This is a genomic window from Flavobacterium sp. HNIBRBA15423 (genome assembly GCF_052655965.1).
In genome coordinates this window covers 4,094,676-4,152,346 of sequence record NZ_CP199751.1, presented here as the reverse complement: position 1 = coordinate 4,152,346, position 57,671 = coordinate 4,094,676, and the positions used below count along the sequence as shown (strand labels likewise).

The 57,671-nt window shown below is 29.9% G+C and carries 55 protein-coding genes (2 of these 55 cut by a window edge); 14 read left to right on the top strand and 41 right to left on the bottom strand.

Annotation, left to right across the window (positions count from 1 at the left end; all coding sequences use genetic code 11):
- The 19 genes from ACULEV_RS18535 to ACULEV_RS18445 all read right to left on the bottom strand — a co-directional run.
- Positions 1-553, bottom strand: partial view of a polysaccharide deacetylase family protein gene (locus ACULEV_RS18535; protein ID WP_445456539.1) — the 5' portion only. The gene continues 395 nt to the left of window position 1, outside the view; only the first 553 of its 948 coding nucleotides appear in the window; its start codon is at positions 551-553; its stop codon lies beyond the left edge, outside the window.
- A gap of 7 nt (positions 554-560) precedes the next feature.
- Positions 561-1,472: a hypothetical protein gene (locus ACULEV_RS18530; protein WP_445456538.1), complete on the bottom strand. Its 912-nt coding sequence runs from the start codon at positions 1,470-1,472 to the stop codon at positions 561-563.
- Between the two features lie 33 nt (positions 1,473-1,505).
- Complete coding sequence (locus ACULEV_RS18525) at positions 1,506-3,215, bottom strand: serine hydrolase domain-containing protein (protein WP_445456537.1); 1,710 nt, start codon at positions 3,213-3,215, stop codon at positions 1,506-1,508.
- A 16-nt stretch (positions 3,216-3,231) separates the two neighbouring features.
- On the bottom strand, positions 3,232-3,948 hold the full coding sequence (locus ACULEV_RS18520; protein WP_445456536.1) for a lysostaphin resistance A-like protein: 717 nt from the start codon (positions 3,946-3,948) through the stop codon (positions 3,232-3,234).
- Between the two features lie 32 nt (positions 3,949-3,980).
- Entirely contained in the window at positions 3,981-5,435 is a 1,455-nt protein-coding gene (locus ACULEV_RS18515) for an amidohydrolase family protein (RefSeq protein WP_445456535.1), read from the bottom strand.
- 8 nt (positions 5,436-5,443) lie between these two features.
- The gene (locus ACULEV_RS18510; RefSeq protein ID WP_445456534.1) at positions 5,444-7,132 is read right to left on the bottom strand and encodes an FISUMP domain-containing protein; all 1,689 of its coding nucleotides are present in this window, start codon (positions 7,130-7,132) and stop codon (positions 5,444-5,446) included.
- Positions 7,133-7,195: 63 nt separating this feature from the next.
- On the bottom strand, positions 7,196-8,470 hold the full coding sequence (locus tag ACULEV_RS18505; protein WP_445456533.1) for a DUF418 domain-containing protein: 1,275 nt from the start codon (positions 8,468-8,470) through the stop codon (positions 7,196-7,198).
- Between the two features lie 348 nt (positions 8,471-8,818).
- Positions 8,819-9,577, bottom strand: coding sequence for a T9SS type A sorting domain-containing protein (locus ACULEV_RS18500; RefSeq protein WP_445456532.1), 759 nt, complete (start codon positions 9,575-9,577; stop codon positions 8,819-8,821).
- Between the two features lie 30 nt (positions 9,578-9,607).
- Complete coding sequence (locus tag ACULEV_RS18495; protein ID WP_445458564.1) at positions 9,608-9,835, bottom strand: GldL-related protein; 228 nt, start codon at positions 9,833-9,835, stop codon at positions 9,608-9,610.
- A 141-nt stretch (positions 9,836-9,976) separates the two neighbouring features.
- Positions 9,977-10,615, bottom strand: a complete 639-nt coding sequence (locus tag ACULEV_RS18490) for a hypothetical protein (RefSeq protein ID WP_445456531.1) — start codon at positions 10,613-10,615, stop codon at positions 9,977-9,979.
- Between the two features lie 78 nt (positions 10,616-10,693).
- On the bottom strand, positions 10,694-11,488 hold the full coding sequence (locus tag ACULEV_RS18485; RefSeq protein WP_445456530.1) for a hypothetical protein: 795 nt from the start codon (positions 11,486-11,488) through the stop codon (positions 10,694-10,696).
- Positions 11,489-11,611: 123 nt separating this feature from the next.
- The gene (locus tag ACULEV_RS18480; protein WP_445456529.1) at positions 11,612-12,265 is read right to left on the bottom strand and encodes a hypothetical protein; all 654 of its coding nucleotides are present in this window, start codon (positions 12,263-12,265) and stop codon (positions 11,612-11,614) included.
- Between the two features lie 43 nt (positions 12,266-12,308).
- Positions 12,309-13,529 carry a hypothetical protein gene (locus ACULEV_RS18475; protein WP_445456528.1) on the bottom strand — a complete coding sequence of 407 codons (1,221 nt, stop codon included), beginning with the start codon at positions 13,527-13,529 and terminating at the stop codon, positions 12,309-12,311.
- 163 nt (positions 13,530-13,692) lie between these two features.
- Positions 13,693-14,373 carry a hypothetical protein gene (locus ACULEV_RS18470; RefSeq protein WP_445456527.1) on the bottom strand — a complete coding sequence of 227 codons (681 nt, stop codon included), beginning with the start codon at positions 14,371-14,373 and terminating at the stop codon, positions 13,693-13,695.
- A 76-nt stretch (positions 14,374-14,449) separates the two neighbouring features.
- Positions 14,450-14,929 (bottom strand): tetratricopeptide repeat protein, encoded by a 480-nt coding sequence (locus tag ACULEV_RS18465; protein WP_445456526.1) that lies wholly within the window; start codon positions 14,927-14,929, stop codon positions 14,450-14,452.
- A gap of 252 nt (positions 14,930-15,181) precedes the next feature.
- Entirely contained in the window at positions 15,182-16,432 is a 1,251-nt protein-coding gene (locus ACULEV_RS18460; protein ID WP_445456525.1) for a leucine-rich repeat domain-containing protein, read from the bottom strand.
- Positions 16,433-16,656: 224 nt separating this feature from the next.
- Positions 16,657-17,427, bottom strand: a complete 771-nt coding sequence (locus tag ACULEV_RS18455; protein ID WP_445456524.1) for a LamG-like jellyroll fold domain-containing protein — start codon at positions 17,425-17,427, stop codon at positions 16,657-16,659.
- Positions 17,428-17,643: 216 nt separating this feature from the next.
- Complete coding sequence (locus tag ACULEV_RS18450) at positions 17,644-18,447, bottom strand: hypothetical protein (protein WP_445456523.1); 804 nt, start codon at positions 18,445-18,447, stop codon at positions 17,644-17,646.
- Positions 18,448-18,496: 49 nt separating this feature from the next.
- Positions 18,497-19,300, bottom strand: a complete 804-nt coding sequence (locus ACULEV_RS18445; RefSeq protein WP_445456522.1) for a hypothetical protein — start codon at positions 19,298-19,300, stop codon at positions 18,497-18,499.
- A gap of 188 nt (positions 19,301-19,488) precedes the next feature.
- Between ACULEV_RS18445 and ACULEV_RS18440 the strand changes: the two genes are divergently transcribed.
- The 6 genes from ACULEV_RS18440 (at position 19,489) to ACULEV_RS18415 (ending at position 27,377) form a co-directional block, all read left to right on the top strand.
- A complete protein-coding gene (locus ACULEV_RS18440) occupies positions 19,489-22,347 on the top strand; it encodes a ligand-binding sensor domain-containing protein (RefSeq protein WP_445456521.1) in 2,859 nt (952 codons plus the stop codon).
- 3 nt (positions 22,348-22,350) lie between these two features.
- Complete coding sequence (locus ACULEV_RS18435) at positions 22,351-22,971, top strand: response regulator (protein ID WP_445456520.1); 621 nt, start codon at positions 22,351-22,353, stop codon at positions 22,969-22,971.
- A gap of 332 nt (positions 22,972-23,303) precedes the next feature.
- Positions 23,304-24,296 carry an NAD(P)H-dependent glycerol-3-phosphate dehydrogenase gene (locus ACULEV_RS18430; protein ID WP_445456519.1) on the top strand — a complete coding sequence of 331 codons (993 nt, stop codon included), beginning with the start codon at positions 23,304-23,306 and terminating at the stop codon, positions 24,294-24,296.
- 176 nt (positions 24,297-24,472) lie between these two features.
- Positions 24,473-25,450, top strand: a complete 978-nt coding sequence (locus ACULEV_RS18425) for a TerC/Alx family metal homeostasis membrane protein (protein WP_445456518.1) — start codon at positions 24,473-24,475, stop codon at positions 25,448-25,450.
- A 190-nt stretch (positions 25,451-25,640) separates the two neighbouring features.
- A complete protein-coding gene (locus ACULEV_RS18420) occupies positions 25,641-25,937 on the top strand; it encodes a hypothetical protein (protein WP_445456517.1) in 297 nt (98 codons plus the stop codon).
- A gap of 111 nt (positions 25,938-26,048) precedes the next feature.
- Positions 26,049-27,377 (top strand): sigma-54-dependent transcriptional regulator, encoded by a 1,329-nt coding sequence (locus ACULEV_RS18415; RefSeq protein ID WP_445456516.1) that lies wholly within the window; start codon positions 26,049-26,051, stop codon positions 27,375-27,377.
- Here the strand turns inward: ACULEV_RS18415 and ACULEV_RS18410 are convergent.
- From ACULEV_RS18410 to ACULEV_RS18385, 6 genes are all read right to left on the bottom strand, one after another.
- Complete coding sequence (locus tag ACULEV_RS18410; protein ID WP_445456515.1) at positions 27,358-29,730, bottom strand: ATP-binding protein; 2,373 nt, start codon at positions 29,728-29,730, stop codon at positions 27,358-27,360. The genes ACULEV_RS18415 and ACULEV_RS18410 overlap by 20 nt on opposite strands.
- Before the next feature lie 43 nt (positions 29,731-29,773).
- Positions 29,774-32,578, bottom strand: a complete 2,805-nt coding sequence (locus ACULEV_RS18405) for a GH92 family glycosyl hydrolase (RefSeq protein WP_445456514.1) — start codon at positions 32,576-32,578, stop codon at positions 29,774-29,776.
- A 66-nt stretch (positions 32,579-32,644) separates the two neighbouring features.
- Positions 32,645-33,052 carry a hypothetical protein gene (locus ACULEV_RS18400; protein ID WP_445456513.1) on the bottom strand — a complete coding sequence of 136 codons (408 nt, stop codon included), beginning with the start codon at positions 33,050-33,052 and terminating at the stop codon, positions 32,645-32,647.
- Positions 33,053-33,141: 89 nt separating this feature from the next.
- On the bottom strand, positions 33,142-34,161 hold the full coding sequence (gene pheS, locus ACULEV_RS18395; RefSeq protein WP_445456512.1) for a phenylalanine--tRNA ligase subunit alpha: 1,020 nt from the start codon (positions 34,159-34,161) through the stop codon (positions 33,142-33,144).
- A 96-nt stretch (positions 34,162-34,257) separates the two neighbouring features.
- Complete coding sequence (locus ACULEV_RS18390; protein ID WP_445456511.1) at positions 34,258-35,220, bottom strand: bile acid:sodium symporter family protein; 963 nt, start codon at positions 35,218-35,220, stop codon at positions 34,258-34,260.
- A 15-nt stretch (positions 35,221-35,235) separates the two neighbouring features.
- Entirely contained in the window at positions 35,236-35,592 is a 357-nt protein-coding gene (locus ACULEV_RS18385; protein ID WP_445456510.1) for a hypothetical protein, read from the bottom strand.
- Between the two features lie 133 nt (positions 35,593-35,725).
- Here ACULEV_RS18385 and ACULEV_RS18380 point away from each other — a divergent pair, with 133 nt between their 5' ends.
- Complete coding sequence (locus tag ACULEV_RS18380) at positions 35,726-36,274, top strand: CvpA family protein (RefSeq protein ID WP_445456509.1); 549 nt, start codon at positions 35,726-35,728, stop codon at positions 36,272-36,274.
- A 42-nt stretch (positions 36,275-36,316) separates the two neighbouring features.
- On the opposite strand, the gene ACULEV_RS18375 is transcribed toward ACULEV_RS18380, so the two are convergent.
- The 9 genes from ACULEV_RS18375 to ACULEV_RS18335 form a co-directional block, all read right to left on the bottom strand.
- On the bottom strand, positions 36,317-37,693 hold the full coding sequence (locus tag ACULEV_RS18375; RefSeq protein ID WP_445456508.1) for a hypothetical protein: 1,377 nt from the start codon (positions 37,691-37,693) through the stop codon (positions 36,317-36,319).
- Between the two features lie 40 nt (positions 37,694-37,733).
- A complete protein-coding gene (locus ACULEV_RS18370; RefSeq protein WP_445456507.1) occupies positions 37,734-38,495 on the bottom strand; it encodes a tetratricopeptide repeat protein in 762 nt (253 codons plus the stop codon).
- Between the two features lie 5 nt (positions 38,496-38,500).
- Entirely contained in the window at positions 38,501-40,264 is a 1,764-nt protein-coding gene (locus tag ACULEV_RS18365) for a BatD family protein (protein ID WP_445456506.1), read from the bottom strand.
- A gap of 1 nt (position 40,265) precedes the next feature.
- Positions 40,266-41,072: a tetratricopeptide repeat protein gene (locus ACULEV_RS18360; protein ID WP_445456505.1), complete on the bottom strand. Its 807-nt coding sequence runs from the start codon at positions 41,070-41,072 to the stop codon at positions 40,266-40,268.
- A 1-nt stretch (position 41,073) separates the two neighbouring features.
- Positions 41,074-42,111 carry a VWA domain-containing protein gene (locus ACULEV_RS18355; protein ID WP_445456504.1) on the bottom strand — a complete coding sequence of 346 codons (1,038 nt, stop codon included), beginning with the start codon at positions 42,109-42,111 and terminating at the stop codon, positions 41,074-41,076.
- Between the two features lie 12 nt (positions 42,112-42,123).
- On the bottom strand, positions 42,124-43,128 hold the full coding sequence (locus ACULEV_RS18350; RefSeq protein ID WP_445456503.1) for a vWA domain-containing protein: 1,005 nt from the start codon (positions 43,126-43,128) through the stop codon (positions 42,124-42,126).
- Positions 43,125-44,747 carry a BatD family protein gene (locus tag ACULEV_RS18345; RefSeq protein WP_445456502.1) on the bottom strand — a complete coding sequence of 541 codons (1,623 nt, stop codon included), beginning with the start codon at positions 44,745-44,747 and terminating at the stop codon, positions 43,125-43,127. The genes ACULEV_RS18350 and ACULEV_RS18345 overlap by 4 nt, the downstream gene beginning before the upstream one ends.
- Position 44,748: 1 nt before the next feature.
- The gene (locus ACULEV_RS18340; protein ID WP_445456501.1) at positions 44,749-45,615 is read right to left on the bottom strand and encodes a DUF58 domain-containing protein; all 867 of its coding nucleotides are present in this window, start codon (positions 45,613-45,615) and stop codon (positions 44,749-44,751) included.
- Positions 45,616-45,704: 89 nt separating this feature from the next.
- Positions 45,705-46,709 (bottom strand): AAA family ATPase, encoded by a 1,005-nt coding sequence (locus ACULEV_RS18335; RefSeq protein WP_445456500.1) that lies wholly within the window; start codon positions 46,707-46,709, stop codon positions 45,705-45,707.
- A 167-nt stretch (positions 46,710-46,876) separates the two neighbouring features.
- Between ACULEV_RS18335 and ACULEV_RS18330 the strand changes: the two genes are divergently transcribed.
- A complete protein-coding gene (locus ACULEV_RS18330; RefSeq protein WP_445456499.1) occupies positions 46,877-48,016 on the top strand; it encodes an ATP-binding protein in 1,140 nt (379 codons plus the stop codon).
- Positions 48,017-48,036: 20 nt separating this feature from the next.
- Here ACULEV_RS18330 and ACULEV_RS18325 read toward each other — a convergent pair whose 3' ends face one another.
- From ACULEV_RS18325 to ACULEV_RS18295, 7 genes are read right to left on the bottom strand one after another with little or no spacing between them, the layout of a single operon-like run.
- The gene (locus ACULEV_RS18325) at positions 48,037-48,714 is read right to left on the bottom strand and encodes a response regulator (RefSeq protein WP_445456498.1); all 678 of its coding nucleotides are present in this window, start codon (positions 48,712-48,714) and stop codon (positions 48,037-48,039) included.
- Positions 48,715-48,728: 14 nt separating this feature from the next.
- Positions 48,729-50,747: a tetratricopeptide repeat-containing sensor histidine kinase gene (locus ACULEV_RS18320; protein ID WP_445456497.1), complete on the bottom strand. Its 2,019-nt coding sequence runs from the start codon at positions 50,745-50,747 to the stop codon at positions 48,729-48,731.
- A 55-nt stretch (positions 50,748-50,802) separates the two neighbouring features.
- A complete protein-coding gene (locus tag ACULEV_RS18315; protein WP_445456496.1) occupies positions 50,803-50,985 on the bottom strand; it encodes a hypothetical protein in 183 nt (60 codons plus the stop codon).
- A 39-nt stretch (positions 50,986-51,024) separates the two neighbouring features.
- On the bottom strand, positions 51,025-51,201 hold the full coding sequence (locus ACULEV_RS18310; protein WP_445456495.1) for a hypothetical protein: 177 nt from the start codon (positions 51,199-51,201) through the stop codon (positions 51,025-51,027).
- Positions 51,202-51,237: 36 nt separating this feature from the next.
- Positions 51,238-51,414 carry a hypothetical protein gene (locus ACULEV_RS18305; protein ID WP_445456494.1) on the bottom strand — a complete coding sequence of 59 codons (177 nt, stop codon included), beginning with the start codon at positions 51,412-51,414 and terminating at the stop codon, positions 51,238-51,240.
- Positions 51,415-51,451: 37 nt separating this feature from the next.
- A complete protein-coding gene (locus ACULEV_RS18300) occupies positions 51,452-51,628 on the bottom strand; it encodes a hypothetical protein (RefSeq protein ID WP_445456493.1) in 177 nt (58 codons plus the stop codon).
- Between the two features lie 36 nt (positions 51,629-51,664).
- Positions 51,665-51,841 carry a hypothetical protein gene (locus tag ACULEV_RS18295; RefSeq protein ID WP_445456492.1) on the bottom strand — a complete coding sequence of 59 codons (177 nt, stop codon included), beginning with the start codon at positions 51,839-51,841 and terminating at the stop codon, positions 51,665-51,667.
- A gap of 205 nt (positions 51,842-52,046) precedes the next feature.
- On the opposite strand from ACULEV_RS18295, the gene ACULEV_RS18290 reads away from it, so the two are divergent.
- From ACULEV_RS18290 to ACULEV_RS18265, 6 genes are all read left to right on the top strand, one after another.
- The gene (locus ACULEV_RS18290) at positions 52,047-52,775 is read left to right on the top strand and encodes a metallophosphoesterase family protein (protein ID WP_445456491.1); all 729 of its coding nucleotides are present in this window, start codon (positions 52,047-52,049) and stop codon (positions 52,773-52,775) included.
- Positions 52,776-52,811: 36 nt separating this feature from the next.
- Positions 52,812-53,306 carry a DUF6646 family protein gene (locus ACULEV_RS18285; RefSeq protein WP_445456490.1) on the top strand — a complete coding sequence of 165 codons (495 nt, stop codon included), beginning with the start codon at positions 52,812-52,814 and terminating at the stop codon, positions 53,304-53,306.
- 2 nt (positions 53,307-53,308) lie between these two features.
- Entirely contained in the window at positions 53,309-53,881 is a 573-nt protein-coding gene (locus ACULEV_RS18280) for a PhnA domain-containing protein (protein WP_445456489.1), read from the top strand.
- Positions 53,882-54,138: 257 nt separating this feature from the next.
- Positions 54,139-55,002 carry a caspase family protein gene (locus tag ACULEV_RS18275; protein ID WP_445456488.1) on the top strand — a complete coding sequence of 288 codons (864 nt, stop codon included), beginning with the start codon at positions 54,139-54,141 and terminating at the stop codon, positions 55,000-55,002.
- 27 nt (positions 55,003-55,029) lie between these two features.
- The gene (locus ACULEV_RS18270; RefSeq protein ID WP_445456487.1) at positions 55,030-55,989 is read left to right on the top strand and encodes a trypsin-like serine peptidase; all 960 of its coding nucleotides are present in this window, start codon (positions 55,030-55,032) and stop codon (positions 55,987-55,989) included.
- A 195-nt stretch (positions 55,990-56,184) separates the two neighbouring features.
- A protein-coding gene (locus ACULEV_RS18265) for a hypothetical protein (protein WP_445456486.1) crosses the window boundary here: on the top strand, positions 56,185-57,671 show its 5' portion. The gene runs 64 nt beyond the window's last position; only the first 1,487 of its 1,551 coding nucleotides appear in the window; the start codon lies at positions 56,185-56,187; the stop codon falls past the right edge of the window.

Below are 57,671 nucleotides of genomic sequence, written 5' to 3'. Positions count from 1 at the left end.
AATAATATTGGTATACGGAATCGAACATCCAATCCGAACTTTCAATGGTGAAAGGCGCTATGGTGTAATTTTTTGACTTTAGGTATTCCCTGATTTGTATATGTTGGGTGGAATCCTTCCCCATATCGTTAAAGGGAAACCGAAAGTATTTGAGGTCTTTATTGTACTTTGAAGCGTATAGTTTTGTTAACTTCTCTCCTTGTTCAATATCCTTTACAAAGCTTTCAAAACCTACTTCTGAATATCGGGAATGACTATAAGTATGGTTGCCTATTACAGCTTGGTTGTTTTTAATCCATTGTTCCAATACCTCTTTGTTCCTATCTAGAAACTCGGTTTTATAAATTTTGTCTTCGTTGATAAAAATGGTAAAAGGTATCTTTAAAGAGTCTAATAGATTTAATAGTTTGGGATTGAAACTATCCTTTTGATATTTAGTTGTATTGGGCACATCATCAATAGTGATAGAAATAGACTTTTGTTGTGAAAAAGCTGTCGCATTGATGAGAAAAATAACACCCGAGATCATTAATTTATAGTTCAATATTTTCATTTTTTGATTATTCTTTTAAAGAATTTATTATAGAAACATCCACCCAATAAATATCCTGGTTACTGGTGTAGAAAAAATATTTACCATCATGGGTTACAAAAGGACACAATTCGTGACCTTCGGTATTAATAATTGGCCCCATGTTTTTAGCTTTCGACCAATGGCCTGCTTCATTTTTAAAGCTGATATACAAATCTCCTCTGCCAAAACCATCTTTTCTTATGCTACAAAAAATGAGGTAGGATTCATCCGGTGAAACAAAGACATCGGCTTCGTAAGCTTTCGTATTTATTGAATCACCGAGTAATTTTGGTTTTTGAAATGCTCCATCTTTAAATTCAGAAGAATAGATATTAAAATTATGCTGTTTATTTTCTACAGCAGCTTTATTTGAAGAAAAATACATACCTCCATCCTTTGCAAACGACATATAATACTCGTTTTTATTGCTATTGATGTTGGTGCCGGCATTTATCATTTTGAGATTCCATTTTTCTCCTTCCCGTTCAATATACCAGATATCATAATCCTTTTTTACATCATCACTTTCTAACGCCTTATTAGATATAAAGTAGAGTCTGTTTTCATCAGGTGGTAGATAAGGGTCATTTAAACTGTACTTATCGTGAGATAGTAAAACTTTAGGTTTGCTCCATGTTTTACCTTCTAATTTGGTATAACGTATTTCTGCCTTCCCGTTAACATCAACTCCATAATAAAACTCGGTGGCTTCCTTATTAAAAACCGAGCCAAACTCAGATTCGCTCTTTTTTGAAATAAGTCCTGGGGCAAAAATTTCTGGTTTTAATTTAGGTGGAGTTTGACCAAGATATTTGAGTTCCTCTTGGTTAGCCTCAATACTTCCCAACATTAAAGGCATCGTGAGCAGAGGAAATACTTTGATTGTGTATACTTTCATTTTTTGATTTATGTATTTAAAATCATGTGACGTCTATTCTAATTGAACAGCAGGTAATATGTATTCGTTTACAATTGAAAAAGGACGGTCTTCCATGTCCGGAAATAAATTATAGTTGCCCCCTGTCATAGTGATGGTTATTTCAATTTCGGGAATTATGATGAGAAATTGACCTCCGTTGCCCCAAGCTTCAATGGTCTTCATCTGTTTTCCACCTACTTCACGTTCCAGCAGCCTCCACAAGTACCCATAATCGGAGTTTTTGGGCCAACTTCCTTTTATATGTGGTTTTATAGATTCATCTATCCATGATCCTGCAATCAGTTGCTTCCCGTCCCATTCTCCCTTGTTCAGCATCAGTAATCCAAACTTGGTAAAATCGATGGGCCGCATATAAAATGAGCCGGCCAAATACCCTCTTCCCTCTGGCGATGTAAGCATTTGAAAGTTATGGATTTCCATGGGCAACAATAATTCCTCGTAAATGAAAAGCGGAAGATAAGTGTCAACCGATTTTTGAATAACTCCTGTTAATAGATTACTGCCCCCTGATGAGTATTCATATACTTCTCCGGGTTCATGCTTCATGGGGAGGTCTAGTTTATAGCCAACCCAGTCATTATGGCCCCATTGCATTTCATCTTCATTTTCAAGTTGTATCCCTGTACTCATGGTCAACGCATGGTGAATAGTAATCCTTTTCTTTTGAACATCATTAATCTTGTATTCAGGGTAATAATCTAAAATGGCGCTTTCAACATTCAACTCTTTGTTTTCCATCATTGCCTTGCCCACTGCCAAGGATGCCATAGATTTAAAAGCGGACCGTACATCATGAAGGTATTCCCTATTATATCCATGAAAATATTCTTCAAATACAAGTTTTCCGTTCTTTGTGATGATAATGCTATGGATGTGTTCAAGGTTTTTGCTATTTGCTTCTTTCATAAAGTTCAAAAGTGACCTATCGATGCCCACATCTTCCAAAGAAGCTGTTTGTATAGTGGAATCCGGAGCTTCTGGAACATTGTACAGGTAGTTTTCGCTTGGTGACCTTGGCAAATAGCCTTCCTGTTGATTATCGTTGAGTTTTTCCAACTGAATTTCCCTTTTTCCTCCAGCATTGCCATACGTAAGGGCTATATTCCTTTTCTCTGTATCATACACAGCCGAAATCCCGAAACGGTCGTTCGTAATCTTGAAATCGATATGATTTTCTTTGATTAAAACCTCATCGATTGTAAAATGCAGTTTCCTATTCTCCTTATTGCTTTGAATATTGGCCTGTACCTTACCTGTAGAATCTTTATAGAATTCCAAATAGACGATATAATCAGTGTCTATTATTTCGGGTTTGTGGATTTTAGACACCCAAGTATCTTCCTTTTTTTCAAAGTTTAGACTTTGCACCCATAGATTATTGGTTAGAACGCCATTGATAATTTTATTATCGTCCGATAGAAACGCATCAAACCGAAGTCCTGAATCATCTTTAAAATTCAAATTTCTACCCATACTTAAAAGTGGATAGGTAGTTTTTTTTGTGTCTTTATAAAGATGAATTTCAGTAGGGCTGTTGGCAGGTGATATCATCAATGAATCATATTCTGATTCAGTTTGAAATAACAGTCCGGACCAGACTCCAATTAATTCATCAGTCTGAAAGTTTGATTTTTGGTTAGAACAAGCTGAAAATAATACAAGAAACAGTAAAACAAAAAGTTGCTTTATAAAAGACTTCATAATCACTTGCTTAAAACTAATTAGCATACATATAATAGGTTAGAATGATTGCAGACATATTATACACCCCATGAGCTACTATTGAGGCTGTAAGTTTCTTGGTAGTTATAAATAGTAAGGTGTACATTATGGTTGGCACTAGGATATCAAACCAATCCAATGCAGTAACTGGCATATGCCCAAATGAAAATATGACAATGGACAAGATTGCCGATATCCATAACCCTGTTTTTGGGTTTTTAAAAACATCCTTTAGGATATTGATAAAATAGCCTCTATTGAAAAATTCTTCCGTAATACCACCACCAATCACACCAAGGGCAATAAAGGATAGAAGTCCTATGATACTGCCATCATACATCTCCAGCATGCCTTTAATATCCTCACGATTTGCTCCTCCTGTGTTGGGAATCAATAGAGTAAACTGTAAGACGGTCCACAATGCTCCAAAACCAATGCCCAAAAGAATATCTTTTTTGAGGTTTACGAATTTGAATCCGATATATTTAAAATTCTTTTTCAGAAGTTTTAGCGACCCATACAGTAATGCCGTAATAGAAAAAAACTGAAACAAAGCCATAAACAATAAGTTGATGCCCTTTTTTCCGCCATTGATTTTTGTCACGCCAAAGAATACATCCGGAATGATAAAAAGTGCATAGCCCAAAATGATGGTCAGGATAAAAACGATTATCGTTTTTGTTTTACTTACTGTGTTTTTATTAGTTGTCATAATCAAGGTTTTTAAATCTCTTGTTGTAATTATTATTCTATTCCAAACTGCCCTTCTATTTCTTTTAAAATCAAATTGGGGTCGTAGCCAATACCCTTTTTAAAAACCGTTTCCACGTTCTTAATGACAGAAGCATCTTCTGCTAAATTTCCATTTAAGATAACAAAATCGGCCCTTTTGCCTACTTCAATTGTTCCTATATCAGAACGTTCCAATGCCTTGGCTCCATTACCGGTCATAATTTTGATAGCTTCTTCTACGGAAAAACCCGCTTCGATGAGCAACTCATAATTTCGTTGGTCACCAAATCCCGGAAGTACATGCCTGCCCGCATCTACACCTGCACACAACAAACCTCCCATTTTATAGTACTGGTATTCAAACTGCATCATCCGTTTTAATCTGTTGTTTCTTGTGATGTCTTTTATATTTTCATCAAAACTTGCTCTTCTTTCTTTATATTGATTCAGCAGAAAGGGCGACATGGCTTTTAATGCTCTTTCATCAGCATAAGCTCTATTGGGTATACTGGCTTCATAAATCGACAAGGTAGATGTTAAAAACACTTTGCTGTCAATCATCAACCGTTGTAATGATTTTACTGCTGGACTTTCTATGATGAGTTCATCCATATACTCACGTCCACCATTACATATGCCATATGTTTTATCGGTTCTAAAATCGCTCGTACTATTTAACCCATGTTCAATTCCGTCAATTCCTGATTTGGTGGCTTCTTCAAAGGTTACGGAACATAAATGCCCTCTTACTTTACAATTATTTTTATGGGCTTCCTCTATTATTACTTTTAAATCATCGGGATTTGTATTACGGTACACTTTAAACCATTTTACACCCGAATTTATCCAATAGCCCATCGTATCTTTTAAATGTACTATATTTCTTGGGATAATCATATTAGGATTACCTCCCTTTCCTGTGATAAAAGGTGCACTTGGAATTATGTCAGGTCCAATTTGTTTCCCCTGCTCTATGGCTTTTGAAAGTGCTATTTCTTTATCTGGTGAGGCCGCTCCACAAGTTTGAATAGTAGTCACTCCTGATGCTAGGTACAATTTGGCTGCTACATCACCTACAAAAGGAAATCCTGGAATATGTAAATGGTTGTGCATGCCAACAATCCCTGGAATAATGGTTTTTCCTTTAAGATTAATTGTAGTGGCCTTTTCGGGAATTTCAATGTCAGTAGCATTTCCGATAGCTTTGAAAATGCCGTTTTCAATAATGACTGTTTGATTTTGTTTTATAGATTTGCCTGTACCATCAACAATTGTCGCATTGGTTAAAACCATCAAATCCTTTTGATATTTAATATAAGGCTGTAAGCTATCGGACAAGCTCCTATTTTGATCCTCTTGTTTGCTCAAAGTACCATTAGCATTGCCTTCCAAAGTGTTATTACAGTTTACAAAACAATTTACGACAGCTATCAAAATATAGCCATAAAACAATTTAGGTGTTACCATCTATTCTTTTATTTTTTTGCTTCAAACAAGCTGTTTAAAAAACGTTCATAAGACTCTTTATCTGTTCTTCTTCCATAAACTCCTTTCGTTTTTAAAGCCACAACAATATCCATAGAAGGAATAACAGTGATATATTGCCCTTGGTTACCTGTAGCTGTATAAGCACCTTTTAATTCAGGTCGAATGTTTGGACTATCCCATATTCTCCACATAAGTCCTTGTCCCCATTTCCACCAAGGCCAATCTTTTAGTCTAGGATCCACTTTATACATCTCTTCATAACTTGTAGTAATGGTAATCATTTTTTCTACCCATGATACAGGTATCACTTGTTCATTTTTCCACTTTCCTTTTCTTAACATAAGATAACCAAGCCTTGCCATATCTCTAGTGGATAACTCAAAATGATAGGCTTTGAATTTAGATTTATTGATATCTCCTGATTTTTGTTGTTTAGACCTGTCCCATTGTTGAAAGTCTATTTTATTTGCAATATCATTTTCAAAAGCTTCGTAAATATCTTTTCCTGTTTCCTGTTCGAAAAGATGACCTGCTACATTAAAATCCCAATTATTATAAATGAAATAAGTTCCTGGTTTTTTACTACCACGTTCTGGAAATAACCATTCATTTCCTCCAGGATTACTTGCTGGATGGTATACTCCTGATTTCGATTGTAGAATATCTAAAATTGTTGCTTCTTTTTCAATCTCTAATAAACCTCCGATATCATCTATGTTTAATTCCTTAAGTGTTTTATTTAGATTAATAATCCCATTTTCTACATATTTTCCATATAACATTGATAATAAGCTTTTCCTAACCGAAGCTATATAACTCAATTCATGTGTATCTCCATAGTCATATATCATTTTACCACTTTGGATAACAATAATTCCTGTAGCATTTGTGCTATCAATGGCATATCTATAAAGCTCATTGATTTTATCTTGACTCCAACCAAAATCCGACACATTTTCCATCATTTCCCATTCCTTTTCAGGATATGTGATGTGTTTCTCTACAGGAATATCTCTCACATATCTCACGCTAAATCCACAACCTTTATTTCCGTATTCTCGTCCAATTTTTTCATTATTCACTCCCATCAAACGTTCGTGAGCTCTTACAGGATCCTGTGAATCTGCTACCCAGAAATTAGCATGTTCATTTTGAAATCTAAAGTCCCCGTAATCTGTACTCCAACCTGCAAATTTTATATCAAATCCTGAACTTCCATTCTCTTTTAATGCTGTAATGCTCTTTTCATTTCCTCTCCAGCCATGTTTGACAGCTAACTCTTTGGGCATACCCACAGCTGTTTCCAATTGCATCCAATCGGCATCTGTTGGTAACCGCCATCCTTTTGGTGCTAACTCATTTGCTTTTTCCCATGAGTATAACACTCCATATTTTTTATACGATTCTGTCTTTTTCGCTTTCTTTACTGAATTCCCTTTGTAACCGTAAACGGATATATTTACTGTATCTACTTCTGGCAGATAAGCGAAGTTTTCGGCAAACCATACTTGGGTACCGATGTTTACGGTCTTATATTCTCTACCATCCTGTGGGTCAATAAATGTATTCTTCTTGGACTCTGAATTAGTTTTTGATTTCTGTGCTTTAACATGATTCTGAAAACCAATTGTAAATACTGTTAAGAGAATGATGATAATTTTTGATTGATTTTTCATTTTGATTTTGATTTTGATTGATGTTATTTTAGTACTATTTGTTATAGTATACTTTGTATAGCGTCATGTTACAGATTTATTAAATGAATTATAGGTTAGCTTTCTCCAAAGAAATTCTAATGGGCCTTGTTTATGATACCTCAACCAAAGAAATGTACATGTGATTTGAACAGCCCAAATTGCCACAACAAAACCTAACAGTTCAAATCTTGAAAAGGCATTAAACATTCCAAAACCATAACCATAAAATAAAATTCCTAAAAGGATGCTTTGAAAAATGTAATTGGATAAAGCGGTTCTTCCTATTTTGGTAAACACTTTAAAGCTTATATTTCTTAAATACTTTTGATATATCCCATTTAACAATAATATATAAGCAATGCCTAAAATTTCTTTAGGGAATGTGAACAACAGTCCTTTAAACATGCTAGTATTCGGAATATGATCTTCATAAGTCCAATGATAATAGCGTAAATAATTTATGATTAAACCAATTATTACAAATAATAAAGTAATAATCCAATAATATTTCCAAGATTTATAATTTGAGAAGATTCCTGTTCTGAATAATAACATGCCCACAATCATAACAATTAACGAAGACAATATTAACGATTGATAATAAAACTCGCCTTTATGAACATTATGATGTTTATAAGAGTCTTTAATACCTTGCCAATAGTTAGGTTTTGGAACCTCTATTTCTTCAGAAAGGTCAGGTTTCTTTATAGAATACCTGCTTTGCCAAGAAGATATTAACTTCTTATCTTCTTCAGTTCTATTGCTTTCCTCTTTATTTAATGCTTTTGTATAATTTACAAAAGACAATTTTCTATTTGTTACATTTTCATACGATTTTATAAATAAAAAGGATGCTAAAAACAGTATTATTAGCACTAGGTTTTTACTTTTCATAGAACGGAATGGAAGCAAAAACAAACCGCATATAGCATAGTGATACAATATATCTCCATCCCAAATAAAATAGGCATGAACAACACCTATTACAAAGAGCCAGAGCAATCTTCGAGCATAAATATCCATTGCTTTTAAGCCATTTGTTTTTTGCTGGAGACGTTCCATAAAAATGGCAAATCCCACACCAAAAAGTAATGCAAACATGGTGTAGAACTTGCCTTGAGTTAAAAAATATACCCAAAAGCGTGTATTGTGGTCTATATATCTTTCATAACCGTATTGCCACGAACTCCATGGATTGGGATAGGCAAAGGATTCTATATTAATAAACAGAATTCCAAGAATGGCTATTCCTCTTAGAAAGTCCAAGGAAGGAATACGCTCTGAAAAACCAGTTGGTTGAATAGGATTCTTATTCATGAAATATTTATTATTATTAATATGAATGTTTAACTATTTGCAACAATACATATAATCTGTAATCATCATTTTTTCGCTTACCAATCTTTTATAAAAATTTTTATTCGCCCTTTTAACCACTTATTTCAACGATTCTATATTAATAAACACTATTCTCAAAAAGATTGTCCTTCTTAAAAATCTAAAGAAGAGATGCGTTTTTGATATATCTATTGATTATATAGAATTCTTATTCATATAATAATGTTAATTTAAAATATGGATTTACATCTAAGAATTTTTCATAAGAAAATGAGTATAGTAAACTTGTTATAACCGAGTAATCATTTATATACTGTTGAAAATCATTTACTCTTTTATGAATTTAAGAGTATTCCCATCATCAAATTTCAAGAAATATATCCCGTTAGTTAAATTTTTAATTTCAATTTTTTCATTATTAGATATTTTTCCATTTGCTATTCCAGAACCAATAATATTGTATATTTTATAATTCTCTGATTTAGTCAAGCCTGATAATTGAATAAATTCTCTGGATGGATTTGGATATAGCTTAGTTTTATTAGTTGTTACTGCGAAATCATCTATAGATAGTGCTGGATTAAGTCCAAATGTCATTGCCTGCTTAGACTGTTGTGTACCACCAGGCAGATTACCAAGTATAGTTAAAGTTAATGTAGTTATGGGGTCGGAAAACTCAATGATTCCATCTGAAAAAGCTACTGTATTTAATTGGTTACCACTAGGGTTTTGTAAATTACTACCTGATAAAATTGTAAAAGAATGATTAAAAGACACCTGCATAGTTCTCCAATATTTACAATAAAGTCTTAAGTTATTAATAGGAGTGGCAAAGGTTATCGACCATTCACTATTATATGAATAATCGAGACATGATTGAGAGTTGCTTAGTGGAGCACTAGAAAAATCGTAACCTGACAAATTATAATTTTCTATAGAGCTATTGTTTATATTACTCATGGTAAATGCCACGCCTCCTAATGTTCCTGTTGTGGGAGTATTGTAAATAGCTCCTTCTTGGGAATATGTTCTAGAGGCAACTGTAATAGTAAGTATTAATAATAAAATGTTGTAAACTTGTTTCATTGTTAAATAATTTAATAGTACTTTTTAGTTTTAATTTTTTAATAACTTATTTCTTTGAATCAAATAGAGAATGATTGCAATGGTAGGGATAATGAACATGGTCAATACCCAAAAGGTCTTATTGTGGATTTTATTTTTTATCATATCGCTTAACATGATTATCCAAGTTGTAAAGAAAACCGTTAGTCCGACAGTAAGGAATATTTGGGAGAACTCCCAGTGTTGAATTTTCATGAATGTTCCAACTATTATCAGCAAGAAGTTTCCTATTACTAAGAGCCAAATAATCTCACTACTAATTTTAAAATCTTCGTTCTTCAATTTTATTTATTTTTAAGTGTTTTTGTTTTTTGTCAGTTTTACTTCTTCTTAATGCAACCCAACATTTTGCTATTGCTTTTATTTTTTGTTAAGTGGTATAATTCTATCAATTTCACCATTAATAACTACAAATAATGCATTTAAAATGGGTGCATTTCCATAAGAATCGTCTTCCCAAGTATAGTTGTGTAAATGAACAAAATCATTTAGTTGTTCTTTGTCAGCTTGTCTTGTGATTATCATCATACATCTCCGTCTTGGAATAGAGACTAATAATTCGTTTGAATTTAAAAGTTCGTGAGCTTTTAGCATATGACTTTTACATAATATTTTCTCACTTGAAAAGTCTTGTCCTGAAGCAGTTAAAACTTTATTATTAAGAGTTTCAGAAATCTCAAATTTAGACTCAATCCTTTCTAAGTTTTCATAGGCTTCTTTAAGTATCTGATTTGGGTCTTTTCCTTCTAAATCTTTGGGCATAAGAAAAACAAAATTACTTGGTGCATCGTAACCAAATGCCACAACAAGTTCAGGTTTTTCTTGTGTTCCCAATAATGTCTGCTTTAAGGCTCCCGCTTGAATTCCAACCCAATCCCCAGGTTTCAAAATCGGAAAGATTTTGTTTACTTGTCCTGATTGAATTTTTTCGATATTACTTTCAAATCGTTTGTCTGATTCTGAATTGCCTTTTCCAAAAATTCTTTTAAATAATGACATAATTAACTTTAGTTATTTTTCGTTTATTAAGACTATAGTCGCCTTATATGTAACTAATATTCTAGATATTGAATTATTTTAATAATGAATCTTAACTGAATCAACCTGATTAAGACCCATTTCATGGAATCTTTTTACCAATTCATTTCCAAAGTTCATAACCAAATCGTCTTTTAATTTATCCATAGCAGCCCATTCTTCCGTTCCAACCCTATAGCTAAAATCTATTTCATCACTATTAGTTGCATAACAAGGTATTGAACATATAGGTTCAATTTTATCCCAATCAACTACTATTAATAGACCAGACAAGATACCAGGTGAATAGGAATCGCCATCTAGTGTAGGGTATTTTGACCGAGAATCAACGGTATAAAAAATGGCAACATTTTCTTCTACAAATTTTTCCGACCATTCCGCTAATTTGGGAATCAAATTCTGTACATTATCATTTTTCTCTATTACTTTTTCCCAGATAGTATCTTGTTCAGTAATATAGGAATAAGCTAAAAAACTCATTTGTTTTCTCGAATTTGCATTGGCACAAAAATGAAAAAGATTAGGAGATTCCCTTTGGTAATAAACGGGTTTTTTATTCTCTTTTCCAAACTGCATTAACATACTAATATCAATAACATTAAAATTTATCTTTCCATCCTTCACCTTAATATATTTACTAATACTATCTGAACAAAGTGTATTAATTTCATCCTTACTCAGATTATAATTATGGGCAAGTCCACGTAAGTTTCTTCGAAACCTTTGTATGTCATCAAGTTGTTCTTGAGGGCTTGGATAAGTCCCAACAGAATCGCAGTATGTAAAAAAACAAGCTACCACTACTAGAAAAAAAAATAATTTACTGATTTTCATAATTGAATTAATTTTTAAAATTTAAAGCTACCATCAGATACAGTAATGATGTAGCATATTATTTGAAGATTTTTTACAAATTAGAAAGAGACTTTTCAAAGTCGTTTAATTACTGCATAAAATCTACTCGTAGCAGTCTCCTGTTGCAACTGGTTCTTTGGGGTAATCACTGACCATAAACTTTAAAGGTTTTATGTAAATTCTATTTTTTAATTCTATACTAAATGCAGTTGATTCATCCCATTTCCATATCTTCTTTTTGCGGGTTACCACTTTATCTGAAATCACTTCGGAAATTTCTTCTTCTCCAGTTATTTTTCCACAAAATACTTTTACCACCATTTTAGTACCATCTAGATCTCTTTTAATATTAGTATGTTGCAATAGGGAGCGGGTAAAACCCCACTTCGACCTTTCCTTCATATCTTCTGAAGAAAACACTTTGAAATAAGCATATTTTTTGCCCCCAAAAAGTGCAGTAAATTCTTCTTGTCTCAGACCCCCTTTATTATACATCTTTTTTCCCACAAATATCTCAATGTCAATCCCATCACAATTAAAATGCTCTTCTTTCAGGTCGAAAGACAAGATTAAGTCTTTAAAAGTATAACACTCAAGTGCGTCGATTTTTTGACTGCCTCCTTTTACAAAGAAGCCTTGAGTAGCAGATTCCGTTTCCTGTTCACTTGAAGTTTCCTGTTCAATTTCAATTTGAGCATTTAAGGGTAATGCTAATAAGATTAGCATCATCGAAAATAAGATAGATTTTCTTTTCATTTTTCAATTAGTATATGTTAAATTAATAATTCAAAGCTGTTGATTACTGACAATTGGTTTCATATTGGTTCCCAGTTGTATAGTGATAAAGTGTTTTGCTATAGTTTCCATTCTCATACATAGATATCATGTCAAAATACTGGAAGGTACAATGACCATCTGACCATGTAGCTTTTGCAGCTACTTCAACAATACGACCAATGTAAGATGCAGTGATTACATCACTCCAACTACCAGAGGTAATTACAACCTCGTTAAATTTCTCTTTCCAGCCTTTGTCCTTTGCATGTTTTTGAAGTGCTTTTAAAGCTTCCGTTTTTATTTCATCATCAACCATGGCAGTAGCAGGCATTTTAGGATTGTCTATCCAGCTATTCATAAATATTTCTTTCTGCTTTCTGAACTTCTTTTCTATATCATCCTTAGCCTTGAATTCCATTTCCATAATTTCTTGTTCGTTATATTTTTTCTTTTCATCTCCAAATAGAAATATAGATTTATTGCCTTCATTATAGATATAATGAATTCCATCTGCACCAAAGTATATATACTCGTCCGGATCACTTCTCCCCCAATACGTGGGAGTATCATAATTCATAAAGATATTTGGATTTAAATGATGTCTGTAAAAAGTTTGGGTATCCATTCTACCTTTAAGTGTAAGCATTTTTACTTTGGCTCCAAAAACTACATCGATTGTATTTTTATCGATTACTTTCACGTGCATTGTACTCTTCTGACCCAATGAGCTAATTCCTTTATAATATTTATCAATTTGAAATCTTTCATTTGCTGGTGCTTTGGCATATTTAGTCAACAGTCTAGGAAAGTAGAATTTTTCCTTTCCGCTTTCCAGCATTTTTCGTCTTAATTCTGCGGAACTCTTTTTGGAATTGACCAAGGATTGATCTTGGGAAAGGATTTCATAATAATCAGCCGGATCTGCGGTGGCATAATTAAAGTTACCGTTGAATATGTATCGTTCAAGATATTCATCGTTTTCAGCTATAAAGTAAAAATACCCATCACCTACAAATAAGTATAGCCCATCTGTACCTTGAACTGCTTTCATATCTCTAGTATTTTCTGTTCCGTCTGTGTTTTTAAAGGTTACGGTAAGTTTTTCATTATCGCAGCAATTAAATATTTCAATAGTGCCATCACTAGCAGTACGATAATAGGTACCATTTTTTAATTGTTGTGCTTGGATTGTAAAACCCATACAAATTAAAAATAAGCATAAAGTCATTTTTGCTGTTCTCATAAAAATAAATTAGTGTTTAAAATGGGTTGAAAATCATTTTTCAATATGAAATTAATATGCTGAAAAAAGGTTTAATAAAATAAAAATAATTGTTGTCGTTCTATACAAAACACACAACAGGTTAGTTAAATGAAGCATTCAAGGCCAAGCACTTGTACTATAGCTACTCATAGCAATTACCTGTTGCAACTGGTGCTGGAGGAAAACCTTTCATTAGAAGTTTAAAAGTTTTTATGTAAATTCTATTTTTTAATTCGATATCAAAAGTAGAGGAATCCGTCCACTTCCAAGTATTGTATTTACGGGTTACCACTCGATCTGAAACCACTTCTGATGTCTCTCCTTCTCCCGTTATTTTTCCACACAATACTTTCACCATCATTTTAGCACCTTGAACATCGCTTTTAATACTAGTATACTGCAATCTAGAACGTGTAAGAAAGTGCTGTGAAATCGTACAATACCACTTCGCCTTTTCTTCTATATCTTCCGAAGAAAAGATTTTGAAATAAGCATATTTTTTATCACCAAAAAGTGCAGTAAACTCATCTTGATCTATACTAAAATTTTTATAAGTTATCCAGCCAGTTTCTGCTGTACCTATTTTAATTTGAATGTCAACCCTATCACAAACAAAATGTTCTTTTTTTAGGTCAAAGGATAAGGTTAAATCTTTAAAAGTATAACACTCAAGAGCTTCTATTTTTTGACTACCTCCATTTACAAAAAAGCCCTGAGTAGCAGATTCCGTTTCATTTGAAACTTCCTTCGCCATTTCAATTTGAGCATTTAAGGGTAATGCTAATAAGATTAACATAGTATACAATAGGTTTTTAATTTTCATGGTAATTTTTTATGATTAACTTTAAAATGATACTACAAACTCGTTTATACTTTTTGCTATCAATATTTAGATGTGTTTACTTTCCTAAATGTTTCTTTGCTTTTTTTGCATAACGTCCATTAGGAAATATTTCCAAATATTTTTCAATTAATTTTGTAGTGTTTGTTGTTGAACTTTCTTTCTCTTGAAATTCTAATTTAGAAAAAGCTTCTGCTGCTTCCCAAATGTTATCATCCATCATACTTTTATCTCCACCATTGTTAAGTGAAGAGGTATAATATGTAACTGCATTTTCATAGTCTCCTAAAAAATAGTAGGCAACTCCTATTTGACTTTCATATAGGTCTTTATTATTAGGATAATTTTCAGAGAGTTTTTTATATAAATCTAAAGATTCACTAAATTTTCCACTTGTCATTAATTTAGAAGCATTACGCATCATTTCATTTTCGTCGTTCTCTGCTATTGGATTCTTAGCTATGAAATCATCGTTTTTTTTATCCAAATCTTGCAATGAAGTTTTCTTTTTTCCAAATAAAGCATTAAATAGTCCCATTTTTATATTATTTAAATATTTTCCTACTCGTTTGGCTTTTCGGAGTCGCCCCGTTTTTTTGAGCGGTCACTGGTTTCCGCTTTTGTAATGCAATACTATTTTCAAAATAGTCAAGAATTGTCATAAAAATCTTTTGTAATTTTTAATCCTGTCTACAATTTCTTTTTGTAAATTTCCTCAGAGTCTAGATGCAACACATATAACTATTTTTCTGGAGGAATGATTACTTAAATAAAGTTTTATCTAAAAAGCTTAAAGACAATTTGTACTATAAGTAGCTGTAGCGTCTTTGCTCCAAGAACTAGGAGGCGTAAATCCTGAATCTATTTGAATACAGGTTAAATTATTATTATAGGTTGCCGTCATATCTGTTAAGCTATTATTATTCCCATTAGCAAGGTTTAGCCAATTCAATGATGAATTACTTTGAATCCATAATTTAATTAATTGAGAATTATTCGATACATTTAAATAACTCAATTGATTACTTGAAACCACAAGGGTTTTTAATCCAATAGTAGTAGAAACATCTAAACTACTTAATTGATTACCTGAAAGATATAAAGATTCTAAAGCAGTGTTTTGTGAAAGATCTATAGTAGTTAATAGATTCCCTTGAGCCCACAATGTCTTTAAATTGATATTGTTTGATATATTTAAATCAGATATTTGATTATTATCTAAATTCAAATACTCTAAATTTATATTTTGCGAAGCATCTATATTAGTGAGATTACTTCCCTGAATGCCAAACTTTTTTAAATTGACATTGTTTGAAATATTTATATTAGTTAGCAGATTATCACCACAAAATAATTCTATTAGATTTAGATTCTGTGAAACATCTAAAGTAGCAATGAAATTATTACCACAAAATAAGTCTTTTAGATTTATATTTTGGGCAACATCTATATCTGTTAACTGATTATGGCTAAAACTTAATCTTTCTAAAACTACATTTTGACTTATATCCAAACTAGTTAGTTGATTCTGAGTACAATATAAATCTTTTAGATTTATATTGTGAGAAACATCTAGACTTGCTAATTGGTTGTAACTGCATTTCAATTCGCTTAACAATATGTTTTGAGAAATATCTAAAGTGATTAACTGGTTCTGTGCACAATCTAATTTCTTAAGAGCAACATTTTGACTTATATCTAAATTAGTTAACTGATTTATTCCAATGTTTAATTCAACTATATTTACAAAAAACTCAATACCAGTCAAATCACTAATGCTTCTATTATAACAATGAATTTTTCCTTCGTAAGCTTGCGCTTCACTTATTTGAATTTCACCATCGTCATTGGTGTCAATTTTACTAATTCCTCCTCCAGTCATACTATTTCCGTGGGCTAATAAAGCAGCCTTAAAATTGGCGTCTGGAATAGTAACAATAGTAGGTAGCTCAGGAGTAGGTGTTACTTGTGTTTCATCCTCTTTACTACAAGAAACAATAAGAACAACTGTAGTAATGAACAATAGGTTTTTAATTTTCATAGTTAATTATAATTTATTAAAAATTAGGTTAGTTTTTTTATTTAAAATAGCTATTTGTATTAAATTGTATTTATTTTTAAATGTGAAATAATGCTGTAATACTATGTGTAATACGGTTTACTAAACTCAAGTGTATCAAGTTTTAGATAAATTTTATTTAAAAATATTAATGTTTGCATTGCTACTTTTCCGCCATTACTTATATTTATTATTGGTGCTGTCAGCTATTCCTCTGATAAGAGTTTTATATCTTCTAAACTTAGCTCCTTATTATAAATTCTAACATCATCTATCTTCCCTTCAAAAGGTGCACACTCTCCAGCAGCACAATGTCCCATTCCTATATAAAATGGAATTAACGATTGAAGATAATCGCATGGAATAGTTCCCGTTTCGTGATTCTCGGTATCCAGTTGTATACCATTAATGTATAATTTAAACCCACTTGAAGTTAAAGTTCCGTCCCATGTTCCTAATATATGAACCCACTCATTAGCATTAATTGCATTTGGATTGGTTTTTCTACCAATGAAATTATCTCCATCAATCGCATAATGAATGTTTAATTGTTTATCATCTGTTACTCCAAAATTAAATCCAATTCTCTCATTACAGTTTCCTGATTGCCCCTCTCCATTATAATTGCTTAATACCCTTCCTGTAGTTTCACCTGTATAATGGATCCATGCTGAAAAAGTTAAGCCAGTCGAAAGTGCATCATCTATTTGCGTTGTGAGTACTACCTTAGAATTAATCCCGTTAAATTCCAATGCTCCATTTTCTTTCTCCATTCTGTCGGTTGAACCATTAGCTTCAATAATTTCTCCATCATTATTATTTATACTTTTATCCAAAGCTTCGTTATCTAAGGTGTAATAGGCTACCAATCCATCTGATGGTATATTTTTCAAATCATCCTCTTGGTCTTTGCTATCTTTACTACAAGAAACAATAAGAATAGCTGTAGTAACATACAATAGGTTTTTAATTTTCATGACAAATTATATTTTTTTAATTAATAGGTTAATTTTTAAATACTTGTTGCTAGAATACTTTTTCATATAAAGCGATTCTTGTTTCATCTCCTTTATGTATCCATGTTGTGCATACAACCATCTAGATGGCACTACCTCTTTAGAAATCCAATGATGGTATTTGTTCTAAAGTTGATGTAAGTTTTATGCGTGATACATAATGAATAAAAAAGCTACTTATTCAGTAACTCTATAAGTTATTCTCCAAAGTATAGGTTCTACCGTTTCTATATTATCCCATTGTACTTCAATTGTTTTTGGAAAATTATGTTCATTATATTGGTAAATCCATCTCGTACCACTTTCCCTATTCTCCGTCATATTGTTTTGAGAGATATTTTTTGCCAAGGTTGCTTCAGTACCAAAATATGGTAATGGTTCAAATGGTAACATATCATTTATTCCAAAAAATGGTTTTAATGCATTGTCATATTCATAATCAAAGTATTGATCCTCAGTTTGACCACCATCTTCTGGTAAGTTATTTCCAGAGCCTAGAAGTTTAACTCGTTCTACATTTTTGGTGCCATCATACAGAAGCGTTAGATATTCTACATTATTGTCATCAATAAGACCTTTCATCTTACCATCTGGATAATATATATAGTTTTTACTGCCAACTAATTGCCCATTTTTAAAAGTACCAGCCTTAACCATTTGACCTTGTTCGTTATAATAAATCTTCGTGAAATGGTTAAACTGTGGAAAAGTATGGTCTGTATAAATTATTCTATTTACTCTGTTATTTTCATATTCCAATTTGTAATCTGAACTTTTATTGTTTACTGGATCGGTATCTTTACGCTTTATCAATTGATTATTCTCATTGTAGAAATACTCTGCCAATAAGTTGTTGTTATAATCAAATACTTTATCCACCAAAAATTGATTTTTATTTGGCATTGTGTCATTAACGTCATCATTTTCACAACTTATAAATAACAAAAATGCCATGCTTATTATTATTGCTATTTTTTTCATACTCTTCTTTTTTTATGGTTCTTAAATGTATTTATACCATTGTAACATATTAAAGACAACTTGTACTATAACTAGCCGTAGCGTCTTTCTCCCAAGAACTAGGAGGCGTAAACCCAGAATCTATTTTAATACAAGGTGAATTATTATTTGATGCTTTCATAACTATTAGTTCATCGTTATTACCATTAGCAAGGTTTAAACTGATTAATTGATTGTCATAACAATGTAATTGTATTAAAGCTACATTTTGACTCACATCTAAACTTGTTAATTGATTGGAAAGGCAAGCTAAAAGTGTTAAAGCTACATTTTGGCTTACATCTAAATTTGTCAATTGATTGGATTGACAATTTAATTGTGTTAAAGCTATATTTTGACTTACATCTAAACTTGTTAACTGATTCTCATAACAGTAAAGAAATTTTAATACAGTATTTTGCGAAACATCTAAACTTGTTAATTGGTTCCCTCCACAATTAAATACCTCAAGAGCAGTATTTTGGGAAATATTCAAACTTGCTAATTGATTGTTTACAACTCCCAAACCTGTTATATTTATAAAAGCTTCAATTCCTGTTAAATCACTAATGTTCTTATCAAAGCAATTAATGGTTCCTGCATAAACTTGCGCTTCACTTATTTGAATTTCACCATCATCATTGGTGTCAATTTTACTAATTCCGTTTCCAGTTATACTATTTCCATGAGCTAATAGACTAGCTTTAAAATTAGCATCAGGGATAGTAACTATAGTAGGTAGTTCAGGAGTAGGTGTTACTTTTGTTTCATCCTCTTTACTACAAGAAAAAAGGGTTATAAAAAGAAGTATGACTGCTTTTAAAGAAGTTTTCATAATATGGGTTTTTAATAAATGTTTTTGTATAATTTAAAAAGCAAAGGTAGACTTGTAGTACATTTTTTTTCCCACCCATAATGGGTAGTTTTTAGTTTTACAATGTTAAAAATCATGTTTTTAATGCCGTTTTAGTGGTTTTTTGAGTTTTATTTTTTTTACTTTACCGAAGTTTCTAATTTAAAAATATGTGCCTTAGAATTATTGTATTCTTTTTTTGTTGGTATGGTGTTGCTCAAAATAAACCTATTCACTACTCAACTTCTAATGGATTGCCTCATGATATAACCTATGGCTTATTTCAAGATTCTTTTGGATATATTTGGATTGGTACAGATAATGGATTGGTAAAATATAATGGTAATGAATTTAAAACATTTACCATAAAAGAAGGATTGCGTTCTAATTATGTTATTGATATTAATGAAACTAAGGATAAAAAAATAGCTGTAGGAATGTGGGGTGGTGGTGTACAACTTATCCAAAATGATTCTGTTTTAATGTCCAAAGGTTCGACTAATTATTTTTCAAAAATTAGTAAAATTAATATCCAAGAAAATACAATTATAGCTAGTTCAGGCCAAAATAGCTTCCATGTTTTGTATAAAAGTGGAAATAATTATATTGAAGAAAAAAGAAATTTTAAAACTAATGAGGACGCTATACTTTTTAATATAAAAGAAAAGATAGGATCTGTTAACTCAAGAGTTTTAAGTCCAATTAAAACTAATGGTAAATTATTCTATATAGGAGGTAATAATTTTGGTCTTCAAAAAACAAAAGGGATTATTTCATTAGATTTTAAAAAGTTTTCCCACAAAGAAGAGTTTCCCTTTTTAAATGATAAAGAAATTAACGATTTAGTCTATAAGGAAGGAATTTATATAGCGTTGACAGATACAGAAGAAATTGTTTTTAATGATAAAAAAATCCTAGAGGTTAAATCTATAATGGTAAAAACGGTAAAAAATAAGTTTAAGTTTAAAAGATTTGTAAAGACCAATAGGTTCAATGTCTATGTTTTAGAAGATGACTTTCAAATAAGTGACCAAATAATATTATATGATAAGATAAGTAAAAAAGAAATTAATTTTTCTTCTGAACAAAAAATAAATACGCTTGTCAGTGATATTATAAAAGATAAAGATGAAAATATTTGGATCTCATTATATGGTCAGGGAGTTTATTTTATTCCTAGTACTTATGAACATGATACTAAATCTTTTTTTGATAATATACCATTGCATGATGTAACCCAATTAAATAATAATAGCCTATATTTTTTATCCTTAACTTCCATTTATTCCCTTAACACTAACGAACATAGTAATATTTACCCTCTTTCGTGTTTTTTAAAGGGTTTTAATACTACTTCTTCCAACAAAGATTCATTAATCGTTACAGCTACTTCTTTAAATAAACATCATGGTAACGCTGGTAAAGGACTAGACAATGTATCATTATTAAGTTCCTTCTATAAAAAAAGAATTAATGGGTCTGACATATCGGTATCTTTTTGGGGATATATACTAAAAGTTTTTGTTCATGAAAATAAGACCCCGCTAAAGATTAATTTTAAAGAAGAAACTCAAATAAATGACGTACAACTAATTAATAATGAATTATGGGTCGCCACTAATTTTGGTTTTTTTATTTACGACTCAAAAAATTTTAAAGAGAAGAGAAGAGTGGCTTCTTTACAAGGCTTATCTAATACTAATATAAAGTCTTTTACCGTATCAAAAAACAAAGTGTATGTGGCAACTATTGGAGGTTTAAATGTCATAGATAAAGATTCTATAAAAGTTTATACTAAAAAAGATGGATTGCCTTCAGACAACTTAAATCATGTTTTTGTAGACCATCATAACATTGTTTGGTTGTCACATCAGAAAGGGTATTCTGTATTTAAAAATGGGAATTTTTACAACTTTACTAAAGAAAATGGAAGTTCATTTTCTTATGTTAATAAAATTATAGAAGACAATAATAACTTTATTTGGTTAGTGGGAAGTAATGGTGCTAAAAGAATAAAAAACACTTTACCTTTTAAACCAGATAACAAACCTTCTATACAAATAAGTAGCAAAAAAGATCAATTTAAATTAAATGTAATTGACTTTTCAGGAGAAACCTTATTAATACAGTATAAAATTGGAGATAATCATTGGGTGTCAACGCAAGAAAGAGAGTATAATTTTTCAAATTATCAATATGGTTCGCATACAGTACAATTTAGAGTAAGAAGATTATCAAGTGATTGGAGTTATTCTACTATTTATAGTTTTTCAAATGTGGCTCCTTGGTATAAGACTTGGTGGGGTGTGTCCATAATTTCTATTAGCATTTTACTTTTTCTAGTGTATAGAATTTTAACCATTCATAAAAAAAACCAGTTGTTAAAAAATTCAATAGCTAGTCAAAAAAAATTAGAAAAAGAACTTAGTGAAGTAAGAGAAAATGTAGCTAGCGATTTTCATGATGAATTAGGTAATAAATTAGCAGGTATAACCATTGTTTCAGAGTTAATGCTAAAAGATGAGTTTATAAAACAGTCAAATTCTTTTGAGGCAATTAAGCAAATCCAAAAAGATTCGAAAAGTTTGTATTTTGGCATAAGAGATTTTGTATGGAGTATTGATAGTAAAAGCGATTATCTAGAAGAATTAATTATTTATTTGTCAGATTTCGGTGAAGAGTTATTTCAAAATTCTGAAATTACTTTTAAAGTGGAAAAAGAGATTAGTCAAGAAATTAAAAAATTACCTAACTATTGGAGTCGCCAATTATTATTACTTTTTAAAGAAGCAATGACAAATAGTTATAAACATTCCAATGCAACTGAAGTTATTTTGTCAATTAATTTAAAGAAGAATGTATTAAAAATCGAATTAAAAGACAATGGAAAAGGATTTATAGAATCAGAATTAAAAAGAAAAAATGGCTTAAATAATATGCAAAAGAGAGCACAGAAGATTGACGGTGAATTGCAAATAATTACTGGTAAAGAGACTAAGGTTATATTTACAGGACTAATAAACATGTAAAAAATGAGAAAAAAAATTGTACTCATAGAAGATTATCAAGTAGTATTAGATTCATTTATTAAAATAATTAATAATACTGAAGATTTTATAGTGGTAGGGGAATTTAATACTTGTGAAGATGCTTTGATTAAGATTCAAGAGATAAAACCAGATTTTGTATTAATTGACATATCACTTCCAGGAATGAATGGGATTGAAGGGATAAAAAGAATTAAAAGCTTGCTTCCATCTATTTCAATTATAGTGGTAACAGTACATGAAAACTCTAGATATGTGTTTGATGCTCTATGCGCAGGAGCAGTAGGATATGTCACTAAAAGTAGCGGAGGTGAAAAATTAATTGAAGCTTTGTACCAAGTAGAAGCTGGTGGAGCTCCTATGAGCATTAATATTGCTAGAATGGTTGTAGAGTCTTTTCAAAAAAAGCAGATTTACAATTTAACTGATAAAGAAAATCAGGTATTGGATTTGCTATCAGATGGAAAAACCTACGCATCTATAGCAGAAGCCTTAAGTGTAAGTGTTAACACAATAAAATTTCATGTTCGTAATATTTACGAAAAACTACATGTAACTAATAAAGATGAGTTAATTGATTTGATTAAGAATAAATCTAATGGTTAAACAAAGTTTCTTCTTTTTTACAATAATTATACACTCTACATCCGTTCCATAAAAACTTGATTATAAATTCATTCTTATAAGGAATCAAAAAATAAAACAAAAAAGCGTTCAAAATTGAATTTTGAACGCTTTTAACTAACCAACCAAAAACTAAATAATTTAACCCAAATTATTTAAAATATATCTATACAACGCCATGAAACTAATTTAAATTGCATAGAAAAAATTAAAAAAATGTTAAAGTTAGTTTATCCACTTTATGAGCTATATCATTTAAGTATTTCAATATTAAAAGTATTTCTTTACCTTTGAATTTCGTAAATCATAAATAAATGGAAAAACCAAAGTTTGCAGTTATTGGTGGCGGAAGTTGGGCAACAGCTCTTGCAAAGATGTTATGTGCAAATCAGGATAAAATTGCATGGTATATGAGGAGCACATATGCTTTAGAATGTATCAAACATCAAAAGCATAATCCTAACTACCTTAGCTCTGTAGAATTTGATAACAATAAATTATTTCTTACTAATGATATTAATGAAGCAATAACATTTGCCGATTATATCATATTTGCTATCCCTTCTGCTTTTTTAAGTGCTGAATTAGAAAAATTAACAGTTCCTATTTCTGAAAAAATAATTTTTTCAGCTATTAAAGGTATTGTTCCTGAGTCTAGTTTAATTGTAGGTGAACATTTTAATACTAAATATAATATTCCTTTTGACAACATAGGTGTCATTACTGGACCTTGTCATGCTGAAGAAGTAGCTATGGAACGTTTATCTTATTTAACCATTGCTTGTAATGACAAAGAAAAAGCCAAATATGTAGCCAAAAATTTAAGTTCTTATTATATAAAGGCTAGAACGACAGATGATATTATTGGTACTGAATATGCAGCTGTTTTAAAAAATATTTATTCAATTGCTGCAGGAATTGCTCATGGTTTAGGTTATGGAGATAACTTTCAAGCTGTATTAATGAGTAACGCAATTCGTGAAATGAAGAAATTTATTCGAAAAGTACATCGCATGAAGCGAAACATTAATAATTCTGCCTATTTAGGAGATTTGTTAGTTACTGGTTATTCCGTTTTTTCTAGAAACAGAATGTTTGGTAATATGATAGGTAAAGGATATACTGTAAAATCGGCTCAAATGGAAATGAGCATGATTGCAGAAGGATATTATGCAGCAAAAAGTGCTTATCAGTTAAATAAAGAATACAAAGCAGACACACCAATAATTGATGCTGTTTATCGCATTCTATATGAAGGAAAAGAAGCTAAAGCAGAATTTAAGAAATTAACTGAAAAATTAAATTAAAAAATTAACTTTTCATTAGATTATATAAAAAATAAACCTATGTAGTTGAATTTCAATTATATAGGTTTTTTTAATTGTTTTAAAAATTGACATAAAGTATTGAAAATAAACCATTTACAGTCTAATCTCTTGGGTAAAAAAATAGATAATATTTTCGCAAACAAATTCTAAAAAATATGGACTCACTAATTAATCATCCAGTAATTCTAAGTGTTTTTTCTGTAGTAATTATTGGAATGTTACTCTTAGATTTAGGCGTTTTAAATAAGAAAAGCCATGCTATAACTAGTAGAGAAGCAGCCTATTGGTCGATTTTATGGGTTTCTTTATCAATGGGTTTTAGTGGTATTATCTATTATTATTTAGGTTTTGAAAAATTTTCTCAATTTCAAGGTGCTTATTGGATAGAAAAAGCATTATCAGTTGATAATTTGTTTGTATTTATTTTAGTTTTTGGTTATTTCAATGTTGCTAAAGAATTACAGCATAAAGTTTTGTTTTGGGGCGTTTTAGGAGCATTAGCATTTAGAGCCATTTTTATTTTCTCTGGTGTTTGGATCTTAAATTATACTTATCTACCCGAAATGGAACTTTTTGGAAAAACTGTAACCATTAATTATTTACTAACCATATTTGGGTTTATTTTAATTGTAGCTGGATTTAAATCTTGGTTTAGTAATAGTGGAGATGATGGAGACAAAGATTTTTCTAAAAGTCCAGGAGCAAAATTAGTTCACAAATTTTTTAAGGTGAGTCCAAATTTTGATGGTGATAAATTCTTTACTATTCAAAATGGAATAAAAATGGCAACTCCTTTATTTGTTGTTGTTGCAATTATTGAATTTACCGATTTGCTTTTTGCAGTAGATAGTATTCCTGCGATTTTTGCCATTGCTCCAAATGATCCTTTTATTCTTTATACTTCTAACATATTTGCAATTTTAGGTCTTCGTTCGCTTTATTTCTTACTGGCCAACTTCATGTATATGTTTAGCCGTTTACATTATGGATTAGCTCTTATTTTAGGCTTTATAGGTGTAAAAATGATAATTGCTCCATTCATACACATATCTTCTTTAGTCTCTTTAGGAGTTGTAGGTGGTGTAATACTTACTTCTGTAGTTTGGTCATTACTATTTCCTATTAAGGATTAATATCTAAAAATGTAACATATTTACACGTTTGTTGTACTTCTCCTTTCTCTTTTACACAATTGTGTATTTTAACAAAAACAGATAACTATCTGACATATAGATGTTTAAATTTTTAAATTTAATGATTTTTCTTATGGCACGCTTTTTTCTTTTACTTAAGCAGACTAATAAATAATTAAAAAAGTAAGTTATGAAAAAAGTAATTTTAACAGCGGTATTCGCTTTTGCAACACTAACAACATTTGCAACAACAGAAGTTAATTCAGTAGAAACTCAAAATGTAGTTCTTCAAGAAGAGTTTAAAGAATTGCCAGTAGAGGAGTTACCAAGCGCTGTACAAGAAGCTGTAAAAAAAGATTTTAAAGATGCTAAAATTCAAAAAGCATTTGTAAATGAAAGTAAAGAGTTTAAGTTGGAGTTGATAGTTGGTGGAGCTACACAAACAGTATACGCTGATGCTAACGGAAATTGGTTGAAAAAGGAGTAATATAAATTCACTTTCTTTTGAAGAAGATGCTATCTCTTGTGAGGTAGCATTTTTTTTATATTATTTTTAAGAAGATTACTAATAAAAATCTTTACTTTTATTTAAAAAAGAATGCCAAAAATTTTAATTGTTGAAGACGACACTACTTTTAACAATATGCTTTTACAATTTTTAAAGCGTAATAATTATGATGCTATACCTACTTTTTCTGTAAAAGAAGCTTTAGCAGAATTAGATTCAAAATCCTTTGATATTATTCTTTCCGATTTACGTTTGCCTGATCAGGATGGTTTAGCATTACTTTCCATTTTAAAACAACAAAACAAATCAATACCGTTTGTTTTAATGACGGCTTACGCTGATGTTAAAACTGCCGTAAAAGCAATAAAAACTGGTGCAGCAGATTATATTTCTAAACCCTTTGTTCCAGAAGAGGCCTTATTAGTTTTACAAAAAATACTTTCTAATGATAAAAAACCTGAAATAGCTTTCAAAAAAGAAAACAAAACTTCTGTTAAATCAGATTTTTATTGGGGAAAAGGAATTGCTTCTATCAAACTTAAAAAACATATCGATTTAGTTGCGCCAACTCCACTTTCTGTATTAATTACAGGAGAAAATGGTACAGGTAAAGAAGTTGCAGCAAAAACTATTCATAAAAAAAGCAATAGAACCAATTTACCTTTTGTTGCAGTAGATTGTGGTGCCATACCAAGAGACATTGCAGGAAGTGAATTTTTTGGACATATAAAAGGTTCCTTTACAGGAGCCATAAACGATAAAATAGGTTGTTTTGAAGCTGCAAATGGTGGTTCCTTATTTTTAGATGAAATAGGTAATTTATCCTATGAAAATCAGATTTTATTATTACGTGCTATACAAGAACGAAAAATTAAACCTATAGGTTCCAATAAAGAAATTGAAATAGATATTCGATTAATTTGCGCGACCAATGAGGATTTAAAAAAGGCTGTTGCCAATGGCTCTTTTAGAGAAGATTTATATCATAGAATAAATGAATTTTCGATTTCTATTCCTTCTTTACGAGAAAGAAAAGAAGATATTGAAGCCTTTTCCTATTTATTTTTAGAGAAAGCAGCTGAACAATTAAATAAAGATGTTACTAAAATTTCTAAAGAAGCTTTATTAGCTTTAATACAATACCATTGGCCAGGTAATTTGAGAGAACTTCAAAACTATATTAAAAGAGCAACTCTTTTAAGCTTAGGAGATGTTATAGAAATAAATTGTTTACCCGATGAAATTACTACTTATAAAGAAGAACAAGAACATTCAGATTTAGGATTAAGAGATGAAGTTGAGCGGAAAGCAATAGTTGATGCACTAGCAATGACAAATGGAAATAAAACTAGAGCAGCAGAGATACTAGGAATATCAAGAAAAACTATGTATAATAAAATTACACAGTATCATTTGTAACTAATTTTTCTTTAAAAGCATTCAGTTTTTGAAAAAGCGCATTATAATCTATGGTTACATTTCCTTTTTTTGATTCCAATTCAAGAAGTTGTAAGGAAGTATATAATTCTTTTTCTTCAAGTTGTCCTATCATAGTTTGCATTTTATGACTTAAGACAGCGATTTCTTGCCAATTTTTATTTGCAACAGCTTTTTCTAGATAGATTATATCTAATGTTAACCCTTCTTTATATTGTTGAATAAATCGTTGAATTTCTTTAGGGTTATCTCCAATAAAGCGTTTTAAAACTGAACCATAAGAATCTTCATTTGTAATTGTGTGCTTCTCTATTTTCTTACCTGAAATTTTAGAAAGCAATGCTAATAACTGATTTGATGTATAAGGTTTCAGTAAGAAATCTGTGTACATTTTTGGTTTGTTTTTTTCATCATCAGGAACTTGACCACTAATAAAGATTACTGGAATATTTTGTGTGTTTGGCAATTTTCTTAATCTTGATACAAAATCATAACCATTCATTTCTGGCATTTGAATATCTGAAAAAACAACAGAAGGAAGTCTCTTTTTACAAAATTCTAATGCTTTGTTACCAACTGTAAAAGTAACAATAGAATTAAAATATGGTTGAAGTAAAGATTTTGTAAGTTCAATTTGAGAACTATCATCGTCTAAAATTAAACAACTATCTAATTCAATCTCATTTTCTACTTTAATTTCATTAGCAAAAATATAAGGCAAATTAATTGTAAAGATAGAACCTTCGCCTAATTTACTTTCCAAAGTTATTTTTCCATCTAATAAATGAACTAATTTTTTACAAATGGAAAGACCTAATCCTGTTCCACCATATAATAGTTCAATTTGATCGTTTTCTTGAGTAAAAGATTCAAATATTTTTTCAAAAGATTCTGAGGCAATACCAACACCTGTGTCTTTTATAGAAATAAATAGTCTATTTTCTTGAACTTTTGTTTCAACAGTAACACTTCCTTGAGCAGTAAACTTGAACGCATTTCCTATTAAATTATAAAGGATTTGCCTAATTTTATTATAATCTCCATAATAAAACAAATCTTCAGTTTCCTGAATAGCATATTTTAAAATAACTTCTTTTTCTTGATGTAAATCGGCGATACTTTGAGCTGTTTCTTCTAATAGTTCGTTTAATTCAAATTCTTGTGAAAAAACTTTAATTTTTCCTTTTTCCATTCGAACATAATCTAACAAATCTAAAACCAATTGCTCAATGTAATGTGTAGCCGATTTTATCTTTATCAGTTTATTTCTGTTTTGAAAAGACTCTTCTTTTTCTAATAATTGTGAACTATATCCTATAACCGATTGTAAAGGTGTTCTAATATCATGACTTACAGAAGCCATTAATTGCTCTCTAGATTCTAGAAGCACTTCTGTTTTTTGCTTTTGAATTTCAAGCTCTTGCCTGTATGTTTTATTTTTAAGAAAATCAGTAGATAAAAGAATGAAGAAAAAGACAACTAAAAGCAAACAGATTATTGCAGCAATAGTTACTAATTTTAAGGAGTCACGCTGGTTTTCCACTCTACTAACTCTCGCTTTTTCTTGTTCTTTTGTAATTGTTTCTCTTAATTTTGAAATAATGTCTGATAATTTTTGTGCAATAAAAAGTTCGTTCCTAAGTAATTCAACTTCTTTGTTTTTTATAGCTATAGATTGTTGATTACTTTTCTTTTGAGATTCTAATAGGATTATTTTTGAAGCCGTTAAAATAGAATCTGCTTCTTTAGCTGAAATTGTATTACTACTATCTTTTGGAACATTTTCATTTAAATAATCCACAAAATCTTGTGCTACTCTTTTTTGATAAGGATTAAAATCTTCTGTATTTATAAATAAATTTTCAATTTTAAGTTTCCCTTTAACATCCTCAAGATTTTCAATTTTCGAGACTACTTGAGCAATAGGTAAAGAACTGTTTGAATTTTTTTGAAGTTTTAACAATTGTAAAACATTCTCTTTTTTATAATTTAAGAGTTGCTGTAGCGTATCTATAATTTGATTATCTGGTTGTAATAAACCCGATTTTAGGCTATCTAATTTTAGTAAAATTTTGTCGTTTTTATTTAAAAACAAAGTAACATTTTTCTTGCTTTTAGTTTGTAAAGCAACTTTAGATCGATTATCTGTTTCATATAAATCTCTTATTAATTCTGTATAAACCAATTGATTTTCATCCATGGAATCAGATTTTAATAATTGATTTAACTTTAATTGCTGATGAAACAAATACCAAACAGCAAAAGCCATTAGACCAAGTAATAATAAATAACTTAGTAATAGTTTTAAAGATGTATATCTAGAAGTGTTTGTCATTTAAAAACTTACTTTTACAATAAGTAATACTCTTTAAACGAAATTAATTTACAGTTATTTCATCAATAAATATAAAAGCGTTGCCATCAAAAGGATGTCCTTGATGCCACTCAGGTAATTTTCCAAAATTTTTAGCAATAATTTTTACATAACGACCACTTTCTTTAACTGAAACTTTAAAATCTTTAATTACTGTATTATATTCTTTTGGGTCTATTGTGTTATTTACAGACGCAACTTTAGTAAAATTTTTAGCATCTTTTGAAACATAAAAATCTACATATGTTGGCATTAAAATCCAAGCTCTTGTATCTTGAAGAAAATTGGCACTTATTTTTTCAATTTTAATTTCTTTTTGTAAATCTACAACCGCTTCAAAATCTTGATTTTGATATCCTTGCCATTCTCCTTTTCTCCAATTTTCGGTTCCTAAAATGCCATCTAACAAACCTTCTGCACCACCTGCATGATATTGCGGATTGTATTTCGATTTAATGTTGATTGTATAATTAGTTGGTTTTTTAAAAAATTGTGCAGAAATGGTGTTGCTTTTTTCTTTCCATTTATTTGTTGAAAAAGTATAAATATGAGTAGATTCTGAAATATCAAAAGGAGTAGTATATTCTAGAAAATCATTTTCATTAGTAAATGAATAAAATATGTTCTGTTCATCCTTTGCTTTTAATTCGACTTTTAATTTATTCTTAAAAGATTTGCTTTCAGCTTCAATTATAGGAACTGGAATGATGTCTTTCACAAAACTATTTTCAATTTTCCCTTCATAATTCTCTCTAAAATGATAATCATTTACAGCAATTTCCTCCAACTTCATTACTTCAGTTTTTTCATTGATAATTAAAGTTCTTTTATCTTCAAAATGCACTTTAATAGTTTCAAAATAAGGCTTTACGGTTTGAAAAAATGGTTGTCCTGGTGTAACTGAATAAATTCCCATTGAACTCAACACATACCAAGCACTCATTTGTCCGCAATCTTCGTTTCCTATTAAGCCATCTGGTGTGTTTTTATAGAAAGTATCTAAGATGTATTTTACTTTTTCATTTGTTTTTTCTGGTTTTCCAATGTAATTGTATAAATAAGCCATGTGATGACTTGGTTCGTTTCCATGAGCATATTGTCCTATTAAACCAGTAACATCTACTTGTTCGCGACCTGTAGTTTTACTTTCACTGTTGAACATTTCGTCTAATTTCGCTTCAAAATCTTCTGGTCCGCCATAAGCCTGAATCATTCCTTCTATATCTTGAGGAACGAAAAACGTGTATTGCCAAGCATTGCCTTCGGTAAAATTATTATTGACTTCTTTTGGGTCGAAAGGTTTGTCCCAACCACCATTTTTCTTTGGTCTGATAAAACTCGTCTCCCAATCGAAAAGATTTTTCCAATTTTGAGAACGCTTCATGAAATAGTCGTAATCTTCTTTTTTATCTAAAAGCATAGCCATTTGTGCGATACACCAATCATCATAAGCATATTCCACTGTTTTTGAAACACTTTCGTGTTCGTCGTCAATAGAAATAAAGCCTTGTTCTTTATAAGCTTTCAAACCTAAAACATCTCGCATTGCGGATGCTTTACTAGCTTCGAATGCTTTTTCATAGTTAAAACCTTTGATACCTTTTACCATTGCATCTGCAATTATTGAAACAGAATGATAGCCTATCATACAATCGGTTTCATTGGAAGCTAATTCCCAAACGGGTAATCTGCCACCTTGTTCGTATTGTTTGATAAAAGTATTAATATAATCAGATGTTCGTTTTTTATCTATTAAAGTATATAATGGATGTGCACCTCGAAAAGTATCCCAAAGCGAAAAAACCGTGTAATAATCAAATCCTTCTGTTTGATGAATTTTGTTATCTCTACCTCGATATTTTCCATCTAAATCTTGGGCAATGTTGGGTTGCATCATCGTGTGATATAATGCTGTGTAAAAAATAGCTAGTTTATTTGTATCATCTGAAGTGACTTCAATTTTTGATAATTCTTTGTTCCAAAGCGTTTCTGCCTCTTTTTTTACTTTCTCAAAATTCCAATGATTAATTTCTGAACTGTTCAATTTAGTTCCTTCATAACTCGTTGGAGAAAGCGACACTTTTACAAGAATTTTTTCTCCTTTTTTTACTAGTTTGGAAAAACTTAAGGCTAATTCTGTTCCTCTATATACTTTATCTGTTTTAGTATCATTAGCTTTAGCTAAATTAATTTGCATGGGAACATTAAATTCCAAACGCGCATAAACATACTGATTAGTTGCCCAAGCTTCACTTCTTCTTAAAATTTCAATAGTTTTATCATCTATAATTCTCACTTCTCCTTCCAATAATTTATCACGATGGTTTAAATCGAGAATAATATTGGCTTGACCACTTTTATTAAAAATATATTCATGCAATCCAACTCGAGTAGAAGCTGTTAATCGAACATCAATATTGTGTTTGTCTAATTTTACACTATAAAATCCTGCTGAAGCTTTTTCGTTTTCATGAGAGAATGAAGAAGAATATATTTTATTATCAAAAGAAGGTTTTCCCATTGTAGGCATTATCATGATATCACCAAAATCAGACACTCCGGTTCCATTCAAATGGGTGTGTGAAAATCCATAAATAACACTATCTGAGTAATGATATCCTGAACAACCATCCCAACTTCCATCAATTCGAGTATCAGGAGATAATTGTACCATTCCATAAGGAACAGTCGCTCCAGGAAAAGTATGACCGTGTCCACCAGTTCCAATAAATGGATTTACATATTTTGCAAAGTCTTGTGCAAATGTGATATTTGCGATAAAAAGGATTGATAATAGAAAATTCCTCATTTTACAGTTTAAATTAGACTATAAAATTGAGGAATTTTTATGAAGTTTGCAATATTTTGTAAGTAACTAAACACCCATTACACCTCTTTTTGCAATAACAGGCAAATCGGATTGTGCTTTTTCGTTGATGCTGTTCACTTTGAAGATGAATTTTTTATCAAACATTTGATTACCTATAAAATAAGATAATAGGAATTCATTGTTTAATTGCAACACATTATTTTCTAGAAACTCTATTTTCACAGCTGTTTGCGGTTCTACTTTTGCAAAAGCATGTCGTAAAGACATGGTGTTTCTATTTTCTCCATTAATCAAACCATAAGCTCGTGAAACAATCATGGCCATTTCTAAGGTTTCATTGGTAGCATTTAATAAATAAGCATACCAACAATTCTCTTGAAAATCATCGCTCCATTCTTGTATAGCTACAATATGTACGTTTTCTACTTTTGGAATTATTATGTCTTTTTTCATGCAATAAGTCTTAAAGTTTCAAAGTCGAAAGTCTTAAAGTAAGAGTAACTAACCCTTTCCACTTTATGACTTTCGACTTTATGACTGTTTTAAATAGATGATTTGAATTGTTCTAAGAAACGCACATCATTTTCATAAAACATACGAATATCACCAATTTGGTATAATAACATGGCAATACGCTCAATTCCCATTCCAAAAGCAAATCCTGTGTATTCGTCTGGATTGATGTTACAGTTTTTTAAAACATTTGGGTCTACCATTCCACAACCCATAATTTCTAACCAACCTGTTCCTTTAGTGATTCTGTAGTCAATTTCATTATTTAATCCCCAATAAATATCTACCTCAGCACTTGGTTCAGTAAATGGGAAATAAGAAGGTCTTAATCTAATTTTAGATTTTCCGAACATCTCTTTGGTGAAATACAACAACGTTTGTTTTAAATCAGCAAATGAAACGTCTTTGTCAATATATAAACCTTCCACTTGATGGAAAATACAATGTGACCGTGATGATATATCTTCATTACGAAAAACACGTCCTGGAGAAATAGTTCTGATAGGTGGTTGATTGTTTTCCATATAACGTACTTGCACTGATGAAGTATGTGTACGTAGTAAAATATCAGGATTAGTCTGAATAAAGAAAGTATCCTGCATGTCTCTTGCTGGATGGTATTCTGGTAAATTTAATGCGGTAAAATTGTGCCAATCGTCTTCTATTTCTGGTCCTTCAGACACATTAAAACCTACATTTGAAAAAATATCAATAATTTGATTTTTTACAATAGAAATAGGATGACGAGAACCAATGTTTATTGGCTCACCTGAACGAGTTACATCTCCATAAATTCCTTTTACTACTTCTTTGCTTTCTAATTGCTCTTGAATAGCAGCTACTTTGTCTTCGGCAGTATTTTTTAACTGATTTACAATTAGTCCAAAATCTTTTCTCATTTCATTTGGAACATTTCTCATATCAGCAAATAACTCTCTTAGCAAGCCTTTGCTCCCTAAATATTTAATACGGAATTCTTCTAATTTCTCTTTACTATCAGTATGAAAAGCTTTGGCTTCTTCAATATGACTTTTAATCTTGTCTATCATTGTAAATCTTAAAATGGACTGCAAATTTACAAATTAAATTTTTTTGTTTTGATTTAATTCTAAAGTTTGTCTATTTGTATAATAAATCTTTAAAAACTAAACTTTTCCTCTTGTGCCAAGTTTGGATGCCAATATACTAATAATGAAAATTTGAAAAGCATGAAATAACATTAAAGGCAAAAGAATTATTCCAATGGAAATAGTCGATGGAAATAAAATTTTAGAGAAGACTGTTCCATGAACCAACGATTTTTTAGTTCCGCAAAATTGTGCTGTTATTTGATCTTCCTTATTAAATTGAAGTTTTCTGGACAAAAATCCAATTAAAGAATAGACAACAAAAAAGAGCACCATATCTACAGTAAAAATCAAGATTAAATCCATTATTTTAACTGATGTAAATACCTTTCCTTCGAAAGATTCCGAAAAGCTTTTATAAATAATCAATAAAATAATTGACTTATCAAATAAAGTCAATTGCTTATTATATTTGGCAGCATATTTCCCTAAGTAACGTTGCAAGATAATACCCAAAATAACTGGTAGGAGAATTTCTGTTGCTAATTTGATATAAATTGTGCCTAAGTCAAATTCGGTTGTGGTTTGTTGTAAAAATAATTCCATCCAAAGTGGTGTAATTACTATTCCAATTAATCCTGAAATACTAGCGTTGAAAATTGCTGCTGGTATATTTCCATTAGCTATGGAAACCATTACTACTGATGAAGAAACTGTTGAAGGTAAAGCGGCTAAAAATAAAAATGCCAACCAAATCATTTCTTGATTATCAGAAGTTATGAATGGTTTAAACAACAATACTAAAATTGGGAACAGTAAAAAAGTAGCGAGTTGAACTAAAATATGTAATTTCCAGTTCTTTAGTCCATTTTTAATTTTATCAGGATGCAATTTTAATCCGTAGAAGAAAAAAATTAAGGCAATACCTATACTTCCTATTAAATCTAAAGGAATGTTACTCTCTTTTGCTCCTAACTGTGGAAAAAGATAGGCTAAAAGAACTATTATTATAATAGCCAATACAAACTTATCGATTTTCATTTTGTGTTATTAAAACTAATCTATTAATTCTTTATCAAGGAAATAATTTACAATAGCATCTTTCATAAGAACCGATTGTTCTCCCGCTTTTAAAGGTGGTAATTCTTCTTTTATTTTGTAATGCGGCCAACCTTCGTTATCAAAATATTCAAATTCGTAATAACCATAAGGTTCGAGTAAACGACAAATAGCAATATGCATAAGGTTTACTTTTTCATCTTTTTTAAATTCTTGCTTGAATTTTCCCAATTCTTGAATTCCTATTAAATAAATAATTGCATCTAAATCGAGTTCTTCTCCATCTGCAAATTTATTCGATAATATATTGACAACACTTTCCCAGCGTTCTTTTAATTGTTCGTCTCTTGACATTTTATTTAAGATAATAGAGCAAAGAAGAAAGAAAAAAGACTTTCTCCCTGTGTTCATTTTAATATTGTGCAAAGATATAGCTGAAATTTGGTTTTAAATAATTTCTATTATCTTTATTCTTTAATCTTTTAGAATGAGTTTTATTGATATTGTATTTGCCGTTTTGTTGTGTTATGCTTTGTATAAAGGAATTAAGAATGGTCTTTTTGTAGAATTGGCTTCCTTGATTGCTTTAGTTACTGGAATATTTGTAGCTATTAAATTTTCTTATTTAGTGAAAAATATTTTAGAACCCAAAGTGACTTGGGAACCTAAATACATTGAAATAATTGCCTTTGCTTTAACTTTCATCCTTGTGGTAGTCTTGATTCACCTTTCTGCAAAATTATTGACTAAAATAGCTGATTTTGCCTATTTAGGTTGGATTAACAAACTAGCTGGAGCTATTTTTAGCGCTTTAAAAACAATTTTATTATTAAGTATAGTGATTTTATTATTTGAGAAAGTGAATATCAATAATGCATTAGTAAAACAAGAAACATTAGACAAATCTATTTTTTACAATCCTACTAAAGAAATTTCGGCATTTTTATATCCAAAAATTGAAGAATGGTATGAGAAGCAAGTAAATAAAACTGACGATGATGAGAAGAATGAAACAAATGAGGAGGAACAAGAATAGTGTTCGGTTTTCAGTCGCAGTAATCCTTTGTCTTTAAACTAACTAATCTCCTCCACAACCACCGCAACCTCCACCGCAAGAACTACCGCAACTTGAACCGCAAGAGCTTCCACAACTTGAACCACAACCAGAAAAATAATTGGAACTTGTATGTGTATTTGCTATAGGAATAAATGCAGCGGAAAGTAATGCTATTCCATTTAAAAAATAATTCCATTCCCAACCTGTATGTTCTGTCTTGGTGTTTGGAATAATTTCGTTTTTAAAATGTTTAGGAATTGTTTTTTGAACGATACTATAAAGAATCTTTTTCAAAAAAAGAAAGGAAACATAAAAGACTATTGCCATTAAGAGTATTAAAAACAAAACAGCTTTTTCTCTTATTATTCCTACAACCAATCTACTCGAACCAATAGCAAGAAAAAGGATAACAAAAACATAATTGGTAATAAATAATTGCATATTATTCTTGGAAAAAACAAGTTCTTTCTTAATTACATCTGTAGCTTTTAAAATTGTTCTAAAAACAGGCTTGCTAATAAGCACACTAAGCAACTGACTATATTTCAATGCCTTTTGGCCTTCAAATGTATCTACAATAGCTTTTTCTATTATATTATTTAATTCCTTACGACTATTTACTTTAGAAATTTCTTTAGAATCATTAATTTTTAATTTTTTTCCTACTATTAAATTATTGACATATCCGTGAATTACCACTTTAATTTGATTAGTTTTTAAACAAATTAATTCGCTAGCAGTTAGCTTTTCAATAATTTTATTTGAAAGAATCAACTTTGTTTTCTTTTCAATACTAATTTCATTATAAGTATTTAAGATTTTGAAAAGTATAAAACCTAGAAGTAAATATGATAATAGAAAAAGGGACCCATTTATTACAGTATAAAAATCATAAAGTACATATCTAAAAAATAAAATTAAAAAAAACAATAATAAAATTCCAAATGAGATAATAGTACTTAAATGTATCTTCGACTTTTCAACCTCTAAAACCTCAATAAATGTGTTGTATTCCCAAAATTCTTTGGGTTGTAACCCAAATATACTTTCATATAGTTCTTTAGTACGCTTTTTAGCAGCTATAAATTTGTCTTTTTCTTCTTTGTTATGTGTGGAAGGAATGTGCTCTATTTTTTTACCTAAAATATCGCAAAATTCTTTATAAGATTGAGTAAAAATAAGATGTTGATGCCAAACAATATCCACAATTTCAGAAGGAGAAACCATTTGATTTGAAGTCGCTGCCAAATACATAAACTTTTTATATTCTTCTATGGCTTTTTGGGTAAAGAATGTTGTCCATTCATTTTCATAAGCTAAACGAGTAGAAAAACCATATTCTGAAAGGGGAAAATCGAAATCAAATTTTTCTATTTCATTCCAAAGCGTTTTATTCATGTAGATAAAATTTCAATCTTCTCAAAAATAGAAAATAATTTTATTCTTTCAACTCTTTAATTGCTTCTTTCTTTATCCATCCTTCTGACTTATCTGTTAGTTCGATACGTTTCCAGTTGTCAAGGGTTTCTTTTACAAATACTTTTGTGCCTTCGTGAAGCATAAATGCATTTTCTGCAGTTGTTTTAGGTTCTGTTTTTACATTCACTAATTCTTCAAAGACAATTGCGGGTCTAATTTTCTTGTCTAATTGCTTTTGAAGAAATGCAAATACGACGCTTATAACCATAAATCCTAGTAAGACAAACATTCCTAAGAAAAATATTCGCTTTAAAATGGTTTTTGATGAAAAATAATATCCTATAAAGAAAAGTAAAAATAAGGTAGAAAAACCAACAGCAATCCAAGCCCAACTATCATAAGCAAAAATAGCAGTTGTTTTGTTCAAAAAGTTTGAAAAACCAACCTTTGGCATCACTTTTATGTCATCGATTGCCATTTTTTGAGCAAAATTTAAATTAGTCTGTATCGCTTCATCATCTGGATTAAGTAATAATGCTTTTTCAAAATTATATATTGATGGTGCAATTTTACCTAATTTATAATAACAATTCCCTATATTAAAATACAGTTCAGGTGATTCTAATTTATCTTTTTTTATAATTGATTCATATTTCTCAATCGCTTCTGTATATTTTTCATTTCGATACAATTCATTAGCTGCATCAAATTGTGTTTTTGCATTGTCTTGTGCAAAAATAAAATTGGTAATTAAAACAAGTATGTAAACTAATTTTCTCATCTTTATTACAGTTGTTTTTCAAGGTCAGAAATTAAACTTACCGCTTTTTCAAAATCTTGCTTCATAGCCACTTCTGTTGCTGGTGCATATCGAGCAAATTCACAATCATTCATTAACTGAATAAATTGATGTATTGTTTCTGATTGTGCTTTCTTACTTTCTAATATTTCTTGAATGTTTTCCTTACTCATTTCTGAGGTTTCAATATGTAATTTCGCTTTTAAGAAATTGTGTAATGCTCTTTCCATTGCCATATAAAACGGGATTTTATTACCCATTTGTTTCTTAGCTTCTGAGAGATATTTCTTAGCTAGTTTATTATTTCTTCTTATTTTATTGCCAAATTCATCTGCATCAATTGCTTCTTTTTTCTTTCTAGCTAATACTATTATTGGAATAAACAAAAATGGAGCTAATAACAGTCCATAAAACAATTTAGTTTCAAAGAATTCTTCTTTATATTTTGGAACAAACTCTGATTTTAATTTAATAAATTGAAACGTATTATTGTTTTTTATAACTTGCTGTTTGTTGTTATCATTTTGAACAACTTCTTGTTTAGCCGATGTAAAATTTGGATTGTCTAAAACATTTATTGTAATCTCTTTTGAAGAAATCGTTTTATAGGATTTCGTATTCAAATCAAAATAAGAAAAATCAATAGGTTTTAGTGTATATTTTCCTTTAAATTGAGGAATAATAGTGTATTTATCAGAAATTTTTCCATTCATTCCAGATAATGGTGTGTTCACTTCTTCCTTATGTTCTGGGTCGAAAACTTCAAATGAGCTTGGAAATTCTGTTTTTGGTAAAGTAAATAGTTTCAAATTTCCTGATCCAGAAACACTTATTTCTAAATCTAATGATTCTCCACTTCGCAATTCTGTTTTAGAAGATTTTACTTCAAAATTAAATTTTCCAACTGCTCCAGCAAAACTAGCTGGTTTTCCTTCTTCTGGTAATGGTTTTACTTTTATTGTTTTGGCTCCAGCCGAAATTGTTTTGGTAACCGATTTGTATTCTGGTTCCATGAAGAAATTTCTTCTACCTGTAGGTACATCGATATCTAGATTAATCGTTAAAGGTTCTAATGCTTTGGCTCCAGCTTCTTGAGGATAAAGAATAACCTTTCTCCAAACTACTAATGCATAGTTTTGACCATCATATTTACCTTGAACTGCTTGTAATTTATCAATATTGATTTGTTGACTCCAAAAACCATTGTATTTTGGATTATCTACTTCTTGAACATTTCTTACCTGAAATCTTGGATTAAAATACAATTTATAAACAACTGTTACTGGTTCATTCAAATAAGGATTTGCATTTGAAACTTCTGCAACTAAATGAACTCCTTCACCTACTTTATAATCGGGATCATTTGGATCTTTTGGTAGTTCAACAGCATCTGTTACTGTTACTTTTACTGGTTGGGTTTTATAAGTTTGTCCATCAAACTCTATAATACCTTGTTTTATAATTAATGTTCCTTTCTGAGTAGGTTGTAGAACATAAGTATAACTTCTACTGAAAGATTTTACTCCATTTACCCAAGAAAAATTTGTGGATTGAAATGGACCACCAATAAGTCTAAACCCATCAAAATTAGGTGCTTGAAAATTATCTCCATCTTCATTAATTGCAAAAGTAACTTGCAATCGTTCGTTTAAACCAATAGTAGATTTACTGACTTTTGCTTCAAATTTAATTTCCTGAGCTAAAAGTGCAGTTTGAATAAAAAGTATAACTATAACAAAAAAATTCTTCATGTTACCAATCTTTTTCATTTGTTGATGGTCTAGCTTTTACCTTTTTTGCATTTAATTTATCTTGAATTTTCTTTTCTGCGTTGTTCACTGCATCTAACAAGTTTTCTATTTGTTGTTTATTTACACCAGAAGGTTTCGGGTTTCCTTTTTCATCTTCTTTTTTATCTCCGTCTTGCTTATCTTGTTTATTGTCTCCTTCTTTTTTCTTATCGTCTTTATCTCCGTTTTCGGAATCTTTTTTGTCTTTATCTTTCCCGTTGTCTTGCTTGTCTTTTTTATCTTGACCATCTCCTTTATCTTCTTTTTTATCCTGATTTTTTTGGTCTTGATTTTTATCTTTATCCTTGTCTTTATCTTTGTTTTTATCGTCTTTAGGAGGATTTTCTTTTTGTTTTTTCTTTGCTAAAGCATAATTATAGCGTGTTTCTTCGTCTAATGGATTATTACGTAATGCATTTTTATAAGCTTCAGCTGCTGCTGCATAATTTTCTTCAAGCATAAGTGAATTTCCTAAATTATGAAACGCTTTATGCTTCTCTTCTTTTGTTTTAGCAGATTCAACTGCATTTAAAAATTTGTATTTTGCTTCACTAGGTTGATTTTGTCGGTAAATACTATTTCCTAGATTATAGTTAGCCACCGCTTTTTTTTCTTCATTATTAGATTGTGAAATTCTAAAATCGCTTTCAGCAGATGTATAATTTTTTGTACCAAATAATTGAGTTCCTTCAAATAAGTTTTTATCCTTATTTTGACTAAAAATAATTGAAGTAATAAATAATGCTATTGTTATAATTATCTTTTGCATACTATCTTTCATTAAATAAATTTAACTTTTGCAACCAAGCTGTCTTTCTTTCTAAAAAGAAAATATCGAGCAATAAAAGAAAAAAAGCAACTCCTATAAACCATTGATATTGGGTTTGATATTCTGCTATTTCTTGTGACTCAAACTCAGTTTTTTCAATATTATCTAATACACTTTTGACTTGTTCTAATACTTGTTTGGTATTATTTCCTTCCATGTAAGTAGATTTTGTGTTTTGGGCTATATTTTGAAGTGTTGAAGGATTTAATTTTGTAATAACTACTTCTCCTTCATTATCCTTTTTATATTCAGCTACTACACCATTATCCCCTTTAATAGGAATAGGACCACCATTTACGGTTCCTACACCAATTGTCGTAATTTTAATTCCTTTTTCTTTAGCTATTTCACTTGCTTCTTCTGCTCCGTCACCATGATCTTCTCCATCTGAAACAAGAATAATCAATTTACTTGTATCTTGTGCGTCAAAAAAGGTAGTTGCTAAATTAATGGCGTCATTTAATGCTGTACCTTGGGATGAAACCATATTGGTATTCATGTTTTGTAAGTACATCTTTGCAATGCTATAATCCGTTGTCATAGGTAAAACAGGATAAGCACTTCCAGCATAACCAACAATTCCTATCCTATCATTTCCTAAACTATTAATAATTTGACTTATTAATTGTTTGGATTTTTCTAAACGATTAGGCGCTATGTCTTCTGCTAACATACTTTTTGAAATGTCTAAAGCAAAAACAATATCGATACCTTGTCTTTTAACTGTTTCTATTTTTGTTCCTATTTTTGGGTTAACCAATGCTAAAATAAGACCAGTTAATGCTAATAATACTGTAACAAACTTTAACGCTGGCTTAAATATTGACTTTGTAGGACATAGTTTTTTTATTAGCTCTAAGTCTCCAAATTCTTTTTGTTTTTTCTTTTTCCAATATACCTGAAATAAGAATAACAGTACTAATACAGGAAGTACTAGTAGTAAATATAATAATATTGGTTCTTCTAACTTATGATACATTTTCTTAATTTTTTAAACAAATCCTTTAAAAACAGTGTTTCTTAAAGTAATTTCTATCAATACTAATCCAAAAGCAAGCCAAACAAAAGGTTTGAATTTTTCATCATAGTTGAAATATTTCTTTTCTTCGATTTCAGTTGTTTCTAGTTTATTAATTTCTGCATAAATCTCTTCTAATTTCTTGTTATTTGTTGCTCTAAAATATTTCCCTTCAGTCGTTTTAGCAATTTCTTTCATTAAATCTTCATCAATCTCAACCTTCATATTTCGGAATAAAAACTGCCCGTTAGAGGTTTTTGCATAAGGAAAAGGAGCCATACCATTTGTTCCTATACCTATTGTATAAACTTTTATGCCATATTGTTCTGCAATATTGGCTGCCATTCTAGGATCTATTGTTCCTGCATTATTTACACCATCAGTCAATAGAATAATTATTCTGCTTTTCGCCTTACTATCTTTCAATCTATTAATTGCTGTGGCTAGTCCTACTCCTATTCCTGTTCCATCTTCAATAATAGAATCATCATATTCTACCGTTTTTAAAGATTGTAAAACCACTGTTTTATCTGAAGTTACTGGTGTTTTTGTATAACTTTCTCCTGCATATACTACTAATCCTATTCTATCATTAATTCTGTCTTCAACAAATTTTGAAGCCACTCTCTTTAAAGCATCTAATCGGTTTGGCTTTAAATCTTTGGCTAACATACTTCCAGACACATCAATTGCCATTACAATATCTATTCCTCTTGTGGTTCTCGATTTTGCTGTAACATCTACACTTCTTGGTCTTGCTAAAGCTACTATAATTGCTGATAAAGCTACTATTCTTAAAACAAAAAGTAATGGTTTTATTCTTGAGAGTACTGTTTTACTATTTGCAAAAGGAGCTAATGAGCTCATCTTAATAGTAGCTGTATGCCTTTTTCTAGAATACAAATACCAAGTTATGGCTAATGGCAAAGCCAAAAACAACCAGAAAAATTCAGGATGTAAAAAGGTTACATTTTTCATTTTTCAGTAGCTTTTCTAAGTTCGACAGAAGTAATTACTCTTTCCATAATTTGTTTCGCATATTCATCATCATTTTTATAGATAAGGAAAAGTTCCTGTGCTCCACCTGATTGAGAAAAAACATATAATTCGTAATTCATTAATTGATTTTCCTTCTCTATAGGATTTGTAACTGTAAAACTACCATAAGCTTTTTTACCTGTTAATCCTTTTGGATCTTCATAATCTTCTTCTTTTACAGTAATATTTTGAGCACCTAATAATTCCATATTTTTTAAGTCGTATTCAATAACACGATCTAAATCTACAGAAGTAGTGTCTTTATAGGAAGTAGTGCTTAATGTAATTGAAAAATTATCTAATAAACTACCATAAGTAAATTTAGCATTTGCTTTTACATGAGCTGGTAAGTTATTTTGGATTCTTTCGTCTGAAAGGCGTTTTAAAACTTTAGGTGTTGAAATAATAATAGCTGGATCACCATATTCTGAAGAAACCCATTCTTCGTTTAATAATGATTTTGCACTGTGACCTAACCAATTATTTCTTATATAATCTGTTCCTTTGGAAACTCCAATAAAAACTCCACCCATTAGTAATAAGAAAAGAACTAGTGTTAAAGGAATTGCAATACGTTTTAATTTTTGAGAACGATTTCTTTTTCGTTTTAATTCTTCAGTAAATAAATTCTCTTTCTCTTCATCGGTTCTAGGAATAGCTTTATCTAAAGAGATTAAGAAAGAATCAACCATTTTCTTATCGTTTTCAATTTCAAAATCTAATGGTTTTGATTTGGCAAACTTAACTAAATCAGCATTAGACATTACTTTTTTGAATTTCTCTAAGACATCTTGACTTAACTTAATTTTTCTCTTTTTAATAGTGCTTTTTAATGTTTGAAACAACTCATTAGAAGTACTTTCCATAGCTGGAATTTCTACAGCTTCTTCAAGATAATATCTTGTAATATCAGTTAACTCAGAATAATATGCTTTTGTTTCTCCTTTTTGCCAAAGTTCCTTTCCTTCTAAACTTTGTAATTGTGATAATGCTTTTTCGATAGGAGAAGCAAATAATATTTCGTCTTCTTCATTCTTTTTAATTTGTCTCTTTTTAATGAAATAATAAACTAAAAAACCAATTCCTATAATTACTACTAATCCTAATAACACATACAACCAAAAATAATCGGTTGGTTTATCAACCGTTATAATTGATTTAATATCATACATCTGCTGTTTTAGAGTATCAACAACTACTGGATTAACAACTATTGCAAATGAATCTGTTCGAATAGTTTTATTATTAATTATTACCTGAAGTGGTGGAATAACATATCTACCAGAATCAAATTGGGTTAACCCATATTTCTTAATTAACTCTAATTTATCATTGTTTTTTATTGAATCTATTGGATAAGATTCTAAAACTTCTACTTGTCCAAAAAATTGTCCTTCAGGAAAAATGACTTTATCTTTTAAAGTAACATTTGCTTTAATCGTTAAATTGAATTGAGAGCCAATCTTAATTTGGGTTGAATCTACAGTAGATTGAATCGATTGTGAAAAAGCAATCGAAGTAAGTAACAAACAAAATAATATTTTTATATTCTTTAACATGTTAATTTCTTGCTTTAAAATATCCCAATAATTTAGTAACATAACTTTCATCTACTCTTGTACTTACTCTTCCAGCACCACATTTTGAGAAAATTTCAGTAAAATACTTTACATTATCGTTATAATATTTTCCATAATTCAGGCGAACGCTTTTAGAATTTGTATCTACTAAAAAAGATTCTCCTGTTTCTGCATCAATCATATTTACCATTCCAAGATTAGGAATTGATTCCTCTCTTTTGTCGAATACTCTAATTCCTGTTAAATCATGCTTTTTTGAAGCAATTTTTAAAGTATGTTCATAATCTTTTACCATAAAATCAGAAATTAAAAAGACAATTGCCTTTTTCTTCATGACACTGGATAAAAATTTTAAAGCTTGTGCTAAATCAGTTTTTTTACTCTTTGGCTTAAACTCAATTAATTCACGAATGATTCTTAAAACATGCGATTTTCCTTTTTTTGGAGGAATGAATAATTCGATTTCATCTGAAAATAAAATTAAACCTACTTTATCATTATTTTGAGTAGAAGAAAAGGCTAAAGTTGCAGCAATTTCTGTTACAATTTCATTTTTAAACTGATTGGTTGACCCAAAAGATTCAGAGCCACTACAATCTACCATAAGCATCATGGTTAATTCTCGCTCTTCTTCAAAAACTTTTATGTATGGTTCATTGTAACGAGCTGTAACGTTCCAATCTATAGCACGAACATCATCACCGTATTGATATTGACGTACTTCAGAAAAAGTCATTCCTCTTCCTTTAAAAGAAGTATGGTATTCTCCCGAGAAGATATGATCACTCAATCTTCTGGTTTTTATTTCTATTTTTCTTACTTTTTTGAGTATTTCTTTGGTATCCATTTTTTTCAGTGGTCAGTAGTTAGTGGTCAGTGATTAGTTTAAGTTGCTGCAAGCAACTGATTACTGTAAACTGATTACTGCAAACTGAATTAAGGTACTTCTACTTCGTTCACAATTTTATTAATGATATCTACAGAAGTAATATTTTCAGCTTCAGCTTCATAAGTAATTCCTATTCTATGACGTAAAACATCATGAACAACAGCTCTAACGTCTTCTGGAATTACATATCCTCTTCTTTTAATGAAAGCATAACATTTAGCAGCAGTTGCCAAATTGATACTTCCACGTGGAGAAGAACCAAAACTTATAAGAGGTTTTAAACTTTCTAACTTATATTTTTCAGGGTAACGTGTTGCGAAAATAATATCTAAAATATACTTTTCTATTTTTTCATCCATGTAAACTTCGCGAACAGCTTGTTGTGCTCTAAGAATTTGCTCTAAGGAAACTACTTGATTAATTTTTTCATACGAACCTGTTAAGTTTTGACGAATTACCAATCTTTCATCTTCCATTTTTGGATAATCGATAACTGTTTTTAACATAAAACGGTCAACTTGTGCTTCTGGTAAAGGGTATGTTCCTTCTTGTTCCACTGGATTTTGTGTAGCCATTACTAAGAATGGTTTGTCTAACTTAAAAGTTGTATCTCCAATAGTTACTTGTTTCTCTTGCATTGCTTCAAGCAAAGCCGATTGTACTTTTGCTGGAGCACGATTGATTTCATCTGCAAGGACAAAATTGGCAAAAATTGGACCTTTTTTTATAGTAAAATCATTTTCTTTGACGTTATAAATCATTGTTCCTACAACATCGGCTGGTAATAAGTCAGGTGTAAACTGAATTCTACTAAAAGAACCATGCACTGCTTGCGAAAGCGTATTAATTGCTAATGTTTTTGCAAGTCCAGGAACACCTTCTAATAAAATATGTCCTTGACCCAAAAGTCCAATTAATAATCTTTCAATCATGTGTTTTTGACCTATAATGACCTTATTCATTTCCATTGTTAGTAGATCGACAAAAGCACTTTCTCTTTCAATTTTTTCATTAATCGCTCTAATATCTAGAGTGGCAGTATTTTCTTCCATTTTCAATTTATTTTGGTTCAAATTTTCAAAAAAAATTTAACAATTCAAAATTGAAAATTTATTTAGGACTACAATGTTAACATAGCGTTAAAAAAATTCAATATAAGCCTTATTTAAGCCTTATTTATGATTTTGTTTTTATACTTTTAAGAAAAAAAGTAAAATTTATGATAAATAAACGTTTACTCATAAAAAACTTATTAGCTCATAATGATGAAAGTAGCTTTTACGATAAAAAGCGTCAATTAAATTTACATACCAAAGAGGGAAAAGCAAAATTTTTAAAACATATATGTGCTCTATCTAATTCAAATCCGGTTAATAATTCCTATATTATTGTAGGTGTAGAAGACGAAAATAATGAGATTGTAGGTGATGATTTTTTTGATGATAGTAAAATACAAAATTTGGTAAACGCATATATAGAAAACCCTCCAAAAATTCAGTATGAAAATGTTCCATTTCCAAATTTACCCAAAGACAAAGTAGTAGGACTGGTTACTATTAAACCTAAAAGTAAAATTTCTTCTTTTAAAAAAGGTATATATACTATAATTGCAAATACTGTTTTTATAAGAAGAGGTAGTAATTCTATACCTACAGATGAAAAAATTCCTTTTTCAAAAATTAATACTGAAACGATCATTAGCATTGAAAATAATTCTAGAAACAGTATTGAACATACTCTTGATGGTGTACAAGATTTTATTAATAACAGGCATAAAGACTTGTTTTCCAAATACAAAGTATTTAAAGAGCTTTTTGTAGTGTGCTGGGCTGGAATTAAAAAAAATGTAAGAAATGATGTTTTCTACTCTAGGGTTGATATTGAATTAATAAATGAGCAAGTAAAATTATTTTATTCTGCACAAGATGATGTTACTATAGAATATGATGATACTTCTTTTACCATTACAGAACACATTGCCCTAGGTATAAATGATAAAACAAGTTACTATCCTTTAGAAAAACTTACCCTCACTTTTTTTGATAATGGTTATTACAAAATGGATACACAAATGCTATTTGAACCTCCCCAATATAATAGAAAGATGCTTCATCATATTTACAACTCAAACATTAGTATTTTAAAAAAAATGGCGAAAGACATTTCATTAACTGAGAGAGAAAAAAAAGAAGCCTTAAATATTCCTTCCACATTAATGATATGTTATCTGAATGGTTTTGAAGAAGCTAAACAAAAATTAATTGAAAGCAAAGTTTCCCTCAAAAAATTCCAAAATCCTAATGTATATTCAGAATTTAAAGAAGTAATGCGCGTTTTGAGAAAAATGAAATACAATTAATCTTTTTATATTAATTAAATTTAGACAAACCCTTGCTTTTTAGCTTCTCTCACTATATCTTCATCAGTTCCGCCTTTTACACAGAAATAGTCCTTAATTTGAGCTTTTCTTTTATCAATAGAACTTTGTGCCAAATTAATATAATTAGGTAAATTTTTAGATAAGACACCCTGAGCTAATAAAGAAATGATAGTCCTATTATTTTCATCTAAGAAAACGTTGTTTTTTACTTCTAACATTTCTTGAATACTTTCTTTAACTGTCTTACTAATGTATTTTTCTTTATTAATGATCATTTCAAAGGCTTTTAAAAACTCATCTGCTGTAAAATCGCTTTTAACCAAAAGACCGTCAGGATCTATATTAGTTTGTATATCATATAAGATAAATGCTTCTGCATGTGATGTTAAAATAACAATTTTAGCAAAAGGATATTTTTTCTTTGCTATTAATGCTAAATCTTGACCAGAATTAATTTTTTTCTCTTCATAAGGAGGAAGACTTAAATCTAAAAAAACCATATCAAATTCATACAAATCTTCCGATTTCATCATTCTTTTATAAGCGCTTTCGCAATCAAAAGCAGAAGTTACGTTGATTTCATATCCTAAATCATTATAAGATAAAATGCTCTTATAACCTTCAATCATAGAAGGATGATCGTCAATCATGAAAATGTTTACTTTCTTAGAATTCATTATAATATATAGTTTTAATTGATTGGTAACTTAATAAATATAGTTGTTCCTTTTCCTATTTCAGATGTGATGTTAAATTCTCCTTTTACAGCTTCGGTTCTTTGAAGCATATTTTTCATGCCAATTCCTTTCTTGGCTTTATTTGTATTAAAGCCATCACCATCGTCTGTTATTTGTAAAGTTACAATTTTTTCTTGTTTATCGATATTTACATAAATATTTTCTGCATTTGCATATTTATTACAATTATTTAAAGCTTCTTGCAAAATTCTATATAGATGCATTTTAATTTCAATATCTATATTTTCCCAATTAATATCCTTATCAATTTCATAAATACATTTTGGACTATATAACTCACTTTGTTCAGTTAAGAGTTCAGTTAGTATTGTTTTGAAATTACCTTTTTCTGAGAAAGTATCGTTACTTAATTCATGAGCTATTACTCTAACTTCTTTTTCAATATTCTGAATTTCATTGATATGTCCAATACATTTTTTTATCGTCTCTTCATCAGTCCTTTTTGTAAGAACAAATAAATTAAGCCTAGTACTTGCTAATTTATTCATTATTCCATCATGTAATTCCCTAGCAATTCTATTTTTTTCAATATTTTTTACCTCATCAATTTTTGCTTGTTGATCAAGCATTAATTGATAAATCTCTTCATTCGCTTTTTGTTGCTCTTGAGTAAAAATCAATTCTTTTTGTTTAGCTCTTTGAAATAAAATAATAAATAATAATCCACCAATAAAAGCAACAAGAATGGAGACCGTTAATATTGTTTTTTTCTGACTAGAAATTTCTTGATTTTCGCTAATAATCTCATCTGTTTCATATTCAATTCTTGCTAACTTATTTCTAGTAACTCTTTCTAAATTATATAAACTATCACTTAAAGCAATATATTGTTGCGCATAGTTTAGACCATTTGAAGGATTAATTTTTGTATATAGCTCTAACGTTTTTAATATCTCATTATTATAATTAGATTCTTTAGCCAAATAATAAGCCTCATTATTTAGTTGTAAAGCTCTATGCGTGTTTGATTTAGAAAGATAATATTCTGTTAAATGAATTTTGCTTTTTATAATTCCTGCAATATTATTAATACTATCTCTTAAAAATAGAGCTCTATTTAATTCTTCAAATCCTTCATTATTATTCAGTTTAAATTTAGAATAGGCATAATTATCAAGTAAAGCAGAATATAAAACAGGTTGTTTTTTAAGTATGTTCTTAATTTTTAAACCTTGTGAAAAATTTTCTAGTGCTTTTTCATGTTGATTATCATTTTGGTAAACCAATCCAATATTATTGAATGTTTGGGCTTTAAAATCTTCATAAAAAGGAGTGTTTTTTATTTTCTCTAACTGATTTAATGATTTTTTATGATAAAAAAGTGCTCTGTCATAATTTTCAAGTCCCATTAATGAACTGCCCAAATTTACATAACATTCATAAACAAGAACATCATCACCTATTTCAGTTGAAATATTTAAAGCTTTTATAGTTGTTGCTTCACTGCCTAAGAAATCTTTTTCATATAATAAAAGATAAGCTTTATGTAAAATTGTATTGGCTAAGTTTTGTTTATCCTGTATGCTATTATAAATTTTTTCGGCATTATTATAATACCAATAAGCACTATCATTTTTAGCATTTTCAAAAAAATAATCACCTAAATAATATAATGCTTTCCCAATAGTCGCAGAATCTTTACTTTTTTCACCTAACTCTAAAACTTTATTAGTTATCTTTTTATATTTTTCTAATTCATATAAAGGAAAGTAACGATTAGCAATTTTAAAATAATTTCTTCTTGTTATAGAATCATTTTTATTATTTTTAATGGTCTCATAGGCTAAATCTGCAAATCGAATTCTCATCTCTTTGGATATAGTCTCTTTTTGAGCCAAAGAAAGATAGTTATTGATTTTTTGATTTTGCGCATCAAATTCTTGCTCTTTACTTTTACGTTCAGAACAACTTAAAATAATAATAAATAGAATTAATAATGTAAAATATCTCAAGTTTAAAAAAATTAATACATGTATCTAAACAAATTTACTGATTTTCTTACACGAACTAATCTTTTTTAATAATAAGTATTGGATTATAAGAATTTCCTTCTCCTAATAAAACAATTTTATGATTACTATCCTCTTGAAAAAACTTCTCTTTTTCAGTAGTTAAATCTGTTGTCAAATAAGAAATTACTACAAAAGACATTAATAATAATATAGCTAAAGAATATATTGCTTTTTTCATAATAAATTTAGGTTTGGGTTATAAATTGTTTTTGGAAAGTTAGTCTCTTTTTGGAATAATGATTGGGTCAGTTTCTTCGGTTGTTTCTCCTAAATCATCAGTTTGAATTGAAAAATTGTTTCTTTCCATATCTGCATCATAGGAATCGGTAGTACAAGAAACAGCTAATAAAGATATAGTTAAAATAAAAGCTAGGGTAAAGATTGCTTTTTTCATAATAAATTGGGTTTGAGTTATAAATTGTTTTGGGAATTAGTCTCTTTTTGGAATAATGATTGGATCAGTTTCTTCGGTTGTTTCTCCTAAATCATCAGTTTGAATTGAAGAATTGTTTCTTTCCATATCTGCATCATAGGAATCGGTAGTACAAGAAACAGCTAATAAAGATATAGTTAAAATAACAGCTAGGGTAAAGATTGCTTTTTTCATAATAAATTGGGTTTGAGTTATAAATTGTTTTGGGAAATTAGTCTCTTTTTGGAATAATGATTGGATCAGTTTCTTCGGTTGTTTCTCCTAAATCATCAGTTTGAATTGAAGAATTGTTTCTTTCCATATCTGCATCATAGGAATCAGTAGTACAAGAAACACTTAATAATGATACTGTTAAAATAACGGCTAGGGTAAAGATTGCTTTTTTCATAATAAATTGGGTTTGAGTTATAAATTGTTTTGGGAATTAGTCTCTTTTTGGAATAATGATTGGGTCAGTTTCTTCGGTTGTTTCTCCTAAATCATCAGTTTGAATTGAAAAATTGTTTCTTTCCATATCTGCATCATAGGAATCAGTAGTACAAGAAACACTTAATAATGATACTGTTAAAATAACGGCTAGGGTAAAGATTGCTTTTTTCATAATACTAAAATTTAAATTTGTTTATATTATTATTTTTACTATTTTCATTAACTTAGTGTGTTACTATATGTTTTTTGTAACACCTTATTTTTGTTACTTCAAAAATAAGGTGTTACAAAGTTTTAATTTTACAAGTTTTCTGCCGTTTTTGTTAAAGTTTTATAGACTCACTAAACAGTATTTACAATTATTTAACAATATTTAAATGAAAACATTTGTTATAGGTGACATTCACGGTGGTTTAAAAGGTTTGAAGCAAATAATGGATATCGTTGCTCCTCTCACAACTGACAGAATTATTTTTTTAGGAGACTATGTTGACGGATGGAGTGAATCTAATGAAGTTATTGATTTTCTTATATCATTAAAAAAAACAAAACAAAATTGTATCTTCTTAAAAGGTAATCACGACGATTTACTATTAAAATACTTAAAAACAAATAAATATAACGAAGAATGGTATAAACATGGTGGACAGTCAACAATTAAGGCTTATAAGAAAGTAGACCAAAAAACCATTAAAAAACATATTTCTTTTTTAAACTCATTAAACTCATATTTCATTGATGAAAAAAACAGATTGTTTATCTATGCTGGTTTTACTAATTTAAAAGGAGTAAATTTTGAATATTTTAAACCTCTTTTTTATTGGGATAGAACTTTATGGGAATGTGCATTGGCCTTAGATAAATCTATCCAAGAAGACAATATATATTATCCAAATAGATTAAAATTATACTCTGAAATTTATATAGGACACACGCCTGTGAGTGGTATTAATAAAACAACACCTCACAATGCAGCAAATGTGTGGAATATAGATACAGGTGCTGCCTTTAAAGGACCATTAACTATTTTAAATGTAGAAACTAAAGAATTCTGGCAAAGTCAACCAATGCATATGCTTTATCCAGAAGAAAATGGAAGAAATTAACTTATATTTTTATCTTTGCATCAAAATGAAAACAAAATGAAAAAAATAACAGTTTTATTAGTATTATTCATCTTTGGAATAACTAATGCTCAAGTTTTCTCAGGTAAAGGAGATAAAAAATTTCAAGTTGGTGCAAATTTTCAAGAGAACGGTACAGGTATAATAGCCACGTTTGATAATGGGTTAGGTAAAAATATGTCATTTGGCTTTACTACTTTATACTTATTGGGAATTGAAGAAGTTTTAGGTGAAAAACCAAATTTTGATGATCGTTTTGACATTAGAGCAAGATTTAGTGCAAACATTGCAGATATTTTTAACATAGAAGAAAAAATAGATATTTATCCAGGATTAAATATTGGAATAAAAAATTTTGGTGGACATTTTGGTGCTCGTTATTTCTTCTCTGAAGGATTTGGAATTTATTCCGAAATTCAATTTCCTATTGCCCAATATGATAACGACCCAGTAGGATTTGAAAAATATAATAACCAATTTAATTTCTCTATAGGAACAAGTTTTAATTTATAAGAATGAGTATTATTGAAAAAAAACTAAAGGATAGAAGTGGTTCAAAATGTGAACTATGCGGTAACGAATATGATTTACAAGTATTCAGTGTTCCTCCTCATTCAGAAGAAAGTTTAGAACATTCAATATTAGGATGTAAAACATGCATAAATCAAATTGAAAATACAGATGATTTAGATTTAAATCATTGGAGATGCTTAAATGATAGTATGTGGAACGAGAATCTTCCAGTGCAAATTGTTTCTTGGAGAATGCATGCAAGACTAAAAAACATGGATATGTTAGAAATGATGTATTTAGATGAAGAAGCTTTAGATTGGGCAAAAGCAACTGGAGAAACAGATGATGATGAAGGAAAAATAACACACAAAGATTCTAATGGAAATATTTTACATGACGGAGATTCAGTAGTATTAATAAAAGATTTAGATGTAAAGGGAGCAAATTTTACGGCAAAAAGAGGAGCTGCTGTACATAACATTAAATTAGTTTGGGATAATGCTGAACAAATTGAAGGTCGTGTTGAGAATCAACATATTGTAATATTAACTCAATACGTTAAGAAAACAAAATAATAACTAATACATTTTTTTAAAAGGAGCTGACTAAATAAATTTAGTCAGCTCCTTTTTTATACTTATATAAGAAGAGTAAAAACACCCTTTTAAAAAAGGATATTTCCTTTATTCATTTTAAAAAATCACTGCTCAAAAAAAGGTAATCAACCTATTTAAAAAACAGGCAATCCGCTCTAATACAAAGTTTTAATTAATAGCAATTTTACAGCATCAAAAAGCAAGTAAAATAAACCAACAATTAAAACATACAAATTATGGCAAAAAAAGCAGTTATAATAGGAATAAACGATTATGCTCCTATTGGCCCAGGAGGTCCAGATTTAAATGGTTGTATTCATGATGCTAGAGACATGGCAAATACATTAGTAATTTGTGGTTTCTCACCTAAAGACATCCGAATACTTACCAATCAAAACGCTACAAAATCAAATATTTTAAACTATTTAAAATGGTTAGTAACCACAAGTAAAAAAGGAGACTCACTCGTTTTTTATTATTCTGGACATGGAACAAGAGTAGCAAGCATGAATGATGATCTAGAACTTGATGGTCTTGACGAAGCAATATGTCCTCATGATTATAAGACCGCGGGTGTTTTAAGAGACGACGACTTCAAAGCAATTTTAAACACCTTACCAACAGGTGTAAACTTAGATGTTTTCTTTGATTGTTGTCACTCTGGATCTGGTACAAGAAGAATAAAATTTGATGAGTTTAACAATCTAACCAATGAAACTCCAAGGTTTATTGAACCTATGCTTGAAGACGAATTCTATATTAATTTTTCTCGAGAATTAGAAACTAAGTCCGAAAAAGAAATAAATACAAAATCCGAAAAAAAATCAACTACAAAGTCTTTGATCAAAGTAAGAGCAATGAATCATGTCTTATGGGCGGCTTGTAAAGAAAATCAAGTAGCAATGGAAGGAGATTTCACAGGACAGACAAGAGGATATTTTACCTACAACTTATGCAAAATATTAAGAGCTACAAACGGAAAAATTAACAGGACTCTTCTAGATATACAGTTGTCGAATGCTTTGTCAGCAATGGGTGCGGCACAAATAAATCAGACAGAAGGAAAAACAACAGAATTAAAACAGTTCCTATTTAAATAAATCAATAACAATTACAAAACAATTAACATGAAAAATCAAAAAAATGAAAAACCAATGTCATCAGACGAGGTTAAAAAATTAAAGTCTGTAAAAGCAAAAAAAACAGACATATTAGATGAAAATGGTCTTTTAGAAATAGAAGCCATTGCTGTTGAAAAAATTTCAAAGGGAGCAAGATCACTAGGAGATGTAGAAGGCTTTATTCCAGAAAATGTGGATCAAGATTTTAATCCCCCTCTAGACAAAAAAGGAGCAAAAAAAGCAAAATTCATTGATCGAGAAACATTTATGCAACCTCAAGGAAGCAAAACTATCTTCGGACCAGATCAGAGAATTGTCTACAATTCAACTGCTTACCCGTGGAGATGTGTGGGTAGAATAGAAACCGCTTTAGGCTATGCTAGTGGAGTAATGATTGGACCTAGACATGTATTGACTTGTGCTCATGTAATAGATTTTTTGAGCAATGGTTCAACAGGGTGGATTAAATTTTCTCCAATGTATTATAATGGTCCAAATGCTACTTATGGAACGGCAAATGCAATTAAAACCTATTATAAATACAAAGTAAAAGGGCCTACAATCGATAGTACTGAAGCCAAATATGACTATGCAGTAATAGTGCTAGATAGGAATATTGGCAACACAACGGGATGGATGGGAGCAAAGGCCTATACAGATTCTTGGGATGGAGGTGCTTATTGGACACATGCGGGTTATCCAATGGATTTAACAGGAGCACAACGACCTATTTATCAAAACAGTATCGCTTTAAATGGAGACAATTCCACTATAGATACCCATCAAGCAATTTATCATCAAGGTGATGTTTGGCCAGGTCAAAGCGGTGGTCCATTTTGGGGATATTGGGGATCAACACCTTATGTAGTGGCTGTTCAAAGTTGGCAAAATGCTACAACAAATGCAGCAAGTGGCGGTAATGATTTATTGGATTTAGTGAATAAGGCTAGAGCCGAGTATCCATAAAAATCAATAAATAAAAATTAAACTAAGGATTTCTTTTCCAAAATTCAAGATTAATAGGAAATAAATTCAAGCAATTGAAATTTTCATTTAATCAGAATCGTTTAAATGAATTTCCAAAAAATAATTAATGAATAAAAAAGGCGGAAACCGAAAAGCCTTAATAGAGTAGGAAAAAAACTTATAAAATTAAAAATTATGTCAACATTTGTTCCAATGCCTGATGAAAAAGACTTTTTAAGTTATTTATTAGGTGATGTTTTTAAAAAAATGACTAACGGTGGTGATGCAAAAATGTTAGGGCCAAACAATTTTATTGCATGGGAACCTGTTCCTGTTGTTATGGATCCTGAAGCTTTTGATTATGCATTAAAAGGCTTTTTTGGAGCTACTCCAAAATTAGAAAATATGTCAGATGAAGAATATGAAGATGCAAGAAGTTCTAAAAAATACAGTAAATATGCTTATTCTGAAGAATTTGCTAGAATTGCAGATCAAATTCCAAGTATGATTCCAGAAATTGACCGAGCAACAGGTGCAAGAAAATTTACCATTTTCAGTCCACATCCAGATCACACAAAATCTAATGTTTACAGTGATGTTTTAGAGTATTGTGTAGTAAAAAATTCTAAAATTGATCCAAAAGTAGAAAAGAAATTGGAGACATTGAGAAAAGACATTGTTACTATAAAGAAATTAAAAAATCCAGATTTTGATGACACTATGGTAGAGCATCCTGAAGATAATCCTAAGTACATCTACCAATCTTTTCCTTCACCTAAATATGTAAAGTATTTAGAATATGAAGCTCTTTATTATGAAGCAGAAGATAAATTAACGGATTTACAAAAGCGAGTAGCTGATGGAGATAGTGAAGCCATGAGCGAAATGGCTATTAATGGACGCAATTTTATTAAGAGAAGAGATGATGCCTTAAAAAGATGGGAAGGAATCGGTTATAAAGGGAAAATTGAAAAATCATTAAATTATATTGATGAAATTGAAAGTAGCAACTTTATAACAATCAAAAAAAGATATGAATCAGAGTTATTAGCAGCAAAAAGAACTGGTTTAGGCGGAATGAATTCTTATTTCTTCTCGGCACCTATTCCTGCTAGTACACTAGCAAACTCTACAAAATGGTTGTCTTACGAATTCAAAAAAAGCGATTATGAATCAAACTATAAAAACACAGCTCATAGTTGGAGTGCAGGTGCATCGTTTATGGGTGTTTTTGGTGGAGCAGCAAGTGGAAAACATAAAAAAATTGATTCTAACTTTAATTTCAATGATTTTGAAATGTCCTTCAGAATTGGTAAAGCATATGTTTCTAGCCCTTGGTTTGGAAGTACATTCCTAAAATCTCGTTACTGGAAATATTCTAAAAATGGTGCAGAAATATTGAATAATCAAATGATTAGCGATGGTAATGGAAAAGGATTGTTACCTGCTGTAACTACAGAACTTTATTTTATTTCTGATTTAAAAATTGGTTTCAAAAAAGGATCTGATTCTTATAAAAAAACAGAAGATGAAGTAAAAGCTGGAGCAGCATTAACAATAGGGCCATTTGCAATTGGTGGCTCTTATGGATATAGTGATACTCGTGTTAACAGAACTGGTTCTAGAGAAAAACAAGGTATGTCATCAGGAGGTATACTATTATTAGGAAGAAAGTGTAATAT

Excerpts from the sequence above, each read along its gene's own strand:
- ACULEV_RS18530 (WP_445456538.1), bottom strand. The coding sequence starts at position 1,472 with ATGAAAGTATACACAATCAAAGTATTTCCTCTGCTCACGATGCCTTTA.
- ACULEV_RS18525 (WP_445456537.1), bottom strand. The coding sequence starts at position 3,215 with ATGAAGTCTTTTATAAAGCAACTTTTTGTTTTACTGTTTCTTGTATTA.
- ACULEV_RS18520 (WP_445456536.1), bottom strand. The coding sequence starts at position 3,948 with ATGACAACTAATAAAAACACAGTAAGTAAAACAAAAACGATAATCGTT.
- ACULEV_RS18515 (WP_445456535.1), bottom strand. The coding sequence starts at position 5,435 with ATGGTAACACCTAAATTGTTTTATGGCTATATTTTGATAGCTGTCGTA.
- ACULEV_RS18510 (WP_445456534.1), bottom strand. The coding sequence starts at position 7,132 with ATGAAAAATCAATCAAAAATTATCATCATTCTCTTAACAGTATTTACA.
- ACULEV_RS18505 (WP_445456533.1), bottom strand. The coding sequence starts at position 8,470 with ATGAATAAGAATCCTATTCAACCAACTGGTTTTTCAGAGCGTATTCCT.
- ACULEV_RS18500 (WP_445456532.1), bottom strand. The coding sequence starts at position 9,577 with ATGAAACAAGTTTACAACATTTTATTATTAATACTTACTATTACAGTT.
- ACULEV_RS18490 (WP_445456531.1), bottom strand. The coding sequence starts at position 10,615 with ATGTCATTATTTAAAAGAATTTTTGGAAAAGGCAATTCAGAATCAGAC.
- ACULEV_RS18485 (WP_445456530.1), bottom strand. The coding sequence starts at position 11,488 with ATGAAAATCAGTAAATTATTTTTTTTTCTAGTAGTGGTAGCTTGTTTT.
- ACULEV_RS18480 (WP_445456529.1), bottom strand. The coding sequence starts at position 12,265 with ATGAAAAGAAAATCTATCTTATTTTCGATGATGCTAATCTTATTAGCA.
- ACULEV_RS18475 (WP_445456528.1), bottom strand. The coding sequence starts at position 13,529 with ATGAGAACAGCAAAAATGACTTTATGCTTATTTTTAATTTGTATGGGT.
- ACULEV_RS18470 (WP_445456527.1), bottom strand. The coding sequence starts at position 14,373 with ATGAAAATTAAAAACCTATTGTATACTATGTTAATCTTATTAGCATTA.
- ACULEV_RS18465 (WP_445456526.1), bottom strand. The coding sequence starts at position 14,929 with ATGGGACTATTTAATGCTTTATTTGGAAAAAAGAAAACTTCATTGCAA.
- ACULEV_RS18460 (WP_445456525.1), bottom strand. The coding sequence starts at position 16,432 with ATGAAAATTAAAAACCTATTGTTCATTACTACAGTTGTTCTTATTGTT.
- ACULEV_RS18455 (WP_445456524.1), bottom strand. The coding sequence starts at position 17,427 with ATGAAAATTAAAAACCTATTGTATGTTACTACAGCTATTCTTATTGTT.
- ACULEV_RS18450 (WP_445456523.1), bottom strand. The coding sequence starts at position 18,447 with ATGAAAAAAATAGCAATAATAATAAGCATGGCATTTTTGTTATTTATA.
- ACULEV_RS18445 (WP_445456522.1), bottom strand. The coding sequence starts at position 19,300 with ATGAAAACTTCTTTAAAAGCAGTCATACTTCTTTTTATAACCCTTTTT.
- ACULEV_RS18440 (WP_445456521.1), top strand. The coding sequence starts at position 19,489 with ATGTGCCTTAGAATTATTGTATTCTTTTTTTGTTGGTATGGTGTTGCT.
- ACULEV_RS18435 (WP_445456520.1), top strand. The coding sequence starts at position 22,351 with ATGAGAAAAAAAATTGTACTCATAGAAGATTATCAAGTAGTATTAGAT.
- ACULEV_RS18430 (WP_445456519.1), top strand. The coding sequence starts at position 23,304 with ATGGAAAAACCAAAGTTTGCAGTTATTGGTGGCGGAAGTTGGGCAACA.
- ACULEV_RS18425 (WP_445456518.1), top strand. The coding sequence starts at position 24,473 with ATGGACTCACTAATTAATCATCCAGTAATTCTAAGTGTTTTTTCTGTA.
- ACULEV_RS18420 (WP_445456517.1), top strand. The coding sequence starts at position 25,641 with ATGAAAAAAGTAATTTTAACAGCGGTATTCGCTTTTGCAACACTAACA.
- ACULEV_RS18415 (WP_445456516.1), top strand. The coding sequence starts at position 26,049 with ATGCCAAAAATTTTAATTGTTGAAGACGACACTACTTTTAACAATATG.
- ACULEV_RS18410 (WP_445456515.1), bottom strand. The coding sequence starts at position 29,730 with ATGACAAACACTTCTAGATATACATCTTTAAAACTATTACTAAGTTAT.
- ACULEV_RS18405 (WP_445456514.1), bottom strand. The coding sequence starts at position 32,578 with ATGAGGAATTTTCTATTATCAATCCTTTTTATCGCAAATATCACATTT.
- ACULEV_RS18400 (WP_445456513.1), bottom strand. The coding sequence starts at position 33,052 with ATGAAAAAAGACATAATAATTCCAAAAGTAGAAAACGTACATATTGTA.
- pheS (WP_445456512.1), bottom strand. The coding sequence starts at position 34,161 with ATGATAGACAAGATTAAAAGTCATATTGAAGAAGCCAAAGCTTTTCAT.
- ACULEV_RS18390 (WP_445456511.1), bottom strand. The coding sequence starts at position 35,220 with ATGAAAATCGATAAGTTTGTATTGGCTATTATAATAATAGTTCTTTTA.
- ACULEV_RS18385 (WP_445456510.1), bottom strand. The coding sequence starts at position 35,592 with ATGTCAAGAGACGAACAATTAAAAGAACGCTGGGAAAGTGTTGTCAAT.
- ACULEV_RS18380 (WP_445456509.1), top strand. The coding sequence starts at position 35,726 with ATGAGTTTTATTGATATTGTATTTGCCGTTTTGTTGTGTTATGCTTTG.
- ACULEV_RS18375 (WP_445456508.1), bottom strand. The coding sequence starts at position 37,693 with ATGAATAAAACGCTTTGGAATGAAATAGAAAAATTTGATTTCGATTTT.
- ACULEV_RS18370 (WP_445456507.1), bottom strand. The coding sequence starts at position 38,495 with ATGAGAAAATTAGTTTACATACTTGTTTTAATTACCAATTTTATTTTT.
- ACULEV_RS18365 (WP_445456506.1), bottom strand. The coding sequence starts at position 40,264 with ATGAAGAATTTTTTTGTTATAGTTATACTTTTTATTCAAACTGCACTT.
- ACULEV_RS18360 (WP_445456505.1), bottom strand. The coding sequence starts at position 41,072 with ATGCAAAAGATAATTATAACAATAGCATTATTTATTACTTCAATTATT.
- ACULEV_RS18355 (WP_445456504.1), bottom strand. The coding sequence starts at position 42,111 with ATGTATCATAAGTTAGAAGAACCAATATTATTATATTTACTACTAGTA.
- ACULEV_RS18350 (WP_445456503.1), bottom strand. The coding sequence starts at position 43,128 with ATGAAAAATGTAACCTTTTTACATCCTGAATTTTTCTGGTTGTTTTTG.
- ACULEV_RS18345 (WP_445456502.1), bottom strand. The coding sequence starts at position 44,747 with ATGTTAAAGAATATAAAAATATTATTTTGTTTGTTACTTACTTCGATT.
- ACULEV_RS18340 (WP_445456501.1), bottom strand. The coding sequence starts at position 45,615 with ATGGATACCAAAGAAATACTCAAAAAAGTAAGAAAAATAGAAATAAAA.
- ACULEV_RS18335 (WP_445456500.1), bottom strand. The coding sequence starts at position 46,709 with ATGGAAGAAAATACTGCCACTCTAGATATTAGAGCGATTAATGAAAAA.
- ACULEV_RS18330 (WP_445456499.1), top strand. The coding sequence starts at position 46,877 with ATGATAAATAAACGTTTACTCATAAAAAACTTATTAGCTCATAATGAT.
- ACULEV_RS18325 (WP_445456498.1), bottom strand. The coding sequence starts at position 48,714 with ATGAATTCTAAGAAAGTAAACATTTTCATGATTGACGATCATCCTTCT.
- ACULEV_RS18315 (WP_445456496.1), bottom strand. The coding sequence starts at position 50,985 with ATGAAAAAAGCAATATATTCTTTAGCTATATTATTATTAATGTCTTTT.
- ACULEV_RS18310 (WP_445456495.1), bottom strand. The coding sequence starts at position 51,201 with ATGAAAAAAGCAATCTTTACCCTAGCTTTTATTTTAACTATATCTTTA.
- ACULEV_RS18305 (WP_445456494.1), bottom strand. The coding sequence starts at position 51,414 with ATGAAAAAAGCAATCTTTACCCTAGCTGTTATTTTAACTATATCTTTA.
- ACULEV_RS18300 (WP_445456493.1), bottom strand. The coding sequence starts at position 51,628 with ATGAAAAAAGCAATCTTTACCCTAGCCGTTATTTTAACAGTATCATTA.
- ACULEV_RS18295 (WP_445456492.1), bottom strand. The coding sequence starts at position 51,841 with ATGAAAAAAGCAATCTTTACCCTAGCCGTTATTTTAACAGTATCATTA.
- ACULEV_RS18290 (WP_445456491.1), top strand. The coding sequence starts at position 52,047 with ATGAAAACATTTGTTATAGGTGACATTCACGGTGGTTTAAAAGGTTTG.
- ACULEV_RS18285 (WP_445456490.1), top strand. The coding sequence starts at position 52,812 with ATGAAAAAAATAACAGTTTTATTAGTATTATTCATCTTTGGAATAACT.
- ACULEV_RS18280 (WP_445456489.1), top strand. The coding sequence starts at position 53,309 with ATGAGTATTATTGAAAAAAAACTAAAGGATAGAAGTGGTTCAAAATGT.
- ACULEV_RS18275 (WP_445456488.1), top strand. The coding sequence starts at position 54,139 with ATGGCAAAAAAAGCAGTTATAATAGGAATAAACGATTATGCTCCTATT.
- ACULEV_RS18270 (WP_445456487.1), top strand. The coding sequence starts at position 55,030 with ATGAAAAATCAAAAAAATGAAAAACCAATGTCATCAGACGAGGTTAAA.